This window comes from Streptomyces sp. NPDC101118, from assembly GCF_044759445.1.
Lineage (GTDB): Bacteria > Actinomycetota > Actinomycetes > Streptomycetales > Streptomycetaceae > Streptomyces.
Map to the genome: position 1 here is coordinate 562,844 of NZ_JBIVZG010000001.1, position 55,596 is coordinate 618,439.

Annotated in this window: 54 protein-coding genes and 1 riboswitch (1 of these 55 running past the window's edge); of the genes, 39 read left to right on the forward strand and 15 right to left on the reverse strand. The window is 72.4% G+C overall.

Annotation, left to right across the window (positions count from 1 at the left end):
- The first annotated feature begins 166 nt into the window (after nt 1-166).
- The 4 genes from ACIQUQ_RS02470 (at nt 167) to ftsH (ending at nt 6,846) form a co-directional block, all read left to right on the forward strand.
- A complete protein-coding gene (locus ACIQUQ_RS02470; protein ID WP_399952909.1) occupies nt 167-505 on the forward strand; it encodes a P-II family nitrogen regulator in 339 nt (112 codons plus the stop codon).
- Between the two features lie 16 nt (nt 506-521).
- A complete protein-coding gene (locus ACIQUQ_RS02475) occupies nt 522-2,948 on the forward strand; it encodes a [protein-PII] uridylyltransferase (RefSeq protein WP_403970288.1) in 2,427 nt (808 codons plus the stop codon).
- 279 nt (nt 2,949-3,227) lie between these two features.
- Nucleotides 3,228-4,784, forward strand: coding sequence for a signal recognition particle protein (gene ffh / locus ACIQUQ_RS02480; RefSeq protein ID WP_403970291.1), 1,557 nt, complete (start codon nt 3,228-3,230; stop codon nt 4,782-4,784).
- Between the two features lie 133 nt (nt 4,785-4,917).
- Complete coding sequence (gene ftsH / locus ACIQUQ_RS02485; RefSeq protein WP_403970294.1) at nt 4,918-6,846, forward strand: ATP-dependent zinc metalloprotease FtsH; 1,929 nt, start codon at nt 4,918-4,920, stop codon at nt 6,844-6,846.
- A gap of 7 nt (nt 6,847-6,853) precedes the next feature.
- Here ftsH and ACIQUQ_RS02490 read toward each other — a convergent pair whose 3' ends face one another.
- Nucleotides 6,854-7,537, reverse strand: a complete 684-nt coding sequence (locus ACIQUQ_RS02490; RefSeq protein ID WP_403970298.1) for a methyltransferase type 11 — start codon at nt 7,535-7,537, stop codon at nt 6,854-6,856.
- 133 nt (nt 7,538-7,670) lie between these two features.
- Here ACIQUQ_RS02490 and proS point away from each other — a divergent pair, with 133 nt between their 5' ends.
- The 18 genes from proS (at nt 7,671) to ACIQUQ_RS02580 (ending at nt 22,213) form a co-directional block, all read left to right on the forward strand.
- Nucleotides 7,671-9,083 carry a proline--tRNA ligase gene (gene proS, locus ACIQUQ_RS02495; protein WP_403970300.1) on the forward strand — a complete coding sequence of 471 codons (1,413 nt, stop codon included), beginning with the start codon at nt 7,671-7,673 and terminating at the stop codon, nt 9,081-9,083.
- 182 nt (nt 9,084-9,265) lie between these two features.
- A complete protein-coding gene (locus tag ACIQUQ_RS02500; protein ID WP_399952890.1) occupies nt 9,266-9,862 on the forward strand; it encodes a hypothetical protein in 597 nt (198 codons plus the stop codon).
- Between the two features lie 226 nt (nt 9,863-10,088).
- On the forward strand, nt 10,089-10,529 hold the full coding sequence (gene rpsP / locus ACIQUQ_RS02505; protein ID WP_403970303.1) for a 30S ribosomal protein S16: 441 nt from the start codon (nt 10,089-10,091) through the stop codon (nt 10,527-10,529).
- 2 nt (nt 10,530-10,531) lie between these two features.
- Nucleotides 10,532-10,771 (forward strand): RNA-binding protein, encoded by a 240-nt coding sequence (locus ACIQUQ_RS02510; RefSeq protein ID WP_007266827.1) that lies wholly within the window; start codon nt 10,532-10,534, stop codon nt 10,769-10,771.
- Between the two features lie 81 nt (nt 10,772-10,852).
- Entirely contained in the window at nt 10,853-11,398 is a 546-nt protein-coding gene (gene rimM / locus ACIQUQ_RS02515) for a ribosome maturation factor RimM (protein ID WP_403970307.1), read from the forward strand.
- Nucleotides 11,398-12,219 carry a tRNA (guanosine(37)-N1)-methyltransferase TrmD gene (trmD, locus tag ACIQUQ_RS02520; protein WP_403970310.1) on the forward strand — a complete coding sequence of 274 codons (822 nt, stop codon included), beginning with the start codon at nt 11,398-11,400 and terminating at the stop codon, nt 12,217-12,219. Before rimM ends, trmD begins: the two co-directional genes overlap by 1 nt.
- A gap of 133 nt (nt 12,220-12,352) precedes the next feature.
- Nucleotides 12,353-12,703 carry a 50S ribosomal protein L19 gene (rplS, locus tag ACIQUQ_RS02525; RefSeq protein WP_403970313.1) on the forward strand — a complete coding sequence of 117 codons (351 nt, stop codon included), beginning with the start codon at nt 12,353-12,355 and terminating at the stop codon, nt 12,701-12,703.
- Nucleotides 12,704-12,747: 44 nt separating this feature from the next.
- Nucleotides 12,748-13,491: a signal peptidase I gene (lepB, locus tag ACIQUQ_RS02530; protein WP_403970316.1), complete on the forward strand. Its 744-nt coding sequence runs from the start codon at nt 12,748-12,750 to the stop codon at nt 13,489-13,491.
- A gap of 103 nt (nt 13,492-13,594) precedes the next feature.
- The gene (gene lepB / locus ACIQUQ_RS02535; protein WP_403970319.1) at nt 13,595-14,401 is read left to right on the forward strand and encodes a signal peptidase I; all 807 of its coding nucleotides are present in this window, start codon (nt 13,595-13,597) and stop codon (nt 14,399-14,401) included.
- Between the two features lie 183 nt (nt 14,402-14,584).
- On the forward strand, nt 14,585-15,457 hold the full coding sequence (gene lepB, locus ACIQUQ_RS02540; protein ID WP_403970588.1) for a signal peptidase I: 873 nt from the start codon (nt 14,585-14,587) through the stop codon (nt 15,455-15,457).
- A gap of 45 nt (nt 15,458-15,502) precedes the next feature.
- A complete protein-coding gene (gene lepB, locus ACIQUQ_RS02545; protein WP_403970322.1) occupies nt 15,503-16,267 on the forward strand; it encodes a signal peptidase I in 765 nt (254 codons plus the stop codon).
- 13 nt (nt 16,268-16,280) lie between these two features.
- Entirely contained in the window at nt 16,281-16,784 is a 504-nt protein-coding gene (locus ACIQUQ_RS02550) for an NUDIX hydrolase (protein ID WP_403970591.1), read from the forward strand.
- 55 nt (nt 16,785-16,839) lie between these two features.
- Nucleotides 16,840-17,148 (forward strand): DUF2469 domain-containing protein, encoded by a 309-nt coding sequence (locus tag ACIQUQ_RS02555; protein ID WP_006139554.1) that lies wholly within the window; start codon nt 16,840-16,842, stop codon nt 17,146-17,148.
- Between the two features lie 179 nt (nt 17,149-17,327).
- Nucleotides 17,328-17,726: a YraN family protein gene (locus tag ACIQUQ_RS02560; protein WP_403970325.1), complete on the forward strand. Its 399-nt coding sequence runs from the start codon at nt 17,328-17,330 to the stop codon at nt 17,724-17,726.
- Nucleotides 17,726-19,336 (forward strand): YifB family Mg chelatase-like AAA ATPase, encoded by a 1,611-nt coding sequence (locus ACIQUQ_RS02565; protein WP_403970327.1) that lies wholly within the window; start codon nt 17,726-17,728, stop codon nt 19,334-19,336. Before ACIQUQ_RS02560 ends, ACIQUQ_RS02565 begins: the two co-directional genes overlap by 1 nt.
- Nucleotides 19,337-19,391: 55 nt before the next feature.
- Nucleotides 19,392-20,552, forward strand: a complete 1,161-nt coding sequence (gene dprA / locus ACIQUQ_RS02570) for a DNA-processing protein DprA (protein WP_403970330.1) — start codon at nt 19,392-19,394, stop codon at nt 20,550-20,552.
- Nucleotides 20,553-20,767: 215 nt separating this feature from the next.
- A complete protein-coding gene (gene whiG, locus ACIQUQ_RS02575) occupies nt 20,768-21,604 on the forward strand; it encodes an RNA polymerase sigma factor WhiG (RefSeq protein WP_399952857.1) in 837 nt (278 codons plus the stop codon).
- 51 nt (nt 21,605-21,655) lie between these two features.
- Nucleotides 21,656-22,213: a TetR/AcrR family transcriptional regulator gene (locus ACIQUQ_RS02580; protein ID WP_403970594.1), complete on the forward strand. Its 558-nt coding sequence runs from the start codon at nt 21,656-21,658 to the stop codon at nt 22,211-22,213.
- On the opposite strand, the gene ACIQUQ_RS02585 is transcribed toward ACIQUQ_RS02580, so the two are convergent.
- A complete protein-coding gene (locus ACIQUQ_RS02585; RefSeq protein ID WP_403970333.1) occupies nt 22,167-22,781 on the reverse strand; it encodes a murein hydrolase activator EnvC family protein in 615 nt (204 codons plus the stop codon). The two genes, ACIQUQ_RS02580 and ACIQUQ_RS02585, sit on opposite strands and share 47 nt — an antisense overlap.
- Nucleotides 22,782-23,050: 269 nt before the next feature.
- On the opposite strand from ACIQUQ_RS02585, the gene rpsB reads away from it, so the two are divergent.
- The 9 genes from rpsB (at nt 23,051) to ACIQUQ_RS02630 (ending at nt 32,823) form a co-directional block, all read left to right on the forward strand.
- The gene (rpsB, locus tag ACIQUQ_RS02590; protein ID WP_403970335.1) at nt 23,051-23,935 is read left to right on the forward strand and encodes a 30S ribosomal protein S2; all 885 of its coding nucleotides are present in this window, start codon (nt 23,051-23,053) and stop codon (nt 23,933-23,935) included.
- A gap of 135 nt (nt 23,936-24,070) precedes the next feature.
- A complete protein-coding gene (gene tsf, locus ACIQUQ_RS02595; RefSeq protein WP_403970337.1) occupies nt 24,071-24,907 on the forward strand; it encodes a translation elongation factor Ts in 837 nt (278 codons plus the stop codon).
- A gap of 156 nt (nt 24,908-25,063) precedes the next feature.
- Nucleotides 25,064-25,843, forward strand: a complete 780-nt coding sequence (gene pyrH / locus ACIQUQ_RS02600) for a UMP kinase (RefSeq protein ID WP_399952846.1) — start codon at nt 25,064-25,066, stop codon at nt 25,841-25,843.
- A gap of 49 nt (nt 25,844-25,892) precedes the next feature.
- Nucleotides 25,893-26,450, forward strand: a complete 558-nt coding sequence (gene frr, locus ACIQUQ_RS02605; RefSeq protein ID WP_399953061.1) for a ribosome recycling factor — start codon at nt 25,893-25,895, stop codon at nt 26,448-26,450.
- Nucleotides 26,450-27,517 carry a phosphatidate cytidylyltransferase gene (locus ACIQUQ_RS02610; RefSeq protein ID WP_403970340.1) on the forward strand — a complete coding sequence of 356 codons (1,068 nt, stop codon included), beginning with the start codon at nt 26,450-26,452 and terminating at the stop codon, nt 27,515-27,517. Before frr ends, ACIQUQ_RS02610 begins: the two co-directional genes overlap by 1 nt.
- 174 nt (nt 27,518-27,691) lie before the next feature.
- On the forward strand, nt 27,692-28,804 hold the full coding sequence (gene rlmN / locus ACIQUQ_RS02615; protein ID WP_403970342.1) for a 23S rRNA (adenine(2503)-C(2))-methyltransferase RlmN: 1,113 nt from the start codon (nt 27,692-27,694) through the stop codon (nt 28,802-28,804).
- Nucleotides 28,805-28,823: 19 nt separating this feature from the next.
- A riboswitch (TPP riboswitch) is annotated at nt 28,824-28,934 on the forward strand.
- Nucleotides 28,935-29,018: 84 nt separating this feature from the next.
- Entirely contained in the window at nt 29,019-30,119 is a 1,101-nt protein-coding gene (locus tag ACIQUQ_RS02620; RefSeq protein ID WP_403970345.1) for a thiamine ABC transporter substrate binding subunit, read from the forward strand.
- A gap of 68 nt (nt 30,120-30,187) precedes the next feature.
- Complete coding sequence (locus ACIQUQ_RS02625) at nt 30,188-31,795, forward strand: ABC transporter permease (RefSeq protein WP_403970596.1); 1,608 nt, start codon at nt 30,188-30,190, stop codon at nt 31,793-31,795.
- A complete protein-coding gene (locus ACIQUQ_RS02630; protein ID WP_403970347.1) occupies nt 31,795-32,823 on the forward strand; it encodes an ABC transporter ATP-binding protein in 1,029 nt (342 codons plus the stop codon). The genes ACIQUQ_RS02625 and ACIQUQ_RS02630 overlap by 1 nt, the downstream gene beginning before the upstream one ends.
- A 47-nt stretch (nt 32,824-32,870) precedes the next feature.
- Here the strand turns inward: ACIQUQ_RS02630 and ACIQUQ_RS02635 are convergent, their stop codons facing one another.
- The 6 genes from ACIQUQ_RS02635 to ACIQUQ_RS02660 all read right to left on the reverse strand — a co-directional run bounded on the left by ACIQUQ_RS02635 (nt 32,871) and on the right by ACIQUQ_RS02660 (nt 38,945).
- A complete protein-coding gene (locus tag ACIQUQ_RS02635; protein ID WP_403970348.1) occupies nt 32,871-33,782 on the reverse strand; it encodes a hypothetical protein in 912 nt (303 codons plus the stop codon).
- 92 nt (nt 33,783-33,874) lie between these two features.
- Nucleotides 33,875-34,966: an LOG family protein gene (locus ACIQUQ_RS02640; protein WP_403970351.1), complete on the reverse strand. Its 1,092-nt coding sequence runs from the start codon at nt 34,964-34,966 to the stop codon at nt 33,875-33,877.
- 25 nt (nt 34,967-34,991) lie between these two features.
- Nucleotides 34,992-36,059 carry a hypothetical protein gene (locus ACIQUQ_RS02645; RefSeq protein ID WP_403970353.1) on the reverse strand — a complete coding sequence of 356 codons (1,068 nt, stop codon included), beginning with the start codon at nt 36,057-36,059 and terminating at the stop codon, nt 34,992-34,994.
- Complete coding sequence (locus ACIQUQ_RS02650; protein WP_403970356.1) at nt 36,041-36,826, reverse strand: ABC transporter ATP-binding protein; 786 nt, start codon at nt 36,824-36,826, stop codon at nt 36,041-36,043. The genes ACIQUQ_RS02645 and ACIQUQ_RS02650 overlap by 19 nt, the downstream gene beginning before the upstream one ends.
- A 251-nt stretch (nt 36,827-37,077) precedes the next feature.
- A complete protein-coding gene (locus ACIQUQ_RS02655; RefSeq protein ID WP_399952820.1) occupies nt 37,078-38,457 on the reverse strand; it encodes an aspartate aminotransferase family protein in 1,380 nt (459 codons plus the stop codon).
- Complete coding sequence (locus tag ACIQUQ_RS02660; RefSeq protein WP_403661518.1) at nt 38,442-38,945, reverse strand: Lrp/AsnC family transcriptional regulator; 504 nt, start codon at nt 38,943-38,945, stop codon at nt 38,442-38,444. Before ACIQUQ_RS02660 ends, ACIQUQ_RS02655 begins: the two co-directional genes overlap by 16 nt.
- Before the next feature lie 169 nt (nt 38,946-39,114).
- Between ACIQUQ_RS02660 and ACIQUQ_RS02665 the strand changes: the two genes are divergently transcribed.
- The 3 genes from ACIQUQ_RS02665 to ACIQUQ_RS02675 all read left to right on the forward strand — a co-directional run bounded on the left by ACIQUQ_RS02665 (nt 39,115) and on the right by ACIQUQ_RS02675 (nt 42,393).
- Nucleotides 39,115-40,554, forward strand: a complete 1,440-nt coding sequence (locus ACIQUQ_RS02665) for a gamma-aminobutyraldehyde dehydrogenase (RefSeq protein WP_399952814.1) — start codon at nt 39,115-39,117, stop codon at nt 40,552-40,554.
- 105 nt (nt 40,555-40,659) lie between these two features.
- The gene (locus tag ACIQUQ_RS02670) at nt 40,660-41,838 is read left to right on the forward strand and encodes a PotD/PotF family extracellular solute-binding protein (protein WP_403970360.1); all 1,179 of its coding nucleotides are present in this window, start codon (nt 40,660-40,662) and stop codon (nt 41,836-41,838) included.
- 84 nt (nt 41,839-41,922) lie between these two features.
- Nucleotides 41,923-42,393 (forward strand): hypothetical protein, encoded by a 471-nt coding sequence (locus ACIQUQ_RS02675; RefSeq protein ID WP_403970363.1) that lies wholly within the window; start codon nt 41,923-41,925, stop codon nt 42,391-42,393.
- Here the strand turns inward: ACIQUQ_RS02675 and ACIQUQ_RS02680 are convergent.
- The 5 genes from ACIQUQ_RS02680 to ACIQUQ_RS02700 all read right to left on the reverse strand — a co-directional run bounded on the left by ACIQUQ_RS02680 (nt 42,383) and on the right by ACIQUQ_RS02700 (nt 47,467).
- Nucleotides 42,383-43,567 carry a serine hydrolase domain-containing protein gene (locus tag ACIQUQ_RS02680; protein ID WP_403970365.1) on the reverse strand — a complete coding sequence of 395 codons (1,185 nt, stop codon included), beginning with the start codon at nt 43,565-43,567 and terminating at the stop codon, nt 42,383-42,385. The two genes, ACIQUQ_RS02675 and ACIQUQ_RS02680, sit on opposite strands and share 11 nt — an antisense overlap.
- 170 nt (nt 43,568-43,737) lie before the next feature.
- A complete protein-coding gene (locus ACIQUQ_RS02685) occupies nt 43,738-44,421 on the reverse strand; it encodes a response regulator (RefSeq protein WP_403970367.1) in 684 nt (227 codons plus the stop codon).
- Nucleotides 44,418-45,581 (reverse strand): sensor histidine kinase, encoded by a 1,164-nt coding sequence (locus tag ACIQUQ_RS02690; protein ID WP_403970370.1) that lies wholly within the window; start codon nt 45,579-45,581, stop codon nt 44,418-44,420. The genes ACIQUQ_RS02685 and ACIQUQ_RS02690 overlap by 4 nt, the downstream gene beginning before the upstream one ends.
- Before the next feature lie 98 nt (nt 45,582-45,679).
- Nucleotides 45,680-46,420 carry a glycerophosphodiester phosphodiesterase gene (locus ACIQUQ_RS02695; RefSeq protein ID WP_403970373.1) on the reverse strand — a complete coding sequence of 247 codons (741 nt, stop codon included), beginning with the start codon at nt 46,418-46,420 and terminating at the stop codon, nt 45,680-45,682.
- 21 nt (nt 46,421-46,441) lie between these two features.
- Entirely contained in the window at nt 46,442-47,467 is a 1,026-nt protein-coding gene (locus ACIQUQ_RS02700) for an adenosine deaminase (protein ID WP_403970376.1), read from the reverse strand.
- A gap of 111 nt (nt 47,468-47,578) precedes the next feature.
- Between ACIQUQ_RS02700 and ACIQUQ_RS02705 the strand changes: the two genes are divergently transcribed.
- Entirely contained in the window at nt 47,579-48,271 is a 693-nt protein-coding gene (locus ACIQUQ_RS02705; protein WP_403970377.1) for a DUF4190 domain-containing protein, read from the forward strand.
- 87 nt (nt 48,272-48,358) lie between these two features.
- Here ACIQUQ_RS02705 and ACIQUQ_RS02710 read toward each other — a convergent pair whose 3' ends face one another.
- Both ACIQUQ_RS02710 and ACIQUQ_RS02715 read right to left on the reverse strand, forming a co-directional pair.
- Nucleotides 48,359-49,921: a TROVE domain-containing protein gene (locus tag ACIQUQ_RS02710; RefSeq protein ID WP_403970599.1), complete on the reverse strand. Its 1,563-nt coding sequence runs from the start codon at nt 49,919-49,921 to the stop codon at nt 48,359-48,361.
- Nucleotides 49,922-50,341: 420 nt separating this feature from the next.
- A complete protein-coding gene (locus ACIQUQ_RS02715; RefSeq protein WP_403970379.1) occupies nt 50,342-50,893 on the reverse strand; it encodes an NADAR family protein in 552 nt (183 codons plus the stop codon).
- Between the two features lie 174 nt (nt 50,894-51,067).
- On the opposite strand from ACIQUQ_RS02715, the gene ACIQUQ_RS02720 reads away from it, so the two are divergent.
- The 4 genes in view from ACIQUQ_RS02720 to ACIQUQ_RS02735 are tightly spaced (at most 52 nt apart) and all read left to right on the forward strand, a layout consistent with a single transcriptional unit that may run on beyond the window.
- Complete coding sequence (locus ACIQUQ_RS02720) at nt 51,068-52,582, forward strand: gamma-aminobutyraldehyde dehydrogenase (protein WP_403970382.1); 1,515 nt, start codon at nt 51,068-51,070, stop codon at nt 52,580-52,582.
- A gap of 52 nt (nt 52,583-52,634) precedes the next feature.
- Nucleotides 52,635-53,882, forward strand: coding sequence for a spermidine/putrescine ABC transporter substrate-binding protein (locus ACIQUQ_RS02725; protein WP_399952788.1), 1,248 nt, complete (start codon nt 52,635-52,637; stop codon nt 53,880-53,882).
- Between the two features lie 43 nt (nt 53,883-53,925).
- Entirely contained in the window at nt 53,926-55,077 is a 1,152-nt protein-coding gene (locus ACIQUQ_RS02730) for an ABC transporter ATP-binding protein (RefSeq protein ID WP_403970385.1), read from the forward strand.
- Nucleotides 55,074-55,596, forward strand: the 5' portion of a protein-coding gene (locus tag ACIQUQ_RS02735; RefSeq protein ID WP_403970388.1) for an ABC transporter permease. 407 nt of this gene lie beyond the right edge of the window; 523 of the gene's 930 nt are visible here — the first part of the coding sequence; it begins with the start codon at nt 55,074-55,076; the stop codon falls past the right edge of the window. Before ACIQUQ_RS02730 ends, ACIQUQ_RS02735 begins: the two co-directional genes overlap by 4 nt.

Here is a 55,596-nt window from a genome sequence, read left to right on the forward strand (position 1 = left end):
AGTTTTCGTTGGTGTTGCGGGTCTCGGTGGACGTCGTTGTCTCGGGAAGCCACCGGGGGGCGGGGGGGGGGGGGGCGGGGGGGGGGGGGGGGGGGGGGGGGGGGCCGCCCCCCCCCCCCGCCACCGCCGTCGCCGCCCCCGCCCAGGACGCCAAGAAGGTGGACGCATGAAGCTCATCACCGCGATCGTGAAGCCCCACAAGCTGGACGAGATCAAGGAGGCCCTCCAGACCTTCGGGGTCCAGGGACTCACGGTCACCGAGGCCAGCGGGTACGGCCGCCAGCGCGGCCACACCGAGGTCTACCGCGGCGCCGAGTACACCGTCGACCTCGTTCCGAAGATCCGCATCGAGGTCGTCGTGTCCGACGACGACGCGGCCGACGTCATGGAGATCGTCGTCAAGGCCGCCCGGACCGGCAAGATCGGTGACGGCAAGGTCTGGAGCGTCCCGGTCGACTCCGTCGTCCGCGTACGCACCGGCGAGCGCGGCGCGGACGCGCTCTAGGAAACGGAGCCCTTGGGTGACGAGCGTCGAAGAGAAAACCGAACAGGCCGACTCGGGACCCAGCGGTTACGCGGCGGCCCGGCTGCGACTCCTCCAGGAGGAGTCGCGGTCCGGGCCGCCGCGCCGTTCCGCCCTGGCGTCCCTCACCGACGACTGGCTGGCCGCCCTCTTCACGGCGGCCGCACGCGAAACCGGCGTACGGTCCGCCGCCCTGGTCGCCGTCGGCGGCTACGGCCGCGCCGAACTCTCCCCCCGCAGCGACCTCGACCTGCTGCTCCTCCACGACGGCAAGGCCGACCCGGGCGCCATCGCCGCCCTGGCCGACCGCGTCTGGTACCCCGTCTGGGACCTCGGACTGGCCCTCGACCACTCCGTCCGCACCCCCGCACAGGCCCGCAAGACCGCCGCCGAGGACCTCAAGGTCCACCTCGGCCTCCTCGACGCCCGGCCCGTCGCGGGCGACCTCGGCCTGGTCGCCGGCCTGCGCACCGCCGTCCTCGCCGACTGGCGCAACCAGGCCCCCCGGCGGCTCCCCGAACTCGCCGAGCTGGGCCGCGAGCGCGCCGAACGCGCCGGAGAGCTCCGCTTCCTGCTGGAACCCGACCTCAAGGAGGCCCGCGGCGGCCTCCGCGACCTCACCGCCCTGCGGGCCGTCGCCGCCTCCTGGCTCGCCGACGCCCCCCGCGAGGGCCTCGCCGACGCCCGGCGCGCCCTCCTCGACGCCCGGGACGCCCTGCACCTGGCCACCGGCCGCGCCACCGACCGGCTCGCCCTCCAGGAACAGGACCAGGTGGCCGCCTCCCTCGGACTGCTGGACGCCGACGCGCTCCTGCGGCAGGTCTACGAGGCCGCCCGCGTCGTCTCGTACGCCGGCGACGTCACCTGGCGCGAGGTCGGCCGCGTCCTGCGGGCCCGCTCGGCCCGGCCCCGGCTGCGCGGACTGCTCGGCGGCCGGGGGAACGCCGTCGAGCGTGCCCCGCTCGCCGAGGGCGTCGTCGAACAGGACGGCGAGGTCGTGCTGGCCCTGGCCGCCCGCCCCGAACGCGACCCCGGACTGCCCCTGCGGTTCGCGGCCGCCGCCGCCCAGGCCGGGCTGCCCGTCTCCCCGCACGCCGTACGCCGCCTCGCCGCCCAGACCAAGCCGCTCCCCGTGCCCTGGCCCGCCGAGGCGCGCGAACAGCTGGTCACCCTGCTCGGCGCCGGCGAACCCACCGTGGCCGTCTGGGAGGCCCTGGAGGCCGAGGGCCTGATCACCCGGCTGCTGCCCGACTGGGAACGCGTCCGCTGCCGCCCCCAGCGCAACCCCGTCCACACCTGGACCGTCGACCGCCACCTGGTCGAGACCGCGGTGCGCGCCGCCGCCCTCAGCCGCCGCGTCGGCCGCCCGGACCTGCTGTTGGTCGCCGCGCTGCTGCACGACATCGGCAAGGGCTGGCCCGGCGACCACTCCGCCGCAGGCGAGACCATCGCCCGCGACGTCGCCGCACGCATCGGCTTCGACAAGGAGGACGCGCAGGTCCTGGCCACCCTCGTCCGGCACCACCTGCTCCTCATCGACACCGCCACCCGGCGCGACCTCGACGACCCCGTCACCGTGCGCACCGTCGCCGAGGCCGTGGGCGCCACCGGCACCCTGGAGCTGCTGCACGCCCTCACCGAGGCCGACGCGCTCGCCACCGGCCCGGCCGCCTGGAGCGCCTGGCGCGGATCCCTCGTGGCCGACCTGGTGAAACGGGTGGGCGCGGTGCTCGCTGGCGAGCCCGTGGCGGTGCCGGACACCGGGGCGCCGAGCGCCGAGCAGGAGCGGCTGGCGGTCGAGGCCGTCCGCACCGGGGAGCCGGTGCTGGCCCTGCGGGCGCGCACCGAGGCGCCGGACGAGGTGGGCGTCGAGCTGCTCATCGCCGTGCCGGACCAGCCGGGAGTGCTGCCCGCGGTCGCGGGGGTGCTGGCCCTGCACCGGCTGACGGTGCGGGCGGCGGACCTGCGCTCGGTGGAACTGCCGGGGGAGCTGGGCGGGGAGGTGCTCGCCCTGCGGTGGCGGGTGGCCGCGGAGTACGGCTCGCTGCCGCAGGCCGCCCGGCTCAGGGCCGATCTGGTGCGGGCGCTGGACGGGTCGCTGGACGTGCCCGGGAAGCTGGCCGAGCGGGAGGCCGCCTATCCGCGGCGCCGCGGGGTGACCCCGCCGCCGCCCCGGGTGGTGGCGGTGCCGGGCGTCTCGGCCGTAGCCACCGTGCTGGAGGTGCGGGCCCCGGACGCGGTGGGGCTGCTGCACCGGATCGGGCGGGCGCTGGAGTCCGCCGGGGTGCGCGTGCGGAGCGCGCACGTGTCGACGCTGGGTGCGAACGCCGTGGACACCCTGTACCTCACAGGTGCGGAAGGCCTCCCGCTCCCGCCCCCCGAAGCCACCGCCCTCGCCGCCCGCGTGCAGGCCGCCCTGTCCTGACCCTGCGGGGCAAGTCCCCTACCCGCCTTCCCCAGACTTCGTCCGGGGGGACCCCCACTCCCGCTCACCGGGGCTCCGCCCCGGACCCGGTCCTCAAACGCCGGACGGGCTGAAAGGTCCAGCCTCGCCGGCGTTTGAGGCGCGGGGACTGGGGCGGAGCCCCAGGGAACGGCGGAAGGGCGGGGTGGGGAACCGGCACCGCAGGGCTCGGGGAAGCGGCGGCGGCAGATACCCTGGGGGGCGACCACCCATCCGCCGACCCGAGGAATCGCGACCACCGTGTTCGATACGCTTTCCGACCGCCTCTCCGCGACCTTCAAGTCCCTCCGGGGCAAGGGCCGCCTCTCCGAGCAGGACATCGACAGCGCGGCCCGGGAAATCCGTATCGCCCTCCTCGAGGCCGATGTGGCGCTGCCCGTCGTCCGGGCGTTCATCTCGAACGTCAAGGAGCGGGCCCGCGGGGCCGAGGTCTCCAAGGCGCTGAACCCCAGCCAGCAGGTCATCAAGATCGTCAACGAGGAGCTCATCGGCATCCTCGGCGGCGAGACCCGCCGCCTGCGGTTCGCCAAGACCGCTCCGACCGTCATCATGCTGGCCGGTCTCCAGGGTGCCGGTAAGACCACCCTCGCCGGAAAGCTGGGTCTCTGGCTCAAGGGGCAGGGCCACTCGCCGCTGCTCGTCGCCTGTGACCTCCAGCGCCCCAACGCCGTCAACCAGCTCTCGGTCGTCGCCGAGCGCGCCGGCGTCGCGGTGTACGCCCCCCAGCCGGGCAACGGCGTCGGCGACCCGGTCCAGGTCGCCAAGGACTCGATCGAGTACGCCCGCACCAAGCAGTACGACATCGTCATCGTCGACACCGCCGGCCGCCTCGGCATCGACCAGGAGCTGATGCAGCAGGCCGCGGACATCCGCGACGCCGTCAGCCCCGACGAGGTCCTCTTCGTCGTCGACGCCATGATCGGTCAGGACGCGGTCAACACCGCCGAGGCCTTCCGCGACGGCGTCGGCTTCGACGGCGTGGTCCTCTCCAAGCTCGACGGCGACGCCCGCGGTGGTGCGGCGCTCTCCATCGCGCACGTCACCGGCCGCCAGATCATGTTCGCCTCCAACGGCGAGAAGCTGGACGACTTCGACGCGTTCCACCCGGACCGCATGGCCTCCCGCATCCTCGGCATGGGCGACGTGCTCAGCCTCATCGAGAAGGCCGAGCAGACCTTCTCGCAGGCCGAGGCCGAGAAGATGGCGGCCAAGCTCGCCAAGGGCCCCAAGGAGTTCACGCTCGACGACTTCCTGGCCCAGATGGAGCAGGTCCGCAAGATGGGCTCCATCTCCAAGCTGCTCGGCATGCTCCCGGGCATGGGGCAGATCAAGGACCAGATCAACAACATCGACGAGCGCGACGTGGACCGCACCGCCGCGATCATCAAGTCGATGACCCCGGCCGAGCGCCAGGACCCGACGATCATCAACGGCTCCCGCCGCGCCCGCATCGCCAAGGGCTCCGGCGTCGAGGTCAGCGCCGTCAAGAACCTCGTCGAGCGGTTCTTCGAGGCCCGCAAGATGATGTCCCGCATGGCCCAGGGCGGCGGGATGCCCGGCATGCCCGGCATCCCGGGCATGGGCGGCGGCCCCGGCCGGCAGAAGAAGCAGGTCAAGCAGGCCAAGGGCAAGCGCAAGAGCGGCAACCCGATGAAGCGCAAGGCGGACGAGGCCGCGGCCCAGGCCCGCCGCGAGCAGGGCGCCCAGGGCGCGCCCGGCGGCGCCTTCGGGCTGCCCGCCGGCCAGCCCGGCCAGGACTTCGAACTCCCGGACGAGTTCAAGAAGTTCATGGGCTGACGTCCCGCCGTACGAGAAGGCCCCCGCGCCCCGCGCGGGGGCCTTTCCCGTACCCCCGTACGGGCCAGCGCCCCCCGGCGGTGTCCTGGTACCTCCCGTAATGTCGGACCTCCCGCCACAGGAGGAGGCCCGATTGCCCAGCCCGACCCCCGTGCCGCCGCGTGACAGGGCCGACACCCCCTGGCGCTCCGAGGGCGCGCCGCCGACCCCGCCGCCCAAGCGGCGGATGCCCGGCGGCTGGCGCGGGCTGGTCCTCACCGCCCTGGTGGTCTACCTGCTCACCAACCTGGTCCTGTCGTTCTTCGACGGGGGCGACGAGCCGACCGTCTCGTACACCGAGTTCAGCAAGCAGGTGAACGCCGGCAACGTCTCGAAGATCTACTCCAAGGGCGACGCCATCGAGGGCCAGCTGAAGAGCAAGCAGCCCGTCCCGGGCGGCGACGGCGACTACACCAAGTTCGTCACCCAGCGCCCCGCCTTCGCCGACGACGACCTCTGGTCCGCCCTGACCTCCAAGGGCGTCACCGTCACCGCCTCACCCGTCGTCGAGCACCGCAGCTTCCTCGCCAACCTGCTCATCTCCCTCGCCCCGATGCTCCTGCTGATCGGCCTGTGGGTGCTGGTCGCCCGCCGGATGGGCGCGGCCATGGGAGGCGGCCTGGGCGGTCTCGGCGGCAAGGCGCCGCCCAAGCCGGTGGAGGTCGAGGAGGGCAAGCGCACCACCTTCGACGACGTGGCCGGCATCGACGAGGTCGAGGGCGAGCTCAGCGAGGTCGTGGACTTCCTCAAGAACCCCGACGCCTACCGGCGGATGGGCGCCCGGATGCCCGGCGGCGTGCTGCTCGCGGGCGCGCCCGGCACCGGCAAGACCCTGCTGGCACGCGCGGTGGCGGGCGAGGCGGGGGTGCCCTTCTTCTCCGCCTCCGCCTCCGAGTTCATCGAGATGATCGTCGGCGTCGGCGCCAGGAGGGTCCGCGAGCTCTTCACCGAGGCCCGCAAGGCGGCCCCCGCGATCATCTTCATCGACGAGATCGACACCATCGGCCGGGCCCGCGGCGGCGGCGCGGGCGTGGGCGGCCACGACGAGCGGGAGCAGACCCTCAACCAGATCCTGACCGAAATGGACGGGTTCAGCGGCTCCGAGGGCGTGGTCGTGATCGCCGCGACCAACCGCGCCGACGTGCTCGACCCCGCCCTCACCCGGCCGGGCCGCTTCGACCGCACGGTCATGGTCTCGCCGCCCGACCGCGGCGGCCGCGAGTCCATCCTGAAGATCCACACCCGCGAGATCCCCCTCGACCGCGAGGTCGACCTCGCCCAGGTGGCGCGCACGACGCCCGGGATGACGGGTGCGGAACTGGCCAACCTCGCCAACGAGGCGGCCCTGCTGGCCGTCAAGCGCAAACAGCCCGCCGTCACCCAGTCCGACCTCTCGGACGCACTGGAGAAGGTGCAGCTCGGCGCCGTGCGGCCGCTGGTCATGCCCGCCGAGGAGCGCCGCCGCACCGCCTACCACGAGAGCGGGCACGCGCTGCTGGGCATGCTCCAGCCCGGTGCGGATCCCGTACGGAAGATCACCATCGTGCCGCGCGGCCGCGCACTCGGCGTCACCCTCTCGACGCCCGAGGCGGACCGTTATGCGTACACCGAGGAGTACCTGCGCGGCAGGATCATCGGGGCGCTCGGCGGTATGGCGGCCGAGCACGTCGTCTACGGGGTCGTCACCACCGGGGCCGAGAACGACCTCGAACAGGTCACCAACATCGCCCGCGGGATGGTCGGCCGCTGGGGCATGAGCCAGCGGGTCGGCCGCCTGACCGCCATCCCGTCCGACGCCCAGGGGGCGTACGGCCTCTCCGCCGCGCCCGCCACGCTCGACGTGGTCGACAGCGAGATGCGGCGGATCGTCGACGAGTGCTACGAGAGCGCCTGCCGGCTGCTGCGCGAGCACCGGGACAAGCTCGACGCCCTGGCCGACGCCCTCATGGAGAAGGAGAGCCTGGACGAGGAGGCCGCCTACGCGGCCGCCGGCATCCCGCGCCTGGCCAAGCCCTCCGACTGAACCCGGCCTACGGCACCCGGGCGATCAGGTAGCGGAACAGGTTCGGCAGCCAGACCGTGCCGTCCGCGTGCACGTACGGGTGCAGCGCCTCGGTCAGCTCCTTCTCCGCCTGGTCCGCGTCCGCGGGGTCGGCGGGCCCGTACAGCCCCGCCGACAGCAGCCCCCGCACGGCGCTCTCGGTGTCGGCGTACCCGAACGGGCAGAACACCCGCCCCGACCCGTCCGGCACCAGCCCGAAGCGGTGCGCCGTGTTCTCCAGCGCGTCCCTCGGCGCCGGGCGCCAGGCCTCGCCCAGCACGGCCGCCGTGGCGCACCGCTCCGGCGGACCCCACCCGGCCAGCACCACCGCGCCGCCACGGCGGAGCAGCGGCAGCGCGCCCGTCAGGTCCGGGCTGCCGTCCGGCGCGAAGGCCGTCACCACGTCGTACGGGCGGTCCGCGGCCCGCGGCGACGCGTCGGCGGCCAGCGCCCGCTCCCGGGCCAGCGCGCGCCGCCCCGGATCCGGCTCGGCGCCGGTCACCCGTGCGCCCCGGCCCGCGGCCAGCAGCAGGGCCAGTCCGGCGCCGCAGTCGAGGCCGAGCAGCCGTGTGCCCGGGCCCACTTCGAGCCGGTCGTACACCGCCTCGTACAGCGGCACCAGCATCCGTTCCTGGATCTCCGCCCAGTCACGGGCGACCAGCGTCGGTGTCATAGGAAAGCGCTCCCGTCCTCCCGTGCCCCCGCTCTGCCCCCGTTGACAAGGGAACTGCTCCTCGGCCATCCCGTCCATAGGACGGATGGACCCGATTCACGCTCAGCCTCCCCGGCGCCGTACCATTCGCGCCATGGCAAAGGCACCCGTTCTCACCCCGCAGGCGGAGGACTTCCCCCGCTGGTACCAGGACCTGATCAACAAGGCCGAACTGGCCGACAACGGCCCGGTGCGCGGCACCATGGTCATCCGGCCGTACGGCTACGGCCTGTGGGAGCGGATGCAGCAGGAGATGGACGTGCGCATCAAGGAGGCGGGCGCGCAGAACGCCTACTTCCCGCTGTTCATCCCCCAGTCGTACCTGACGAAGGAAGCCGAGCACGTCGAGGGCTTCGCCCCCGAGCTCGCGGTCGTCACGCACGGCGGCGGCAAGGAGCTGGAGGAGCCGGTCGTCGTCCGGCCCACCTCCGAGACGATCATCAACGACTACTTCTCCAAGTGGGTGCAGAGCTACCGTGACCTGCCGCTGCTGATCAACCAGTGGGCCAACGTGGTCCGCTGGGAGATGCGCCCCCGCGTGTTCCTCCGTACGAGCGAGTTCCTCTGGCAGGAGGGCCACACCGCCCACGCCACCTACGAGGACGCGCGCGAGTACGCCGCGCACATCCACCGCGAGGTGTACGGCGACTTCATGACCAACGTGCTGGGCATCGACGTGGTGCTCGGCCGCAAGACCCCGAAGGAGCGCTTCGCGGGCGCCATCAACACCCTCACCCTCGAGGGCATGATGGGCGACGGCAAGGCCCTCCAGATGGGCACCAGCCACGAGCTGGGCCAGAACTTCGCCAAGGCCTTCAACACCTCCTACCTGTCCAAGGACAGCAAGCAGGAGCTGGTCTGGCAGACCTCGTGGGGCGTCTCGACCCGCATGGTCGGCGGTCTGATCATGTCGCACGGCGACGACAACGGCCTGCGCGTGCCGCCGCGGCTGGCGCACGTCCAGGTCGTCGTCATGGCGATCAAGGGCGACGAGGCCGTGGCCAAGGTCCGCGAGCTGGGCGACCGCCTCAAGGCCGCCGGCATCCGCGTCTTCGTCGACGACCGCGTCGACACCCCCTTCGGCCGCCGCGCCGTGGACTGGGAGCTCAAGGGCGTACCGGTGCGCATCGAGGTCGGCCCGCGCGACCTGGAGAACGGCACCGCGATGCTGGCCCGCCGCATCCCGGGCGGCAAGGAGCCGGTCTCCATCGACTCGCTGGTCGACCTGCTGCCCAAGGTGCTGGACGAGGACCAGGCGCAGCTGCTGCGTGAGTCCCGCGAGCGCCGTGAGTCCCGCACCACCGACGTGGCCACCATCGAGGAGGCCGCCGAGGCCGCCGTCGCCGGCGGCTGGGCGCGCATCCCGTGGGACGTGCTGGGCCCGGAGGGCGAGGCCAAGCTCGGCGAGCAGGCCGTGTCCGTGCGGTGCCTCATCGCGGAGGACGGCTCGGTCCCGCAGGCCGACGACGCCCCCGGTACGCTCGCGATCGTGGCGCGCTCCTACTGATCGTCAGGAGGGTCCCCCCGGCCGCTCTTCCGGCCGGGGGGACCCCCTTACGTACCGACTCCTCCGGAGTTCTGCGTACCCGTCCTCGTCGGGACGCATCAGAGTGAACTGACTGGTACGTGCAAAAAATTTGGAATGGCCCGGAATCGGAACACCGGGGCCCCCAGGCTCGTTGTCACGACGTGAGCACGACACCACCTGTTCTCGCCGCAGAGCTGGCGCAGGCGTGGGCCGACATTCAGCGGTACCACCCCGAGCTGCCTGACCTTGCCGCGCCCGAGTCCCTGATCGGAGAGTCCTCGTCCGCCTGCGGCGCCGAGCTCTCCTTCGAGCGACTGCTGCACGAGGCAGTCCACGGCATCGCCGCCGCCCGAGGCGTGCGCGACACTTCGCGAGCGGGGCGCTACCACAACCGCAGATTCCTCGCGATCGCCGAGGAGATGGGCCTCGACCACTCCGACGAGCCGCACGCGAGCAGCGGCTTCTCCCTGGTCACGCTCAACCCCGAGGCCAAGAAGCGCTACCGCCCGACCATCGAGCGGCTCCAGCGTGCACTCAAGGCGCACACCGCGGCCACCGCGGCCGACACCAAGCGCTCCTTCCGCGGGCCGGCCGCCCGGCACGGCTCCTCCGGAGGCGGCGTACGCGTGAAGGCGGTCTGCGAGTGCGGGCGGAACGTCCGGGTGGTCCCGTCCGTGCTGGCCCAGGCGCCGATCGTGTGCGGCGGGTGCATGAAGCCCTTCCGCATCCCCGAGGCCGCGGTCGCCGCGGCGTCCTGACGCCTCGCGCGGGCGCACCGGGCGGGCACGGCCACGCCGTCGGCCCTGGCCGCCCACCGCGCGTGGCCGCGTCCTGGACGTATGGCACAATGGCTAGCTGTACTCGACAGTCGCACAGGACCCCTCTCTCCTCCGGCTGACGCGTCCATCGGGCACCCCGAGTACCGCAACCCCACGTGGCATCCCGTTGTGCCCAACCACGTCAAGACCAGGAGACACCACTCCAGTGGCAGTCAAGATCAAGCTGAAGCGTCTGGGCAAGATCCGTTCGCCTCACTACCGCATCGTCGTCGCCGACTCCCGTACCCGCCGTGACGGCCGGGCCATCGAGGAGCTGGGCATCTACCAGCCGACGTACAACCCCTCGAAGATCGAGGTCGACTCCGAGCGTGCGCAGTACTGGCTGTCCGTCGGCGCCCAGCCGACCGAGCCGGTCCTCGCCATCCTGAAGCTCACCGGCGACTGGCAGAAGCACAAGGGCCTGCCGGCCCCGGCGCCGCTGCTGCAGCCGGCGACGAAGGAAGACAAGCGTCGTTCCTTCGAGGAGTTCGCCAAGACCCTGGAGGGTGGCGACGCCAAGGGCGAGGCCATCACCCAGAAGGCCAAGAAGACCGAGAAGAAGGCGGACGAGGCCGAGGCCGCGTCCACCGAGTCGACCGAGGCCTGATCATGCTCGAGGAGGCTCTCGAGCACCTCGTGAAGGGCATCGTCGACAACCCCGACGACGTGCAGGTCGCCTCGCGCAACCTGCGCCGCGGGCAGGTCCTCGAGGTCCGGGTCCACCCGGACGACCTCGGCAAGGTGATCGGCCGCAACGGCCGCACCGCGCGCGCCCTGCGCACCGTCGTGGGCGCCATCGGCGGCCGGGGCATCCGCGTCGACCTCGTCGACGTGGACCAGGTCCGCTGAGAAGTTGAATCACCGGCACGGGCCGGGGAGGGCACACGTGCCCGCCCCGGCCCGTCGTCGTCCCGACAGGAGAGAAACAGCGTGCAGCTCGTAGTCGCGCGGATCGGTCGCGCCCACGGCATCAAGGGTGAGGTCAGCGTCGAGGTACGCACCGACGAGCCCGAGCTCCGGCTCAGCCCCGGTGCCGTGCTCCACACCGAGCCCGCGTCGGCAGGACCGCTCACCATCGAGACCGGCCGCGTGCACAGCGGCCGCCTGCTGCTGCGCTTCGAGGGCGTGAGGGACCGCACCGCCGCGGAGGCCCTGCGCAACACCCTGCTGATCGCCGAGGTCGACCCGTCCGAGCTCCCGGAGGAGGAGGACGAGTTCTACGACCACCAGCTCATGGACCTCGACGTGGTCCTCGCCGACGGCACCGAGGTCGGCCGGATCACGGAGATCTCCCACCTGCCCTCGCAGGACCTCTTCATCGTCGAGCGCCCGGACGGCACCGAGGTGATGATCCCCTTCGTCGAGGAGATCGTCACCGAGATCGACCTGGAGAACCAGCGCGCCGTGATCACCCCGCCGCCGGGGCTGATCGACGACCGCGCGGAGATCGCCTCCGCCCGGGACGGGGAGTCCTGATGCGGCTCGACGTCGTCACGATCTTCCCGGAGTACCTGGAGCCGCTGAACGTCTCGCTGGTCGGCAAGGCCCGTGCCCGCGGGCAGCTGGGCGTCCACGTCCACGACCTGCGGGACTGGACGTACGACCGGCACAACACGGTCGACGACACCCCCTACGGCGGCGGTCCCGGCATGGTCATGAAGACCGAGCCCTGGGGCGACTGCCTGGACCAGGTGCTGGCCGACGGCTACGAGTCCGGCGCCCACGGCCCGGCCGTCGTCGTCCCCACCCCCAGCGGGCGCCCGTTCACGCAGGAGCTCGCCGTCGAGCTCTCCCGGCGCCCCTGGCTGATCTTCACCCCGGCCCGGTACGAGGGCATCGACCGCCGGGTGACGGACGAGTACGCCACCCGGATGCCGGTCTACGAGGTCTCCATCGGCGACTACGTGCTGGCCGGCGGCGAGGCCGCGGTCCTGGTCGTCACGGAGGCGGTGGCCCGTCTGCTGCCCGGCGTGCTCGGCAACGCCGAGTCGCACCGGGACGACTCCTTCGCGCCCGGCGAGATGGCGAACCTGCTGGAGGGGCCCGTCTACACCAAGCCCCCGGAGTGGCGCGGCCGCGGCATCCCCGACGTGCTGCTCAGCGGCCACCACGGCAGGATCGCCCGGTGGCGCCGCGACGAGGCCTTCGCCCGTACCGCGCAGAACCGTCCGGACCTGATCGAGCGCACCCCCGCTTCGGCCTTCGACAAGAAGGACCGCGAGACGCTCAGCATCCTGGGCTGGGCCCCTACGCCCGACGGCCGATTTTGGCGCAGGGCCGCGGCCGTGGAAGAATAGGCGGCTGCTGTACGCCCGGCTTCGCGCCCCTGCCACAGGGGGACCGTCGCGCACCGGGTGGAACGGCTTCGAACTCTCTACGAACTCCCGCCCGGCGACCTGTGGCGTCGTGCGAAGAAAGCAGACGAAGAACATGTCTCACCTGCTCGATGGCGTCAACGCCGGCTCCCTGCGCTCGGACGTCCCGGCCTTCCGCCCGGGTGACACCGTCAACGTGCACGTCCGCGTGATCGAGGGCAACCGCTCCCGTATCCAGCAGTTCAAGGGCGTTGTCATCCGTCGCCAGGGCTCTGGCGTCTCCGAGACCTTCACCGTTCGCAAGGTCTCCTTCAGCGTCGGCGTGGAGCGTACCTTCCCGGTGCACTCCCCGATCTTCGAGAAGATCGAGCTCGTCACCCGCGGTGACGTGCGCCGCGCGAAGCTGTACTACCTCCGTGAGCTCCGTGGCAAGGCCGCGAAGATCAAGGAGAAGCGCGACAACTGATCTCGGCTCCGGCGTCCGGGGGTGGCCGGATAGGCTCGCCCCCGATGGACACCGAAGCACGAATCACGCAGCGCGGCAGCTCCTCCTCCGAACCCGGCGACGGGGCGGAGGGGGAGCGGCCGCGCTCTGCGTTTTCCCGGAGCGCCTTCCGGGGGCTGACCGTTCGCCGTGCCGCGCTGATCGGGGTGGCCTGCACGGCCTTCCTGCTGCTGCTCTCCCAGTACGTCGTCCAGCCCTTCCTGATCCCGAGCCACTCGATGGAGCCGACGCTGAAGGTCGGGGACCGGGTGCTCGTGAACAAGCTGGCGTACCGTTTCGGCGACCGGCCGGAGCGGGGTGACGTGGTGGTGTTCGACGGCACCGGGTCGTTCGTGCGGGAGCGTCCCGAGGGCAACGCCCTGGGGGAGGCGCTGCGGGGAGCGGGCGCCGCGCTCGGACTGGCGGAGCCGGCCGACACGGACTTCGTGAAGCGGGTCGTGGGCGTGGGCGGCGACGACGTCGTCTGCTGCGACGCGGGCGGCCGGATCCAGGTGAACGGCCTGCCCGTCGCGGAGGGCTACCTCTTCCCCGGTGACACGCCGTCCCGGGTGCCCTTCCGGGTCGTCGTCCCCTTGGGGACCCTGTTCGTCATGGGCGACCACCGGTCGCAGTCGCGAGATTCCCGGGACCACCTGGGAGAGCCGGGCGGGGGGATGGTGCCGGTGGAGAAGGTGATCGGGCGGGCCGACTGGATCGGCTGGCCGGCGACCCGCTGGGGCGCGCCGGGAACCGGGGCGGGGCATGGGTAGCCGGGGGCGCCCGCGGGGCGCGGCGCGCGAGCCGGGACCGGGCACGGGGGCGCGTACGGCCGCACGGGCCCGTACGGACGCCGACGTGCGTACAAACGCCGACGTGCGTACGGACGACTCCCCGCGGGCCGGGAGGCCGGCGGCGCCGGCCGCGCCCGGACGGGCGGAGCGGCGGCGGCTGGCCCGGCGGGTCAGGCGGCGGCGCCGTACCCGCACGGCCGGCGAGGTGCCGCTGCTGATCGTGGTGGCGCTGCTGATAGCCCTGGTGCTCAAGACGTTCCTGGTGCAGGCCTTCGTGATCCCGTCGGGCTCGATGGAGCAGACGATCCGCATCGGCGACCGGGTGCTGGTCGACAAACTGTCCCCGTGGTTCGGTGCGAAGCCGGAGCGGGGCGAGGTCGTGGTGTTCAAGGACCCGGGCGGCTGGCTCCAGGGGGAGACCCGCCGGGTGGAACCCGACCCGGTGGGCATCAAGCAGGTCAAGCAGGTGCTGACCTTCATCGGCCTGCTCCCCTCGGCGGACGAGCAGGACCTGATCAAGCGGGTGATCGCGGTCGGCGGCGACACGGTGAAGTGCTGCGACGCACGGGGCCGGGTCAGCGTGAACGGCGAGGGGCTCGACGAGCCGTACGTGAACCCGGGCAACGCGCCCTCCGAGGTGACCTTCGAGGTGAAGGTGCCCGAGGGGCGGCTGTTCGTGATGGGCGACCACCGCTCGAACTCCGCGGACTCGCGGTTCCACCTGGACGAGCCCTTCGACGGCACCATCTCCGAGGAGGGGGTGGTGGGGCGGGCCGTCGTGATCGCCTGGCCCTTCGACCACTGGCGCAAGCTGGAGGTCCCGGCGACTTTCCGATCCGTGCCGGAACCCGCGCGGCGCGGGCGCCGCCGTACCCGGCCCGTCGCATAGTGTTGCTCCCCGGGATCCGTACGGCATGATCCGCACGGGATCCTTACGTGCCCGTACGGCATGATCCCTTAGGAAACACTTCACCTCCCGACCCCTGCGGAACTCCCGCTCGTTAGGGGAGTGGAGGCTCCCGGCTTCCCGGCCCGGAGCGGCAGCACTGAGTGAGGAGTGGACGTGGGGGATGTGGCGGTCGGCGCACAGACCGGACGCGAAGAACCCGACGAGCGGCGGGAGGGTGCCGTGGACGTGGACGGCGGGACCGACCGGGCGGACGAGGGTGACGAGAGCGATGGCGCCGCACGCAAGCAGCGCTCCTTCTGGAAGGAGCTGCCCCTCCTCATCGGCATCGCCCTGCTGCTCGCGCTGCTGATCAAGACCTTCCTGGTACAGGCCTTCTCGATCCCCTCGGACTCGATGCAGAACACCCTGCAGCGGGGCGACCGGGTGCTCGTGGACAAGCTGACGCCGTGGTTCGGCTCGGAGCCCGAGCGGGGCGAGGTCGTGGTCTTCCACGACCCGAACAAGTGGCTCGCGGGCGAGCCGGTGGCCAAGCCCAACGCGATCCAGAACTTCCTGAGCTTCATCGGCCTGATGCCCTCTGCGGAGGACAAGGACCTGATCAAGCGCGTGATCGGGGTCGGCGGCGACACGGTGTCCTGTGAGAAGGGCGGACCGGTCAAGGTCAACGGCAAGGCGCTGGACGAGCCGTACATCTACAACGGCAACACCCCGTGCGACGACATGCCGTTCAACGTGAAGGTGCCCAAGGGCAAGATCTGGGTGATGGGCGACCACCGCCAGAACTCGTACGACTCGCGCTACCACATGGACGACGAGACCAAGGGCTTCGTGCCGAACAGCAAGGTCGTCGGCCGGGCCGTGGTCATCGCCTGGCCGGTCACCCGCTGGTCGACCCTGCCGATCCCGGACACCTTCGACCAGCCGGGTCTGGCGGCCGCCCTGGGCGCCGCCCCGGTGGGTCTGGGCGTCGCGGGCGCGGTGCCGCTGGTGCTGTGGCGCCGGAGGCGGCTTACGCGGGTGGGTACCGGCGGGTAGATTGCCGTCCCAGATCGACGGACTCCGAAGGTGGGGGGCGCTGGGATGGGCGGAACAGCACGCAAGGACGGCCGCGGCCGCCTGGGCAACACATTGTCCGGGCTGGCCGTGGCCGTCGGCTTTGTGCTCTTCCTCGGCGGTTTCGTGTGGGGGGCGATGCTCTACCAGCCCTACACGGTGCCCACGGACTCGATGATGCCCACGGTCAAGCCGGGCGACCGGGTGCTGGCCGAGCGGATCGACGGTGACGAGGTGCGGCGCGGGGACGTCGTGATCTTCACCGACGCCATGTGGAGCAACGCGCCCATGGTCAAGCGGGTCGTCGGGGTCGGCGGGGACACGGTGAAGTGCTGCGGCCAGGGCGGTCGGCTCACGGTGAACGGGGTGCAGGTCGACGAGCCGTACCTGGACACCGCGCGGGGCATGGCGTCGGAGATCCCCTTCGAGGTGAAGGTGCCCGAGGGCAAGCTCTTCCTGCTGGGCGACCGGCGCGGAGCCTCGGTGGACTCCCGGGCGCACCTCCAGGAGGCCGGGCAGGGGACCGTGTCCCGGTCCGCCGTGACGGCCCGGGTCGACGCGGTGGCGTGGCCGTCGCCGCAGATGCTGGAGCGGCCCGGGGCCTTCGGGGCGCTGCCGGGCGGGATCTCGGCCGCCGGGCCGGTGAAGCCGGTGCTGGGCGCGATCGTGGCGGGTGCGCTGCTGGTGCTCGGCGGTGCGGCGTACGGGCCGCTGGCAAAGCGGTCCGCCGGGCGCGGGGGGTCGCGTACGGGCCAGGGTGCCGGGCGGCGGGAGCGGGCCGGTGTCCGCTGAGGGCGGTGGGCCGGTGTCGGCCGAGCCGGGTGCCCGGGTGCCGCGCCTGGTGTCGCGGGTGATCCTGCTGGACCCCGAGGACCGGATCCTGCTGCTGCACGGCTTCGAGCCGGCGGACCCGTCGGACGACTGGTGGTTCACCCCCGGCGGCGGGCTGGAGGAGGGCGAGTCCCGCGAGGAGGCCGCCCTGCGGGAGCTGGCCGAGGAGACCGGGATCACCCGGGTCGAACTGGGGCCCGTGCTGTGGCGGCGCTACTGCGAGTTCCCCTTCGACGGGCGCCGCTGGGAGCAGGACGAGTGGTACTTCCTGGCACGTACCGACCAGACCGCGACGGTGATGGGCGGGCTGACGGAGCTGGAGCGGCGCAGCGTGGCCGGGGCGAGGTGGTGGACCTCCGAGGAACTGTCGGCGGCCCGTGAGACGGTGTACCCGACCAGGCTCGCCGAGCTGCTGCGCACGCTGCTCGTCGAGGGTCCTCCGGATGTGCCGGTGGTGCTGGCCCCGGAAATCGTTTAGGGGCCCACTCTGCTGGCGCACAATAGGGGGACGCACGGCTGAAGGGGAACATGCCATGAGCGCCGAGGACCTCGAGAAGTACGAGACCGAGATGGAGCTGAAGCTCTACCGGGAGTACCGCGACGTCGTCGGGCTGTTCAAATACGTCATCGAGACGGAGCGGCGCTTCTACCTGACGAACGACTACGAGATGCAGGTGCACTCGGTCCAGGGCGAGGTGTTCTTCGAGGTCACGATGGCCGACGCCTGGGTGTGGGACATGTACCGGCCGGCGCGGTTCGTGAAGCAGGTGCGGGTGCTGACCTTCAAGGACGTGAACATCGAGGAGCTCAACAAGAGCGACCTCGAACTTCCGGGGAGCTGATCGCGGGGCCGCCGGGCCATGGGTCCGGCGGCCGCTCGGGCCGTGGGGGCGTCCGGGCCCCGGCTGCGGGGGTCTTTCACCCGAGTGGGTGACGGGGTTGTCCACATCGGGCGGACTGTCCACCAAGATCCACTTTGTGGGGGCGGGTGCGGGAGATTCGGTGCCGGAGGTGGTGCCGGATGTACGCACACGAGGCCGGAGGGCCCGAGGCGCAGGGGGACCGGGCGCGGCGGGCGCTGGGACGGTACGGCGAGGAGCTGGCCGCGCGGCGGCTGGCCGAGGCCGGGATGACGGTGATCGCGCGGAACTGGCGGTGCCGGGGCGGGGAGATCGACATCGTGGCCCGGGAGGGCGACGCCCTGGTGGTCTGCGAGGTGAAGACCCGACGGGAGGGCGCCTTCGAGCACCCCATGGCGGCCGTCCGCCCCGCGAAGGCCGCCCGGCTGCGCAGGCTCGCCGGCCGCTGGCTGGCCGACCACGGGGGACCACCGGGCGGCGGGGTCAGGATCGACCTGGTCGGGGTGGTGCTGCCGCGGCGCGGGGCCCCCGTCGTGGAGCACGTCAGGGGGGTGGCCTGATGGGGTTCGCGCGGACCTGTTCGGTGGCGCTCGTCGGCGTCGACGGTGTGGTGGTGGAGGTCCAGGCCGACCTGGAGCCGGGGGTGGCCGCGTTCACGCTGGTGGGGCTGCCCGACAAGACGCTGGTCGAGAGCCGGGACCGGGTCAGGGCCGCCGTCGTGAACTCCGGTGCCGACTGGCCGCAGAAGAAGCTCACCGTGGGGCTCAGTCCGGCCGCCGTGCCCAAGTCGGGCTCCGGCTTCGACCTGGCCGTGGCCGCGGCGGTGCTCGCGGCGGCGGAGCGGGTGGACCCGCGGGCGATCGAGGACCTGGTGCTGATCGGCGAACTGGGGCTGGACGGCCGGGTGCGGCCGGTGCGCGGGGTGCTTCCCGCCGTGCTCGCCGCGGCCGAGGCCGGGTACCGCCAGGTGGTGGTCGCAGACCAGTCCGCCGCCGAGGCCTCCCTGGTGCCCGAGGTGTCGGTGCTCGGGGTGCGCAGCCTGCGGCAGCTGATCGCCGTGCTGACCGACGGCGAGGTGCCCGAGGAGGCGCCGGAGGAGCCCGGGCGGCCGGACCCGATGCTGGCGGGCCTGCTCGTGCCCGGAGCGGGTGCGGGCACCGGGGCGGCGGGAGCGGACGGGGTGCCGCCCGACCTCGCGGACGTCGCGGGCCAGCCGGTGGCCAGGAGGGCCCTGGAGGTGGCCGCGGCCGGCGGCCACCACCTCTTCCTGAGCGGGCCGCCCGGTGCGGGGAAGACGATGCTCGCGGAGCGGATCCCGGCGATCCTGCCGCCGCTCACCCGCAGGCAGTCCCTGGAGGTGACCGCCGTCCACTCCGTCGCCGGGATCCTGCCGCCCGGGGAGCCCATGGTGGCCCGCGCGCCCTACTGCGCGCCCCACCACTCGGCCACCATGCAGTCCCTGGTCGGCGGGGGGAACGGCATGCCGAGGCCGGGGGCCGTCTCCCTGGCCCACCGCGGGGTGCTCTTCCTCGACGAGGCCCCCGAGTTCAGCCCCAAGGTGCTGGACGCGCTGCGGCAGCCCCTGGAGTCCGGCCAGGTGGTCATCGCGCGGGCCGCGGGGGTGGTCCGGCTGCCCGCCCGGTTCCTGATGGTGCTGGCCGCCAACCCGTGCCCGTGCGGGCGGTTCTCGCGGCACGGCACCGGATGCGAGTGCCCCTCGTCCGCGATCCGCCGGTACCAGGCACGGCTCTCGGGGCCGCTGCTGGACCGCGTCGACCTCCGCGTCGAGGCCGAGCCCGTCAGCCGCGCCGACCTGCTCGGCCGGGGTGGCGGCGAGCCCACCGAGGCCGTCGCCGCCCGGGTGCGCGAGGCCAGGGCACGGGCCGCCGCCCGGCTGGCCGGCACCCCCTGGGCGGTCAACGCCGAGGTGCCGGGGCACGAGTTGCGCACCCGCTGGCAGGTGGCGCCCGGCGCGCTCGGTCCGGCCGAACGCGACCTCGACCGGGGACTCCTGACGGCCCGCGGGCTGGACCGGGTGCTGCGGGTCGCCTGGACCGTGGCCGACCTGCGCGGGCGGGACCGCCCGGAGGCGCTGGACGTGGCCGTCGCCCTGGAGCTGCGCACCGGCGTGGCCCGCGGGACGCCCGCGGCCGTGGGGGAGCCGGTGTGAGCGCGCGGAAGGCGTGCCGCGTGCGCCGGCGGCGGGGGTGGAGTGGGGTGGCGCGGTGGACGAGCTGACGGCGCGGGCTGCGCTGACCCGTGTACTGGAGCCCGGCGAGGAGCACGGGGGGCGCTGGCTGCGGCGGTTCGGCGCGGCGGAGCTGGTGCGCCTCCTGCGGGACCCGGGCGCGGCCGAGGGGGCCCTGACGGGCGTGGGGCCCGACCGGCTCGCCGGGTACCGCAGAAGGGCCGCGGCGGCCGAGCCCGGGCGGGACCTGGACGCGGTCGCGGCGGTGGGCGGCCGGTTCGTCACCCCGGGCGGTCCGGAGTGGCCCACCCAGCTGGACGACCTCGGCGACGCCCGGCCGGTGGGGCTCTGGGTGCGGGGCCGGCACGACCTCCGCACCTGGGCACTGCGGTCGGTCGCACTCGTCGGTGCGCGGGCGTGTACTCCGTACGGGGCACACATGGCGACCACCCTCGCCGCCGGCCTGGCCGAGCGCGGCTGGGTCGTCGTCTCGGGTGCCGCGTACGGGATCGACGCAGCCGTGCACCGGGGCGTGCTCGCGGCCGAGGGGGCCACGGCGGCGGTGCTGGCCTGCGGGGTCGACACCAGCTATCCCCGCGGCCACGACGGGCTCCTGCGGCGGATCGCGGCCCAGGGCCTGGTCGTCGGGGAGCTGCCGCCCGGCAGTCATCCCACGCCCAGCAGGTTCGTCCTGCGCAACCGCGTCATCGCGGCCCTGACCCGCGGCACGGTGGTCGTCGAGGCCGCCTACCGCAGCGGCTCGCTGGTCACCGCCCGCGCCGCGCAGCGGCTGGGGCGGCACACCATGGGCGTGCCGGGGCCCGCCACGAGCGCGCTGTCGGCCGGGGTGCACGAGCTGGTCAGGGGCGGCGCGGTCCTGGTCACGGACGCGGCGGAAGTGGTCGAACAGGTCGGAGCCATGGGCGAGCTGGCCCCCGGCCGCCGCGGCCCCGTCGTCGCCCGGGACCTGCTGCACCCCGCCGCGGCGCGGGTCCTCGAAGCCCTGCCGGCCGGGCGGCCGGCAGGCGTGCGGGAACTCGCTCTCGGCGCGGGCACCAGCACCGATGAAGTCATCGGCAGACTGTACGAACTTCACTCTCTGGGGTTCGTCGAACGGCAGGGCGATGACTGGCGGTTGACCACTCCGGCGGATGACGCCGCCGGGCAATCCGCCGGCCCCCGGCGAGGCGGTCCTTGACCTGGGGCGATCCGGTGAAAGGGTGAAGGCGATGAGATACGCCGTCTTCCCGGTGGCACCCTCGGGGCCCGTGCGCGAGGCGCGGGCCCGGGGCCGTCGGCGTCACCGCGGACGCCCCTGTACCCGCGCGCGATCCCGTACTCTTCGCGCACCGCGACACTCCAGTCACGCTACGCTCCCAAGGATCCCGACTGCAGAACGGCTCAAGGCGACGCATGCCCCAGCACACCTCCGGGTCTGACCGCGCCGCGGCACCCCCCGCCGCCCGAGAGGGCGTCCGGGCCCCCGCACCCTCCTCCCTGGACGAGCTGTGGCGGTCGTACAAGGAGACCGCCGACGAGCGCCTGCGCGAGCAGCTGATCCTGCACTACTCGCCCCTGGTGAAGTACGTGGCCGGCCGGGTGAGCGTCGGCCTCCCGCCCAACGTCGAACAGGCCGACTTCGTCTCCTCCGGGGTCTTCGGACTGATCGACGCCATCGAGAAGTTCGACATCGACCGCTCGATCAAGTTCGAGACCTACGCGATCACCCGGATCCGCGGCGCGATGATCGACGAACTGCGGGCCCTGGACTGGATCCCGCGCTCGGTGCGGCAGAAGGCCCGGGCCGTCGAGCGGGCCTACGCCACGCTGGAGGCCCAGCTGCGGCGCACCCCCACCGAGACCGAGGTCGCCTCGGAAATGGGCATCGGCGTGGAGGAACTCCACGCGGTTTTCAGCCAGTTGTCCCTGGCGAACGTGGTGGCCCTGGAAGAGCTGCTGCACGTGGGCGGCGAGGGCGGCGACCGCCTGTCGCTCATGGACACCCTGGAGGACACCGCCGCGGACAACCCGGTCGAGGTCGCCGAGGACCGCGAGCTGCGCAGGCTGCTGGCACGGGCCATCAACACCCTGCCGGAGCGCGAGAAGACCGTGGTCACCCTGTACTACTACGAGGGCCTCACGCTGGCCGAGATCGGCAACGTCCTCGGGGTGACCGAGAGCCGGGTGAGCCAGATCCACACCAAGTCCGTGCTCCAGCTGCGCGCCAAACTGGCGGACGTCGGCCGCTGACCTTGCGCCCCTCCGTAAAGTGGAGGCGTGCCAAGGATTCGAGCGGCCTCCGTGGCCGAGCACCGGACGATGCAGCGCGCCGCCCTGCTGGATGCCGCGCGTTCCCTGCTGTCCGAAGGCGGTACGGAAGCGCTGACCTTCCCCGCCCTCGCCGAGCGGACGGGCCTGGCCCGCTCCTCCGTCTACGAGTACTTCCGCTCCCGCGCCGCGGTCGTCGAAGAGCTGTGCGCCGTCGACTTCCCGGTCTGGGCCGCCGAGATCGAGGCCGCCATGCAGGCGGCGGAGACCCCCGAGGCCAAGATCGAGGCCTACGTGCGGAGCCAGCTGGCCCTCGTCGGCGACCGGCGGCACCGCGCGGTCGTGGCGATCTCCGCCAGCGAACTGGACGCCGGGGCCCGCGAGAAGATCCGCGCCGCGCACGGCGGACTGGTCGCGATGATCGTCGAGGCGCTCGCGGCGCTGGGCCACGACCAGCCCAGGCTGGCCGCGACCCTGCTCCAGGGCATCGTCGACGCCGCCGTCCGCCGCATCGAACTCGGTGCCGCCGAGGACCCCACCGCGATCACGGACGTGGCCGTGGCGATGGCCATGCGGGGCGTGCGGGGCTGACCCGCCCGGTCCCGGGGCCCGGGTCGCCGGACAGGGGCAGCAGCCGCGGCGCCGTCCGCGGCAGCAGGGACAGCGGGTCCAGATAGGCCTCGCCCGAAAGCAGCCCCCAGTGCAGGCAGGGCTCGCCGCAGTGCCCGCCGGCGGTCGTGACCGCCACCACCTGTCCCCGGGCCACCGCCTCGCCCTCGGCGACCAGCGGGCGCACCGGCTCGTACGTCGTGCGCAGCGGCGTGCCCGCGACCGTCAGCGAGAGCACCCCGCGCCCCGCCACCGGCCCGGCGTGGTGCACCCGCCCGGCGGCCACCGCGCGCACCTCCGTGCCCGGCGCCGCGGCCAGGTCCACTCCGCGGTGCCCCGCCGCGTACGGGGTCGGCGGTGGCAGCCAGCCGCGCAGCAGCCGCAGCGGCGCCGGCAGCGGCCGCACCGCCAGGGGCCCCGGGCGGCCGGGGGCGGGCGTCACGGGGGCGGCGCGCGGGAGCCCGTACCCGGCGGACGGGGCGGCGGGTGCGCCGTATCCGGAGAACGGCGCGAGCAGGGTCAGGACCAGGCCGAGCAGCAGGGGAGTCATGTCCCGCAGCATCCCGCCGGGGGCCGGCGGGGCGGGCGGGCCTGTGGACGGGCGGCCCGCTGTGGACAGGCGCGTCACCCGGCACGGTCCCGGGTCCCGTACACTTCTTGTGGCGATCCGGGTCACCGGGTCGACTTCGCACGCCCCGCCACCTGGTCGATCACGACCGGTGGCCGCGCTCCTCGGTCCCTCGTGGCACGGCGCGTCGGGGCGTCAGGCGCGACCGCCGTCCGGTGGTCGCGGTAACCGAGCAATCAAGGAGTACGGCCATGGCCGTCGTCACGATGCGGGAGCTGCTGGAGAGCGGCGTCCACTTCGGTCACCAGACCCGTCGCTGGAACCCGAAGATGAAGCGCTTCATCTTCACCGAGCGCAACGGCATCTACATCATCGACCTGCTCCAGTCGCTGTCGTACATCGACCGCGCCTACGAGTTCGTCAAGGAGACCGTCGCGCACGGCGGCTCCATCATGTTCGTCGGCACGAAGAAGCAGGCCCAGGAGGCCATCGCCGAGCAGGCGACCCGCGTCGGCATGCCGTACGTCAACCAGCGCTGGCTGGGTGGCATGCTCACCAACTTCTCCACCGTCTACAAGCGTCTGCAGCGCCTCAAGGAGCTCGAGCAGATCGACTTCGAGGACGTGGCCGCCTCCGGCCTCACCAAGAAGGAGCTCCTGGTCCTCTCCCGCGAGAAGGCCAAGCTGGAGAAGACCCTCGGTGGTATCCGCGAGATGCAGAAGGTGCCGAGCGCCGTCTGGATCGTCGACACCAAGAAGGAGCACATCGCCGTCGGTGAGGCGCGCAAGCTCCACATCCCGGTCGTCGCGATCCTCGACACCAACTGCGACCCCGACGAGGTCGACTACAAGATCCCGGGCAACGACGACGCGATCCGCTCCGTCACCCTGCTCACCCGCGTGATCGCCGACGCCGTCGCCGAGGGCCTCATCGCCCGCTCCGGCGTTGCCGCCGGTGACTCGAAGCCGGGCGACAAGACCGTCGGCGAGCCGCTGGCCGAGTGGGAGCGCGACCTGCTCGAGGGCGAGAAGAAGGCCGACGAGGCCCCCGCCGCCGCCGAGGCCCCCGCTGCCGAGGCCCCCGCTGCCGAGGCCCCCGCCGCCGAGGCTCCGGCCGCGGACGCCGAGCAGGCCTGACCCACTGAGAGAGCCCGGCGTTCACCTGCCGGGCACTCCCAGCACGGACGATGACGACGGGGGACGGTGCTCACAAGGCACCGGCCCCCGCCGTTCACCCGTAGATCTACGACTTCGAGAGAGAATCACAGACTCATGGCGAACTACACCGCCGCTGACGTCAAGAAGCTCCGCGAGCTCACCGGCGCCGGCATGATGGACTGCAAGAAGGCCCTGGACGAGTCCGACGGCAACGTCGACAAGGCCGTCGAGGCCCTGCGCATCAAGGGCCAGAAGGGCGTCGCCAAGCGCGAGGGCCGCTCCGCCGAGAACGGTGCCGTCGTCTCCCTGCTCGCCGACGACAACACCTCCGGTGTGCTCGTCGAGCTGAAGTGCGAGACCGACTTCGTCGCCAAGGGTGACAAGTTCCAGGCCGTCGCCGCCGACATCGCCAAGCACGTGGCCGCCACCTCCCCGGCGGACATCGCGGCGCTGCTCGCCTCCGAGATCGAGGCCGGCAAGACCGTCCAGGCGTTCGTGGACGAGGCCAACGCCAACCTCGGCGAGAAGATCGTCCTGGACCGCTTCGCGCAGTACGGCGACGGTTTCGTCTACTCCTACATGCACCGCACCATGCCCGACCTGCCCCCGCAGATCGGTGTCCTGGTCGAGCTGGACAAGGCCGACGCCAACCTCGCCAAGGGCGTCGCGCAGCACATCGCCGCGTTCGCCCCGAAGTACCTGGCCAAGGAAGACGTCCCGGCCGAGGTCGTCGAGTCCGAGCGCCGCGTCGCCGAGGAGACCACCCGCGCCGAGGGCAAGCCCGAGGCCGCCCTGCCGAAGATCGTCGAGGGTCGCCTCAACGGCTTCTTCAAGGACGCCACGCTCCTGGGCCAGCCCTACGCGCTGGACAACAAGAAGTCCGTCCAGCAGATCCTGGACGAGGCCGGTGTCACCCTGAAGCGCTTCACCCGCATCAAGGTCGGCATCTGAGTCCGTACGCGACGGACACCGGACCCCGGTAGGGTCTGAGGCAGTCGTCCGCGTTCGCGCCGGACGACCGCAGATCTGACGAGGAGGCCATTGCCGTACAGGGAACCGCAAGGACCCCGGCAATGGCCTTCTTCGTATGTGCACGAGGAGATCTCCATGAATCAGGGCGTGGACCCCCACACCGCTTCCGACGACAAGAGCGACCACGACAAGAAGGGCCGCCGCTTCATGCTGAAGCTGTCCGGCGAGGCCTTCTCCGGCGGCGGGGGACTGGGCGTCGACCCCGACGTCGTGCACGCGATCGCGCGCGAGATCGCGGCGGTCGTCCGCGACGGCGCCGAGATCGCCGTCGTCATCGGCGGCGGCAACTTCTTCCGCGGCGCCGAGCTCCAGCAGCGCGGCATGGACCGGGCCCGCTCCGACTACATGGGCATGCTCGGCACCGTGATGAACTGCCTCGCGCTCCAGGACTTCCTGGAGAAGGAGGGCATCGACTCCCGCGTGCAGACCGCCATCACCATGGGCCAGGTCGCGGAGCCGTACATCCCGCTGCGCGCCGTGCGCCACCTGGAGAAGGGCCGCGTCGTCATCTTCGGCGCCGGCATGGGCATGCCCTACTTCTCCACCGACACCACGGCCGCCCAGCGCGCCCTGGAGATCGACGCCGAGGCCCTGCTCATGGGCAAGAACGGTGTCGACGGCGTCTACGACTCCGACCCCAAGGCCAACCCCGACGCGGTCAAGTTCGACGCCCTCGAGTACGGCGAGGTGCTGGCCCGCGACCTCAAGGTCGCCGACGCCACTGCCATCACGCTGTGCCGCGACAACAAGCTGCCGATCCTCGTCTTCGAGCTGCTCGCGGAGGGGAATATCGCGCGCGCCGTCAAGGGTGAGAAGATCGGCACGCTCGTGAGCGACCAGGGCACCCGGGCCTGAGCGACCCACCCCGCCCGAACCATCCACTCAAGACATGCAGGAGCACGTGGTGATCGAAGAAATCCTCCTCGAGGCCGAGGAGAAGATGGAGAAGGCCGTCGTGGTCGCCAAGGAGGACTTCGCCGCGATCCGCACCGGCCGTGCGCACCCGGCGATGTTCAACAAGATCGTGGCCGACTACTACGGCGCGCTGACCCCCATCAACCAGCTCGCGTCCTTCTCGGTGCCGGAGCCGCGCATGGCCGTGGTGACCCCGTTCGACGCGAGCGCGCTGCGCAACATCGAGCAGGCCATCCGCGACTCGGACCTCGGCGTCAACCCGAGCAACGACGGCCGCATCATCCGGGTCAACTTCCCGGAGCTCACCGAGGAGCGCCGCCGCGACTACATCAAGGTCGCCCGCGGCAAGGCCGAGGACTCGAAGGTCTCCATCCGCTCCGTGCGCCGCAAGGCCAAGGACGCCCTCGACAAGCTCGTGAAGGACAAGGAGTCCGGCGAGGACGAGGTGCGCCGCGCCGAGAAGGAGCTCGACGACACCACCGCGAAGTACGTCGCGCAGGTGGACGAGCTCCTGAAGCACAAGGAAGCCGAGCTCCTCGAGGTCTGATGAACGACTCTTCCTGGGCGGCGGAGCCGGTACCGGCGGGTCCCGCATACGATGTGCTCGGAGGGCCGCAGACTCGGCCCATGCCCATCGTGCCCGACGCCGCCGGTCGAGACTTCGAAGACCGGGAACCACGCGACCGGGGGGCGGCTCAGCCGAGCGGCCCCCTGTTCCGCGACGAGACGCCGCCGCAGGAGCCCATGCCCACGCCCCCGCCCCAGGCCCCGCAGGAGGCCTCCTCCCCGCCGCCGAAGAAGCGTGCGGGGCGGGACCTGCGCGCCGCCATAGGGGTCGGCGTCGGCCTCGGTGCCGTGATCTTCGCCTCGCTGTTCATCGTGAAGGCGGTTTTCGTCGGCGTCATCGCGGTCGCGGTGGTCGTCGGGCTGTGGGAGCTCACCTCCCGGCTCCAGGAGCGCAAGGGCATCAACGCGCCCCTGGTCCCGCTCGCCGTCGGCGGCGCCGCGATGGTCGTCGCCGGGTACGTGCGCGGGGCCGAGGGCGCCTGGGTCGCGATGGCCCTGACCGCGCTCGCCGTGCTCGTGTGGCGGATGACGGAGCCTCCCGAGGGCTACCTGAAGGACGTCACGGCCGGCGTCTTCGCCGCGTTCTACGTGCCGTTCCTCGCGACCTTCGTGGCGATGCTGCTGACCGCCGACGACGGCCCGCAGCGGGTGCTCACCTTCCTGGTCCTGACAGTGGTCAGCGACACCGGGGCGTACGCGGTGGGCTGGCGCTTCGGCAAGCACAAGCTCGCCCCGCGGATCAGCCCCGGGAAGACCCGGGAGGGACTCCTCGGTGCCGTGGCCTTCGCGATGGCGGCCGGTGCGCTGTGCATGGAGTTCCTGATCGACGGGGGCAGCTGGTGGCAGGGTCTGCTGCTGGGCCTCGCGGTCGCGGTCAGCGCCACCCTGGGCGACCTCGGTGAGTCGATGATCAAGCGGGACCTCGGCATCAAGGACATGGGCACGCTGCTGCCCGGTCACGGCGGGATCATGGACCGGCTGGACTCGCTGCTGCCCACCGCACCGGTGGTGTGGCTGCTGCTGGCGCTCTTCGTGGGCACCGGCTGAGCCGTCCCGGGTATCCTGGAAGGCGCGTCACTCCCGAGTGGCGCGCCTTTCTCGTCCCCCGCGAGCCGCGGGGGGACGCCCTGTGAGGTCTCCTGGCGCCGGTCGCGCCAATGCCATCGGCTCCGTTTTCCACGGAGGCCGGCCAGGCCTCGTCGCACTGAGGAGAAACCGATCATGGCCCGCCCCCTTCCGGGAGAACTGACCTTCGTCGCGCCCAAGGGGGCCAAGAAGCCGCCCCGGCACCTCGCCGACCTCTCGCCCGCCGAGCGGCGCGAGGCCGTGGCCGCGATCGGTGAGAAGCCGTTCCGCGCGAAGCAGCTCTCGCAGCACTACTTCGCCCGCTACGCGCACGACCCGGCCGAGTGGACCGACATCCCGGCCGCCGCGCGCGAGAAGCTCCAGCAGGAACTGCTCCCCGACCTGATGAGCGTGGTCCGGCACATCAGCTGTGACGACGACACCACCCGCAAGACCCTGTGGCGCCTGCACGACGGCACGCTCGTCGAGTCCGTCCTGATGCGCTACCCGGACCGGGTCACCATGTGCATCTCCTCGCAGGCCGGCTGCGGCATGAACTGCCCGTTCTGCGCCACCGGCCAGGCGGGCCTCGACCGCAACCTGTCCACCGCCGAGATCGTCCACCAGATCGTCGACGGCATGCGCGCCCTGCGTGACGGCGAGGTCCCGGGCGGCCCGGCCCGCCTGTCGAACATCGTCTTCATGGGCATGGGCGAGCCGCTGGCCAACTACAAGCGGGTCGTCGGCGCCATCCGCCGCCTGACCGACCCCGAGCCCGACGGCCTCGGCCTGTCGCAGCGCGGCATCACCGTCTCCACCGTCGGCCTGGTCCCGGCCATGCTGCGGTTCGCCGACGAGGGCTTCAAGTGCCGCCTCGCCGTCTCCCTGCACGCCCCCGACGACGAGCTGCGCGACACCCTCGTCCCCGTGAACACCCGCTGGAAGGTCCGCGAGGTCCTCGACGCGGCCTGGGAGTACGCCGAGAAGTCCGGCCGCCGCATCTCCATCGAGTACGCGCTGATCCGCGACATCAACGACCAGGCCTGGCGCGGTGACCTGCTGGGACGCCTCCTCAAGGGCAAGCGGGTGCACGTCAACCTGATCCCGCTCAACCCGACCCCCGGCTCCAAGTGGACCGCCTCCCGTCCGGAGGACGAGCGGGCCTTCGTCCAGGCCATCGCCAACCACGGCGTGCCGGTCACCGTCCGCGACACCCGTGGCCAGGAGATCGACGGAGCGTGCGGACAGCTCGCCGCCAGCGAGCGGTAACCTGGCCCCGTACATCTGCATATTCCGACAGGGGAGCGCCACAGCGCTGAGAGTGCGGGCACCGTCACGCCGCAGACCCTCTGAACCTCGCCCGGGTCATTCCGGGTAGGAAGTTCGGTCACCACTCAAGCTGTTGCGCCCTGCCCCGGCGTCCGCTCCCAGAGCGCCGGGGCGGGGCCGCGTCTTCTCCTGGTCACTCCAGGAGGAATGTTCCGTGAGCACCACCAAGAAGATGGCGGGCGCCGTGCTGGCCACCGCCCTGGGCGCGGCCGCGCTCGCAGGCTGCGGCAACGGCGACGAGAAGGACGGCGCGGCCCCGAGCGGTGAGCCCAAGTCCAAGACGGTCACGCTCGTCAGCCACGACTCCTTCAACGCCACCCCGGCCGTGCTGAAGGAGTTCGAGAAGCAGACCGGCTACACGGTCAAGGTCCTCAAGAGCGGTGACGCGGGCGCGGCCCTCAACCAGGAGATCCTCACCAAGGGCTCCCCGCGCGGCGACGTCTTCTTCGGCGTCGACAACACGCTGCTCTCCCGCGCCCTCGACAACGGCATCTTCGTCCCGTACGAGGCCAAGGGCCTGGCGGAGGTCCCCGAGCAGTACCAGCTCGACAAGGACCAGCACCGCGTCACCCCGGTCGACTCCGGCGACATCTGCGTCAACTACGACAAGAAGTACTTCGCCGACAAGAAGCTGGCCCCGCCGGTCACCCTCGACGACCTGGTCAAGCCCGAGTACAAGAACCTCCTGGTCACCGAGAACGCCTCGACCTCGTCGCCCGGCCTCGGCTTCCTCCTCGCGACCGTCGGCAAGTACGGCGAGGACGGCTGGAAGGACTACTGGACCAAGCTCAAGGCCAACGGCGTCGAGGTCGTCGACGGCTGGGAGCAGGCCTACAACGAGCGCTTCTCCGGCTCCGCGGGCGGCAAGAAGGCCAAGGGCGACCGCCCGCTGGTCGTCTCCTACGCCTCCAGCCCGCCGGTCGAGGTGCTGTACGGCGAGCCGCAGCCGGCCGTGGCGCCCACCGGCGTCTCCACCGGCACGTGCTTCCGCCAGACCGAGTTCGCCGGCCTGCTCCAGGGCGCGAAGAACGAGGCGGGCGGCAAGGCCCTGCTGGACTTCCTGATCGGCAAGAAATTCCAGGAGGACATGCCGCTCCAGATGTTCGTGAACCCGGTGGTCAAGGACGCGAAGCTGCCGGAGATCTTCACCAAGCACGGCGTGGTGATCGAGAAGCCGGAGACCGTCGCTCCGGACGCGATCGCCAAGAACCGTGAGCAGTGGGTCGGGGCATGGACCTCGCTCGTGCTGAAGTAGCGGAGGACGCGGTCCGGGAGGGGCCCGCGGGCTCCTCCCGGCGCGCCACGGCGGTGCGGCTGGGCCTGATGGCCCTGCCGCTCGCCTTCTTCGCGATCTTCTTCGCCTGGCCCGTGGCCGCGATCGTGGGCCGCGGGATCAAGACCGGCACCGGCTGGCAGTTCGGCCGGATCGGCGAGGTGCTCGCCCGGCCCGACATCGCCGGGGTGCTGTGGTTCACCACCTGGCAGGCGCTCGCCTCCACGGCGCTCACGCTGCTGATCGCGCTCCCCGGCGCGTACGTCTTCGCGCGCTTCGAGTTCCCCGGCAAGCAGCTGCTGCGGGCCGTGGTCACCGTCCCCTTCGTGCTGCCGACCGTGGTGGTGGGCACCGCCTTCCTGGCCCTGCTGGGCCGGGGCGGGATGCTGGACGAGCTGTGGGGCGTACGGCTCGACACCACCGTGTGGGCGATCCTCCTCGCGCACGTCTTCTTCAACTACGCCGTGGTGGTACGCACCGTCGGCGGCCTGTGGTCCCAGCTGGACCCGCGCCAGGAGGAGGCCGCCCGGGTGCTGGGCGCCGGGCGGTTCGGCGCCTGGCGGCGCGTGACGCTGCCCGCCCTCGCGCCTGCCGTGGCCGCCGCGGCCCTCATGGTCTTCCTCTTCACCTTCACCTCCTTCGGCGTCGTGCAGATCCTCGGCGGACCGGGGTACGCCACGCTGGAGGTGGAGGTCTACCGGCAGACCGCCCAGCTGCTGGACCTGCCGACCGCCGCCGTGCTCACGCTGGTGCAGTTCGCCGCCGTGGGCGCGATCCTCGCCGTGCACGCCGTGACGGTGCGCCGGCGCGAGACCGCACTCCGGCTGGTCGATCCCGCCCGCACGGCCCACCGGCCGGCCGGCTTCGGGCAGTGGGCGCTGCTCGGCGGGGTGCTCCTGACGGTCCTGCTGCTGATCGTGCTGCCCCTGGGCGTCCTGGTGGAGCGCTCCTTCGACGCTCCCGGCGGCTACGGCACCGATTTCTACCGGGCACTCCAGTCCTCCGACGGCGGCACCTTCCTCGTCCCGCCGCTGGAGGCGGTCTGGAACTCTCTCCAGTACGCGCTGGCCGCCACCGGCATCGCGCTGCTGATCGGCGGCCTGGCCGCGGCGGCGCTCACGCGGCGCGCCGGCCGCCTGGTGCGGGGCTTCGACGCCCTGCTGATGCTGCCGCTGGGCGTGTCCGCGGTGACGGTGGGCTTCGGGTTCCTGATCACGCTGGACGAGCCGCCGCTCGACCTGCGCACCTCCTGGATCCTGGTGCCGCTGGCACAGGCACTGGTCGGGGTGCCCTTCGTGGTGCGGACGATGCTGCCCGTGCTGCGTGCCGTGGACGGGCGGCTGCGGGAGGCGGCGGCGATGCTCGGCGCGTCGCCGCTGCGGGCCTGGCGGGAGGTGGACCTGCCGATGGTGCGGCGGGCGCTGCTGATCGCCGCCGGGTTCGCCTTCGCGGTGTCCCTCGGCGAGTTCGGGGCCACCGTGTTCATCGCGCGGCCCGACCGTCCGACGCTGCCGGTGGCCGTGGCGCGGCTGCTGGGGCGCGCGGGTGAGCTGAACTACGGGCAGGCGATGGCGCTGAGCACGATTCTGATGGGGGTGTGCGCGGTGTCCCTGCTGGTGCTGGAGCGGCTGCGGCCCGAGCGGTCCGGGGAGTTCTGATGACGTTGCTGGAACTGGACGCGGTGTCGGTCCGCTTCGGGACGCGGACGGTGCTGGACGCCGTGGACCTGGCGGTGGCCGAGCACGAGACCGTCTGTGTGCTGGGCCCGAGCGGGAGCGGCAAGTCCACGCTGCTGCGGGTGGTCGCCGGGCTCCAGCCCGCCGCCGGGCGCGTGCTGCTGGGCGGGGCCGACCAGAGCGGGGTCCCCGTGCACCGGCGCGGGGTCGGCCTGATGTTCCAGGACCACCAGCTGTTCCCGCAGCGCGACGTGGGCGGCAACGTCGCCTTCGGGCTGCGGATGCGCGGGGTCGGGCGGGCCGAGCGGGAGGCGCGGGTCGCCGAGCTGCTGGAGCTGGTGGGGCTGCCGGGTGCGGGGCGCCGGGCCGTCGCCTCGCTGTCCGGGGGCGAGCAGCAGCGGGTGGCCCTGGCCCGGGCGCTGGCACCGAGGCCGCGGCTGCTGATGCTGGACGAGCCGCTGGGCCAGCTGGACCGCGGGCTGCGCGAGCGGCTGGTGGTCGAGCTGCGGGGGCTGTTCTCCCGGCTCGGCACGACCGTACTGGCCGTGACGCACGACCAGGGCGAGGCCTTCGCGCTCGCCGACCGGGTGGTCGTGATGCGGGACGGGCGGATCGCCCAGGCGGGGACGCCGCTGGAGGTCTGGCAGCGGCCCGCCTCGGAGTTCGTGGCCCGCTTCCTGGGCTTCGACAACGTGGTGCCGGCCACCGTGACCGGTCCTGCTGCCGACACCCCCTGGGGCAAGGTCCCGGTGCCGGAGGGCTCCCCGGAAGGGGCCGGCCGGCTGCTGGTGCGGCCCGCGGGGGTGCGGCTGGTACGCCCTGACGAGGGCCTGCCCTGCTCCGTGGTCTCCCGTACGTTCCGGGGCACGCACGTCGCGCTCACCCTGCGGCCGGAGTGCGGGGGACCGGAGCTGGAGGCCGAGTGCGACCTGGCGTCCGCGGCGGACCCCGGCGCCCGGGTGGGCGTCGCCTTCACCCCGTCCGAGGTGGCCGTCCTCCCGGACGCCTAGGCCGGGTCTTTCGGATCAGGCCGGGTCCTGCGGATCCCGGGCCGGGCCTACGGCGCCGGTACCGGGACCCTGAGGTCGGTCGGGGGCTCCGCCGGTGCCGGGGTGTCGTGGTTGCCGTACCAGGCGACGGCCACCGCGCCCGCCACGGCCAGGGCGAAGCCCACGGCCGCGAGCCAGGCGAAGCCGGGCCGGGAGGCGTCGCCGAGCCAGAGGACGCCGATCGCGCCCGGGAGCACGGTCTCGCCGACGACCAGTGCCGCCGTGGCGCCGTTCACCGAGCCGATCTGCAGGGCCACCGTGTGCAGGTACATGCCGCCGACGCCCGCGATCACGATGGCGTACAGGGCCGGGTCGGCCAGCAGCGCCGGAGGGTCGAACGGGTCGATGCCGTCCAGGATCCGCACCCCGACGCCCAGCGCGCCGAAGCCCAGGCCCGACAGCAGGCCGGCCAGGATCGCGGCCCGGCCGCCCAGGAGGCGTACGGCGACGGTGCCGCCCAGCATGAGCAGGACGGTGACGGCGAGCAGCCACCAGTGCGTCGACCGCTCCGCGTGGTGGCCGCCCTCGTGACCCGCGGCGGTCGCCAGCAGCACCAGCGCCCCGCACACGACGCCGATGGACGCCCACTCCTTGCGGCTCAGCCGGATGCCCAGCAGCTTCACGCTCAGCACTGCGGTGATCACCAGGTTCGCGCTGATCACCGTCTGGGAGAGGAAGAGCGGGAGGAGCCTGGCGGCCAGCGCGCCCAGCCCGAAGCCCACGAAGTCCAGGATCGTGCCGACGATGAACTCCCAGGTCAGCGCGGCCTTCGCGGTGGAGGACAGGTTGGGGCCGCCGTGCTGGGTCAGGCCGGCGCCCGGCTCGGCACGGGCGGCCCGCCGGGAGCCCACGGCTTGCAGCACGGATCCCGTGCCGTAGCAGATCGACGCCGCCACAGCGGTCAGCAGGCCTATGAGCACGGGAGGCTCCGTTCGCGTCTGGCAGGTTTTGCGGTACGACTGCCAGACGTGTCTTCCGGGCCCGGGGTTGCCTCCGCCGGCCTGAGTGCAGGTCAGGACAGGCGGGCCAGGGCCTCCGGGACCTCGTCGACCGACTCGACCAGCGCGATCCGCGACTCCATCGCGCGGCCGCGGGCCAGCGACTGCAGCAGCGGCCAGGCGGGCAGGTGCTCGGTCCAGTGGCGGCGGTCGACCAGCACCATCGGGGTGGGCTCGCCGCGCGACCCGTAGTAGTTCGGCGTCGCGTTGTCGAAGATCTCCTGGAGCGTGCCCGCAGCGCCCGGGAGGAACACCACACCGGCGGTGCACCGGGCCAGCAGCCCGTCCTCGCGGGTGGCGTTGGCGAAGTACTTCGCGATGTGCCCGGCGAAGGCGTTCGGCGGCTCGTGGCCGTAGAACCAGGTCGGGATGCCGATCGAGTCGCCGCCCGCGGGCCACCGCTCCCGCACCTCGAAGGCGGCCCGTGCCCAGTCGGTGACCGACGGTTCGAAGGAGGGGGCCTTGGCCAGCAGGTCGAGTGCGAGGTCGAGGGCGCCGTCCTCGAAGGGGGCGAGGTACGCGCCGAGGTTGGCCGCCTCCATCGCGCCGGGACCGCCGCCGGTGGCCACGGTCAGCCCGGTGCGGGCCAGCGTGCGGCCGAGCCGGGCGGCGCCCGCGTAGGCCTCCCCGCCGCGGGCCATCGCGTGCCCGCCCATCACCCCGGCCACGCGGGCGCCGGCCAGGTGCTCGTCGAGGGCGTCGGAGACGGCGTCGTCGTGGACGGACCGGAGCATGGAGGAGAAGACGTCGCCGTCGGCCTTGGTCTGCTGGAACCAGGCGTACGCGAGGGCGTCGGGCGTCGCCTCGTACCCCTCGGGCAGGCCCTCGTACAGTTCGCCGGCCGTGTAGAGCAGCCCGCGGTACGGGTTGAAGGGCAGGTCGGGGACGGGCGGGAAGACCAGGGCGCCGTCGGCCCGAACCTTGGCCGCGGCGTCGGGCTCCATCGGGCAGCCGAGGAACACCGCCGAGGAGGTGTCCGCCGACAGCAGCGCGAAGGTGCGCTCCAGCAGGTTGACCGACTGGACGCGGTAGCCGCTCAGCGAGCCCCGGGCGACGACCTGGTCGAATTCGGCGAGGGTCTCGATCTCGATGTCTGCACTGGCCATCCGGCCACCCTACGGGCGGTTCCCCCTAGCGGGTGAGCGCCAGCCGCGTCAGCTCCGCCACACCCCAGACCACCGGCACGCAGAGCGCGAGGAGGGCGCCGGTCCGCAGCAGCGCAGCGGACCGCAGTACCCGGGCCGGGGTGCCGAGCTCCAGCAGCGCGGACCGGGTGGCCTCCCGCTCCTGGTACGACTCGACGGCCGCGGTCAGCAGGGTCGCGGCGGCGCACGCTCCGACCAGCGCCGCGGCGACCCGCGTGAGCGGACCCAGCGGCAGCAGGGTCAGGGGGCCGCCGGTCAGCGAGACCAGGGCACCGGCGGCGACGGCGCACAGCACCCCGAGCGGACGCCCGATCCGGCCGGCCTCCTCCTGGAGCGCCCGCCCGGCGAGCAGCCGTACGGCACCGGGCCGCACCAGCTGTACCAGCGCCCCGCAGCCGTGGGCCAGCGCGGGACCGGCCAGGGCCAGGCCGGCCGTGACCAGGACCCAGCCGGGCAGCCCGCCGGCGGTCCCGCCGCCGGCGGACGCGAGGACGGCGAGGCCGCCGGCGAAGGCGGCCACCCCCCAGGGCAGGCCTTCCTGCGGCGGGCGCGTCGTCCGGGTGTGCGGGATGAGCGCGGCCCCGGCGGCCCCGGCGAGCGGCACGACGGCGAGCAGCGTCAGTCCGGCGGCGACGGGGAACGGCTGGTCGGCCCGGAGCACCGCGGCGGCTGCTCCGTCGAACGGCAGGCCCGACAGGTCCCCCCGCAGGTGGAGGAAGAGGAGCAGCGCCAGGGTGCTGCCGAGGGTGCAGGCGATGGCGGTCGAGACGGCGGCGACGACGGTCAGCCGCACGGGGCCGAGTCCGACGGCGGAGAGCCCCTCGCGGGGCCGGGTGGCCGGGTCGGTACGGGCCACGGCCACGGCGAACTGCACGGTGAGCGCCAGCGGGACCAGGCACCACAGCAGCCGGGGCAGCTGTCCCTCGGGCCGGGCGACGGCGCAGGCCAGGATGAAGAGCAGCAGGAAGCCGGTGCCGGCGGAGGCGGCGGCCACCAGCAGCCGGCGCACCTGGACGAGGGGGCGGGAGCCCCGGGCTAGGCGGAGAGTGAGCATGCGGCGCGGCCCTCCGCATCGCCGGGGCCGGCGGCGGAGCCGGCCGTGGTGTGCGGGACGGCTCCGGCGAGGCGGCCGTCGGAGAGGGCGACGGTGCGGTCGGCCTGGGCGGCGGTCTCGGTGTCGTGGGTGGCCAGCACGACGGTGATGTCGTGGGAGCGGGCGGCCGTGGTCAGCGTGCGCAGGAGCAGGGCGCGGTCGGCGAGGTGCAGTGGGGCGGTGGGCTCGTCGGCGAAGACCACGGCGGGCTGGTTGACCAGGGCGCGGGCGAGGGCGACGCGCTGGGCCTCGGCGTGGCTGAGCGCGGCGGGCCGGCGGCGGGCGTGGCCGTCCAGGTCGAGCCGGTCGAGCCATTCGGAGGCGGCGCGCTTGGCGGCGCGGTGGGGGGTGCCGGCGATCAGCAGGGGGAGGGCGGCGTTCTCCCAGACGTTGAGTTCGGGGACGAGCCGGGGTTCGGGGCCGATCCAGCCGAAGCGGTCGCGGCGCAGGCGCTCGCGGACGAGGGCGGTCATCGTGTGGACCGGGACGCTGTTGAACCAGACCTCGCCCTCGTCGGGCCTGAGCTGTCCGGAGAGGCAGCGCAGCAGGGTGGTCTTGCCGCTGCCGCGGGGGCCGGTCACGGCGAGGATCTCGCCCTCGCGCACCCCGACCGAGACGCCGGCGAGGGCGGGGGCGCCCGCTCCTGCGGGTTCCGTCCGGGAGGACCCCCGGTGGGTGTGGTGCAGGGACCGTGCCCAGAGCACGTCGTTGTCCGGCGGGGCCACCATCACGTACACCTCGGTTCACTTCGACTGCGGATCGGACGGCCGCTCTTGCGCGTTTCCCCCGTCCGGGGGAACGAAGCAGCGGGCCGATCGGTCACTGGGCACCGTGAGGACCGTAAGCAGGGGGGACGGCCGAGTCCGGACAGCACACGGCCCGGACCCTCGCGTTCTCACTCGAACGGAGGATCCGGGCCGTGTGTCCGCATGGGTTCGTCAGGCGGGACGGGTGCCTGGACGAACCTCGGCAGGTTTCCTTACAGCTTGGTCCAGGCCTCGGTGAACACCGAACGCAGGATCTGCTCGATCTCGTCGAACTGCTGCTGCGTGGCGATCAGCGGCGGGGCCAGCTGGACGACCGGGTCACCGCGGTCGTCGGCGCGGCAGTAGAGGCCGGCGTCGTACAGCGCCTTCGAGAGGAAGCCGTAGAGCACGCGCTCGATCTCGTCGTCGTTGAAGGACTCCTTGGTGTGCTTGTCCTTCACGAGCTCGATGCCGTAGAAGTAGCCGTTGCCGCGGACGTCGCCGACGATCGGCAGGTCGTGCAGCTTCTGCAGCGTCTTCAGGAAGGCGGACTCGTTGTCCAGCACGTGCTGGTTGAGGCCTTCCTTGTCGAAGATGTCGAGGTTGGCCAGGGCCACCGCCGACGACACCGGGTGGCCGCCGAAGGTGTAGCCGTGCAGGAAGGTGTTGTCACCCTTGTAGAACGGCTCCGCGACGCGGTCCGAGACGATGCAGGCACCGATCGGGGAGTAGCCCGAGGTCATGCCCTTGGCGCAGGTGATCATGTCCGGCACGTAGCCGAACTTCTCGCAGCCGAACATCGTGCCGAGGCGGCCGAAGGCGCAGATGACCTCGTCGGAGACGAGCAGCACGTCGTACGTGTCGCAGATCTCGCGCACGCGCTGGAAGTAGCTGGGCGGCGGCGGGAAGCAGCCACCGGCGTTCTGCACCGGCTCCAGGAAGACCGCGGCGACGGTGTCGGGGCCCTCGAAGAGGATCTGCTGCTCGATCTGGTCGGCGGCCCAGCGGCCGAAGGCCTCCGGGTCGTCGCCGTGGATCGGGGCGCGGTAGATGTTGGTGTTCGGGACCTTGTGGGCGCCCGGGACCAGCGGCTCGAAGGGGGCCTTCAGGGCCGGCAGGCCGGTGATGGACAGGGCGCCCTGCGGGGTGCCGTGGTAGGCGACCGCGCGGGAGATGACCTTGTACTTGGTCGGCTTGCCCTTGAGCTTGAAGTACTGCTTGGCGAGCTTCCAGGCGGTCTCGACCGCCTCGCCGCCGCCGGTGGTGAAGAAGACCTTGTTCAGGTCGCCCGGGGCGTAGTTCGCCAGGCGCTCGGCCAGCTCGACGGCCTTGGGGTGCGCGTACGACCACACGGGGAAGAACGCGAGCTCCTGGGCCTGCTTGTAGGCGACCTCGGCCAGCTCCTTGCGGCCGTGTCCGGCGTTGACCACGAACAGTCCGGCGAGACCGTCCAGGTAGCGCTTGCCCTTGTCGTCGTAGATGTAGGCGCCCTCACCACGCACGATGGTGGGGACGGGGTTCTTCTCGTACGAGGACATGCGGGTGAAGTGCATCCACAGGTGGTCGTACGCGGTCTTGGACAGGTCCTGGGTCACGGTTATCGAGTTCCCCACATGTAGGTCTGCTTCTTCAGCTTCAGGTAGACGAAGCTTTCGGTGGACCGCACGCCGGGGAGCGTGCGGATCCGCTTGTTGATGGTTTCCAGCAGGTGGTCGTCGTCCTCGCAGACGATTTCCACCATCAGGTCGAACGAGCCGGCGGTCATCACCACGTACTCGCACTCGGCCATCGCGGTCAGCGCGTCGGCCACGGGGTCGAGGTCGCCCTCGACGTTGATGCCGACCATCGCCTGGCGCCGCAGGCCCACGGTGAGCGGGTCCGTGACGGCGACGATCTGCATCACGCCCTGGTCCAGGAGCTTCTGCACTCGCTGGCGCACGGCGGCCTCGGACAGGCCGACGGCCTTGCCGATGGCTGCGTAGGGACGGCGTCCGTCCTCCTGCAGTTGCTCGATGATCGCCAGGGATACAGCATCGACCGACGGGGACGGGTGCCGGTTCCTGGAATCTGCGCTTCGACTGACCACGACCTCACTGTGCACGAGGAGTCGACAGTTCCGCAACCCGGAATCGATGAAATTCGTTGTTCGGGCTACTGGATCTCACTGATTTCGTAGTTGGTGGCCTTCGGCTCTGTCGAAAGCGTCGCCACAGGAGCTAGGCTAGGGAACCGTCTCAACCATTGGACATGTGATCAGGAGTGTGGCTGTAGTGACCACCGAACTGCGTCGTCTGCGCAACTACATCGGCGGGGAGTTCAAGGACGCCGCCGACGGGCGGACCACCGAGGTGGTCAACCCCGCCACCGGCGAGGTCTTCGCGACGGCGCCGCTCTCGGGCCAGGCCGACGTCGACGCCGCCATGGCCGCTGCCGCTGCCGCCTTCCCGGGCTGGCGCGACACCACTCCGGCCGAGCGCCAGAAGGCCCTGCTGAAGATCGCGGACGCGATCGAGGCCCGCGCCGACGAGCTCGTCGCCGCCGAGTCCGAGAACACCGGCAAGCCGCTGGGCCTGACGGCCAGCGAGGAGCTGCCGCCGATGGTCGACCAGATCCGGTTCTTCGCGGGTGCCGCGCGCATGCTCGAGGGCCGCTCGGCCGGCGAGTACATGGACGGCATGACCTCCATCATCCGCCGCGAGCCGGTCGGCGTCTGCGCCCAGGTCGCGCCCTGGAACTACCCGATGATGATGGCCGTGTGGAAGTTCGCCCCGGCCATCGCCGCCGGCAACACCGTGGTCCTCAAGCCCTCGGACACCACCCCGGCCTCCACCATCCTGATGGCGGAGATCTTCGGCGACCTGCTGCCCAAGGGCGTCTTCAACGTCATCTGCGGTGACCGCGAGACCGGCAAGGCCATGGTCGAGCACTCCGTACCGGCGATGGCCTCCATCACCGGCTCCGTGCGCGCCGGCATGCAGGTCGCCGAGAGCGCCTCCAAGGACGTCAAGCGCGTCCACCTGGAGCTCGGCGGCAAGGCCCCGGTCGTCGTCTTCGAGGACGCCGACATCGCCAAGGCCGTCGAGGACATCGCGGTGGCGGGCTACTTCAACGCCGGCCAGGACTGCACGGCCGCGACCCGCGTGCTCGTCCACCAGTCCATCCACGACGAGTTCGTGACCGCGCTCGCCAAGCAGGCCGCCGACACCAAGACCGGCCAGCCGGACGACGAGGACGTGCTGTACGGCCCGCTGAACAACCCGAACCAGCTCAAGCAGGTCGCGGGCTTCATCGAGCGCCTCCCCGCCCACGCCAAGGTCGAGGCGGGCGGCCACCAGGTCGGCGACAAGGGCTACTTCTACGCCCCGACCGTCGTCTCGGGCCTCAAGCAGGACGACGAGATCATCCAGAACGAGGTCTTCGGCCCCGTCATCACCGTCCAGTCCTTCTCGGACGAGGCCCAGGCCCTGGAGTACGCGAACGACGTCGAGTACGCCCTCGCGTCCTCCGTGTGGACCAAGGACCACGCCCGCGCCATGCGCATGTCCAAGAACCTCGACTTCGGCTGTGTGTGGATCAACACCCACATCCCGCTCGTCGCCGAGATGCCCCACGGCGGCTACAAGAAGTCCGGCTACGGCAAGGACCTCTCCGCGTACGGCTTCGAGGACTACACGCGCATCAAGCACGTGATGACCTCGCTCGACGGCTGATCCGGACGGCCCCGCGCCGTACTGATCATCTCTGAGCCCTGAAGGGGCGGGCGGTAGACACCTTGTCTATTGCCCGCCCCTTCCGAGTGCGGCGAGTCTTGGCCCATGCCTGAACTCGGTTTCTCTCGGCGCACCGCACTGCGCGGGCTCGGCGCGACGGGCCTGCTGGCCGCCCTCACCGGCTGCGGGGTGCCCGCCGCCTACGTCGCGGAGGACCAGCGCTCCGCCGCCGACCGCTCAGCCCGCGACAAGAGCGTCAGCTTCTCCAACTGGCCGCTCTACATCGACGTCGACGAGGAGGACGAGACCCGCCGGCCCACGCTGGAGTCCTTCTCCCGGAGCACCGGGATCTCCGTGCGGTACACCGAGGAGATCAACGACAACGACGAGTTCTTCGGCAAGGTCAGCCCGGCCCTGACGAACCGCCAGGAGACCGGCCACGACCTGGTCGTCGTCAGTGACTGGATGGCCGCCCGGTTCGTACGCCTGGGCTGGGCCCAGAAGATGGACCGCACCGCCCAGCCGAACGTGGCCCGCCACCTCGACCCACAGCTGCGCTCGCCCGCCTTCGACGACGGCCGCGCCCACACCGTGCCCTGGCAGAGCGGCATCACCGGCATCGCCTACAACCGGCGTGCCCTGGGCCGGGAGCTGAAGTCCGTGTCGGACCTCTGGCACCCCGACCTCGCCGGCAAGGTGACGCTCTTCTCCGGCCTCGACGAGTCGTTCGCGCTGCTGATGCAGGGCGACGGCGTCGACACCGCCCGCTGGACCACGGGCGACTTCCACCGCGCCTGCGACCGGGTCGAGCGCATGGTCCGCAAGGGCCACATCCGCCGCTTCACCGGCAACGACTACACCTCCGACCTGAGCAAGGGCGACGTGCTGGCCTGCCAGGCCTACTCCGGCGACGCCATCCAGCTGCAGGCCGACAACCCGGACATCGAGTTCGTGGTCCCCGAGGAGGGCGGAGAGCTCTGGTCGGAGAGCCTCATCGTGCCCAACCTCGCGCCCCACAAGGCCAACGCCGAGTCCCTCGTCGACCACTACTACCGGCCGGAGGTCGCCGCCGAGCTGGCCGCGTACGTCAACTACGTCTGCCCGGTCCCGGCCGCACAGGCCGTCCTGGCGGACTCCGACGACGCGGAGACGGCGGCCCTCGCCGAGGACCCGCTGATCTTCCCGGACCCCGCGATGCGCAAGCGCCTCACCGTCGCCCGCGACATCGCCCCGGACGAGCGCCCCGAACTGGCCCGCCGCTGGAACTCCATCGTGGGCCTCTGACCGGGGCCGGCTTGCCCAGCACACTCTTGAACGTGTTCAGGAACACTCTTGAACGCGTTCAAGAGTTCGTCGTACGCTGCTGCCATGAGCGAGCGAAGCGCCCTCCTGCGGCGAATACGCGTCTGGTTGGCCATTTTCATCGTCTGCCTGGTCCTCAGCGGCGCCACCGCCTTCCCCCTCGTCACCGAACTGCGCCTGCTGGACGGGCTGGTGGAATCCGACTGGATCCACCGGGTCCGCGCCGGCCTCGAACAGGCCGACGCCGATTACCCCTTCCTCCTCTACGGCACCGACTGGCTGGCGTTCGCGCACCTGGTCATCGCCGTCGCCTTCTACGGGCCCTACCGCGACCCGGTCCGCAACGTCTGGGTCGTCGAGTTCGGGATGATCGCCTGCGTCGGCATCATCCCGCTGGCCCTCGCCTGCGGACCCGTCCGCGGGATCCCCTTCTGGTGGACCGTCATCGACATGTCCTTCGGGGTCTTCGGGATCCTTCCGCTGCTGATCGTGCACCGCATGATCAAGCGCCTGGAGGCCCTGCCGGTCACTTCCTGAAGGCAGCCAGGACTATGCCCAGGGTCACCGGGTCCGTCCGTTCGCCCTTGGCGTCCGTGGAGTTGACCGAGTAGACCAGCGTGCGGGAGAGGTCACGGGTGGCGCCCATAGCCGTGCTGTAGCCGAAGCGGCCGCCCGTCTTGCCCCAGGCCACCGTGCCGTCCGGCAGGACCAGCCGCGACATCCCCGCCGTCAGCTGGGCCGGCTTGCCCGACACGAAGTCCTTCACCTGCGGCACGGTGAACATCTCGGTCAGCTGCGGCTCCGGCACCACCTGCCCGCGGAACAGCGCCGCCGTGAACCGCTCCAGGTCCGCCGTGGTCGAGATGATGTCGCCCGCCGCCCAGCGGCTGGTGGACTCCCAGACCGTCACGTCCCGCAGCTCCGTGGAGCCGTCGGCACGCTCCACCGCCTGGTATCCGTGGTGGTGCGGCCCGTGCATCCGCGGATCGGAGCCGGGGTACGAGGTCTGGCGCAGGCCCAGGGGCTTCAGGATCCGAGCGGCCACGGCCTCCTCGTACGGACGTCCCGTCACCTCCTCGATGAGCACGCCCAGTACGGTGTAGTTGATGTTGAGGTAGTGCTGGGCAGTGCCCGGCCGGAACTCCGGCCCCTTCGCGACGGCGTTCGCGATCTGCTCCCGCGGGTCCGTGCGGTCGAACCGGGCCGCCCACTGGGCCTCGAACGCATCGCCGGGACCGTCCGCCGCCCCGATGCCGCTCGTGTGGTTCAGCAGCTGCCGGACCGTCACCGGCTCGAAGGTGCCGGGCAGCAGCCCCGGCAGGTACTCCTGCACCGGACGGTCCAGGTCCAGCCTCCGCTCCGCCGCGAGCCGGAGCACCACCGCCGCGGTGAACACCTTGGTCACCGAGCCCGCGCGGAACCGGGCGTGCGCCATGGCCCCGCGGCCCGTACGGAGGTCCGCCACCCCGGCCGCACCGGCCCAGCTCCCGCTGCTGCCCCCGACCCGGACCAGCGCGGCCGTCGCAGAACCGCTCGGCAGCCCGGCCAGCGCCGCCCGCAGCGCCGCCGCGTCCGGCGGGGTCGAGAAGACCGGAGCCTCCCGCACCGCCGTCCGGGCGGGCACCGCGGCGACCGCGGCCGGTGCGACCGGACCCGCCGCGACCCCCAGGACCAGGGCGGCGGCGAGCAGCGTGCGCGTGCGTGCGTTCATGGTGGACTCCCCGTGTGACCGGGCCCGGACCAGCCGGACCGCGTGACCGTCAGCCGTTCTCGGCGACACGGACCATCCTGCTGACCTGCGTCTTCCGGCGAATCACCTGGCAGAGCGGTCTTCAGCGGTACGACAAATCCCTCGCGCGAGCGAGGCCGCCCGCCCTCGCCTCACTCCCCGGAGGGAGTACCTGCGGCGATCAGCCCCGTCTCGTACGCGCAGATGACCGCCTGGATCCGGTCCCGCAGGCCCAGCTTGGCCAGGACGTTGCCCACGTGGGTCTTCACGGTGTGCTCGCTCACCACCAGGGCCCCGGCGATCTCGGCGTTCGACAGCCCCCGCCCCAGGTGCAGCAGCGTCTCCCGCTCGCGCGCCGTCAGCACGTCCAGCCGGGCCGCAGCACCCGCGGGCACCGACGCCGCCGGCCGGGCCGTCGCCGCCGTGTACTCCTCGATCAGCCGGCGCGCCACCGACGGCGCCAGCAGCGACTCCCCGGCCGCCACCACCCGCACCGCGTGCACCAGGTCGTCCCGCCGCACGTCCTTGAGCAGGAACCCGCTGGCCCCCGCGTGCAGCGCCTCGTACACGTACTCGTCCGAGTCGAAGGTCGTCAGCATCACCGTCCGGCACGCCGACTCGGCCGAGATCACCCGGCAGGCCTCGATCCCGTCCGTCCCCGGCATCCGCACGTCCAGCAGCGCCACGTCGGGGGAGTGCCGCCGCACCGCCGCCACGGCCGCCGCGCCGTCGCCCGCCTCGGCCACCACCTCGATGTCCTCCTGGACGTCGAGGATCATCGCGAACCCGCTGCGCACCAGCTCCTGGTCGTCCGCCACCACCACACGGATCGTCAACTACCCACCTCCCGCGGCGAGGTTACAAGCCGCACCGCCACCCTGAACCCTCCGGAGGGACCCCGTCCCACCACAGCGGTACCCCCGTGCGCCGCCGCACGCTCCCGGATCCCGATCAGACCGTGGCCGCCTCCCCCCGGTCCCTCCGCAGCGGGACCCCGCCCGTCATCCGTGACGGTGAGGGACACGCCGTCCGCCTCCCACTCCAGAGCCACCACCACCCGGGTGGCGCCCGCGTGCTTCACCACGTTCGTCAGCGCCTCCTGCACGATCCGGTACACCGTCGTGTCCACCGCCGCCGGCAGCGGCCTTGCCGTACCGCGCTCCTCGTACACCACGTCCAGGCCCCCGAGCCGCACCCGCTCCAGCAGCCCGGGCAGCACCCCCACCCCCGGCTGCGGCGCCCGCGGCGCGGGCACCGTGGCCCCGGCGCCCTCATCGCGCAGCACGCCCAGCATCCGCCGCAGCTGCGCCATCGCGTCCCGGCCGGTCTCCGCGATCGCGTCGAACGCCGCCTCCGCCCGCTCCGGGGCCCGCCGCACCGCCACCGGACCGGCCTCCGCCTGCACGATCATGATGCTGACGGCGTGCGACAGGATGTCGTGCATCTCCCGCGCGATCCGGGCGCGTTCCCGGGCGGCGGCCTGCTCCGCCTCGATCCGGTTCGCCCGCTCCAGCTGGGCGGCCCGCTCCTCGACCGCCGCCGTGTAGGCGTGCCGGGTGAACTGCAGGCGCCCCAGGACGTACGCGGCCGCCGCGCAGAACCCGGTGAAGAACAGCTCGCGCGCCGTCCCGGTGTTCCAGTACACCGACAGCGCCAGCACCACCACGGTGATGCCGCCCACCGCCGCCCGCACCCGCGCCGCGCACTGCAGCGCCACCGTGTAGAAGGCGATCAGGCCCGCGTACGGCAGCGGCTGGCCGGGACCGTCGAGCGCGAGCCGGTAGACCCCGCCCACCGCGAGCACCGCGACCAGCACCGCCACCGGCCACCGCCGCCGCCACACCAGCGGCACCACCCCGAGCGACGTCAGGGCGTACGCACCCCAGGTCACCGGCGGCAGCCCGGCCTCCCGAGGCAGCACGAACGGCATCGTCACCGCCAGCTGCACCAGCACCGTCAGCCCCAGGTCCAGCCCCCAGGGCCGCTCCCGCCCCACCCGCCGGAACCCCGCCAGCCGGAACCCCGCCAGCCGGAACCCCGCCCGGAGGACCCCGACCCGCCGGACCCCCTCCCGGCAGCGCGCGCCGCCGGGTATCACCGCGGCAGCCCGACGGCCCCGGCCGCCGCCCGCACCTCGACCAGCGCGGCCACCCGGTTCGTGGTCACCGAGTCCACGCCCATGTCGATCAGCTTCCGCATCGTCCGCTTCGTGTCGGCCGTCCAGGCGGACACCAGGAACCCGTCCGCGTGCAGCGCCTCCACCAGATCCCGGCTGAGCACCCCGAAGCGGTAGTTCAGCCAGCGCGGCGCCACCGCCTCCACCAGCGACCGGCTCGGTGGGCACACCGAGGTCCAGGTCATCGCGATCTCCGCGCCCGGATCGGCGGCCCGCACGGCCAGCATCGTGGTGGCCCCGGCGCAGTAGTACACGCGCTCGCGCGCCCCGCACTCCCGCACCACGCCCACCACCTCGCGCACCGTCCCGGCCATCGCGCCCGGCAGGTCGATCATCACCCGCGCCGGCCCGGTCGCCTCCAGCGCCTCCCGCAGGGTCGGCACCCCGCCGTCCGACAGCTCGTGCACCTCGGCCGCGGTCAGCGACACCACCGGACGGGCGTCGCTCCACAGCCGCCGGAACGACTCGTCGTGCAGCAGCACCGGCACCCCGTCGCTGGTCAGCCGGACGTCGATCTCCACCGCGTCCGCGCCCCGCGCCACGGCGGAGCGCAGCGAGGCCAGCGTGTTCTCGCGGACGAGGTACGGGTCGCCGCGGTGGCCGACGGCGTGGACGGTGCGGGAGGCGGGATACGCGACGGGGGCGTGGTCGGTGCGCATGCGCCCCATTCTCGGCCCAGGTCAGCGGGCCAGCCAGGCGTTCGTGTACGTGTCGATCTCCTCGGCCAGCCGCGCCTTGCCCGCCGGGTCCAGGAAGGAGGCCTCGACGGCGTTCTTCGCGAGGGCGGCGAGCCCCTTCTCGTCCAGCTCCAGCAGGCGCGCGGCCACCGCGTACTCGTTGTTGAGGTCGGTGCCGAACATCGGCGGGTCGTCGCTGTTGATGGTGACCAGCACGCCGGCCTTGACCATCTCCTTCACCGGGTGCCGGTCCAGGTCGGTGACCGCGCGGGTGGCGATGTTCGAGGTCGGGCAGACCTCCAGCGCGATCCGGTGCTCGGCCAGGTACGCGAGCAGCTCCGGGTCCATCGGGGCGCTCGTGCCGTGGCCGATCCGTTCGGCACCCAGGACGCGCAGGGCGTCCCAGATGGTCTCCGGGCCCGTGGTCTCGCCCGCGTGCGGCACGCTGTGCAGTCCGGCGGCGATGGCCCGGTCGAAGTACGGCTTGAACTGCGGGCGCGGGACGCCGATCTCGGGGCCGCCGAGGCCGAACGAGACCAGGCCCTCAGGGCGCAGGTCGACGGCGAGCCGCGCGGTCTCCTCGGCCGCCTCCAGCCCGGCCTCGCCGGGGATGTCGAAGCACCAGCGCAGGACGACGCCGAGCTCGGCCTCGGCAGCCTTCCGCGCGTCCTCGATGGCGTCCATGAAGGCGCGCTCGTCGATGCCGCGGCGGGTGGAGCTGTACGGCGTGATGGTCAGCTCGGCGTACCGGATGTTCTGGCGGGCCATGTCGCGGGCGACCTCGTAGGTCAGCAGCCGGACGTCCTCCGGGGTGCGGATGAGGTCGACGACCGAGAGGTAGACCTCGATGAAGTGCGCGAAGTCGGTGAAGGTGAAGTAGTCCGCCAGCGCCTCGGGGTCCGTCGGCACCTTCGAGTCGGGGTGCCGCGCGGCCAGTTCGGCCACGATGCGCGGGGAGGCGGACCCGACGTGGTGCACGTGGAGTTCCGCCTTCGGCAGCCCAGCGATGAAGGAGTGGAGATCGGGCACGGGGTCCTCCGGGGTGACGGCGGTGCGGGCAGGTCGCCCTCATCGTAGGCAGGCCGTCGGGGTGTCAGGGGCAGCGCTTAGCATGGCCGTACGAGAATGGGGGGCGCCGAAATGTCCGAAGAGAACCCGGGAGCGGGGGCGCGGGATCCGTGGGCGCCGCCGGAGAGCCCGAGCGTGCCGCTGGAGAAGAAGCCCGCGGCGGAGCCGCCGCGGCAGGGGGTCCACGACCAGCCGACCATGGCCGGGGGCCTGCCGGGTGCCGGGCAGACCCCGGCGTACGGCCAGCCGCCGGTGCCGGGTCCCGGCACGCCGGCCTACGCCCAGCCGGCCGTACCGGCGTACGGGGCACCGGGGCCGGAGCAGGGTTACGGCTACCCCGGCGGCCCGGCGCAGCAGTACCCCGGGTACGCGGGCCACCCTGGTTACCCCGGCTACCCCGGATACCCGGGCTACGGCCAGGGCTGGGGCGGCCCCCAGCTGAGGAACGGCTTCGGTGTGACGGCGCTGGTGCTGGGCATCCTCGCGGTCGTGCTCTTCTGCGCCAGCATCTTCGCGGTGCTCATCGGCGTCGCGGCGGTGGTCTTCGGGGTGCTCGGCCGGTCCCGCGCCAAGCGGGGCGAGGCCGACAACGCGGGCCAGGCGCTGGCCGGCATCATCCTCGGGGCCGTGGGCATCGTGCTCGGCGCGGTGATGTTCGGGCTGATCATCGCGGGCGCAATATTCGACCGCGAGGGCGGCAGCAGCGAGTACGACTACGACGAGGACCCGCCGGCGTTCTCGACCAGCCTGGTCGTCGAGCGCTAGCCGGACCGGGTCCCGTCCGGGACGGGACCCGGCTCCCCGGCCGGTACGCCGCCCGGGGAGCCGGCACTCCGGCAGGGGCCGTCCGGCTCAGTCGTGCGCGAGCCAGGGCCAGGCGCCCCGGAGGCCGGCCTCCAGCAGGGGCACCATGCGGAAGGCCGCGTCGGTGAGCCCGCCGAAGGTGTGGCGGGTCGGCAGGTCCGCGGGCACGTGGCCGACCCGGTGGCCCCCCAGGTTCCACGTGTAGACGGGGACGCGCGAGGGGACCCGGGAGGCCGGGTGGCCCAGACGGCTGTGCGGGGCGGCCTGCTCGTCGGTGATGATCAGGACCCGGTCGTGCCGCTCGTAGTGCTTGACCACGGCCGCGATCGTCTCGGTGCCGCCGAGTTCCCGGAACCGCTCCAGGATCCGGAGCACACCCTCGCCCGGCTCGTACCGCACCCGGTGGCTGTACGACCCGAACTGCACCAGGTCCGCCGCCTCGGCCCGCAGCGCCAGCGCGGTGCCGAACACGGCGGCCGCGTCGGCCCGGTTCAGCTGCGAGCGCTCCGACAGCGGCTCCCACATCGACCCGGAGCGGTCCACCAGCACCAGCGTCCGGCCCGGCAGGGCCGGTACGTTCGCCAGCGAGTGGCCCAGCGCCCGCTCCAGCGGCTCCGCCCAGCGCGCCGAGGGCGCGTGGCGGTGCGCGGCCAGGTAGCGGAAGGGGAACTGCCGCGAGGCGGCGACCACCTCCGGGTCCGCGATCTTCTCGGCCACCAGCGCGGCCACCTCGTCGGAGACGCCCGCCCCGTCGAAGTTGCGCAGGTTCCGCACCAGAGCCATCGGGCCCATGGACGGGATGACCGCCTCCCAGGCGGCGGCGTCCAGCGGACCCTGGAGCCAGCCGGCCAGCGCCTCCCAGGTCAGCCCGGCCCGCGCCAGCCGTTCGGCGCCGCCTGCACCCGTGACGGCCGGCCGCCGCTCCGCCACCGGGAGCGCCATCAGCTCGCGGTGTGCGCCGAGCACCGGCACCGAGGCGGGCGGGACGGCCCGCGCGGGATGGTGCCGGCGGTCCAGGGCGTGCCGGAACAGGTCGCCCTGCCAGGGCTTGGCCGGATCGGGCGTGGCGTGCGTGAGGTTGAGGACGTCGCCGAAGCGGAACTCCTGCGCGGCGGTGTCGTACTTGAGCAGGGACCGCCCGTGGTACAGCCGCCGCACGGCGTCGGCGACGCCGCGCTTCACGGGCTGGGGCAGGGCCCGCCCGTACGTGGCCGTCCAGTGGGCCAGCAGCGCGCCGGGCTCGTCGGCCCGCTGGAGCACGGAGTCGACGACGCCCCGGTTGGAGGGGCCCCCGGTGGCTCCGGCGTCGAGGCGGGCCTTCACGTAGGCGGCCGCGCCGACGAGGGACGCCCTGCGCATGTGGGCCGTGCCGCGCAGCCAGGCGAGCAGCCCGGCCGTCCACTCCGGGTCCTCGACGGCGAGCTGCCGGACGAGGAGGGTGTAGCGGTGCTCGCGGGCGGCGGCGGTCTCGGCGGTGGTCTCCTCACCCGCGAAGAGGGCGACGGCGAGGACGAACAGCTCGGACCGCGGGTCGCGGACGTACCCCTTGCCGCCCTGGTCGGTGTAGGCCCCCCGCCACATGCCGCCGCCCTCCCTCAGCAGGGCGGGCATCCGGGCGGCCGCCGCCACGGACGGCGACACGAGCATGGTGGACCAGGTCTTGGACTCGCGGCGGTGGAAGCGAGGCAGGCGAATCCCCCCGGATTCAGTCTCGGCGAAGGCGGAGCCGGGCCCGGCGGGCGGATGGAACCGGCCGCCGGGCCGTGGGCCGCGCACGGCGGCCTCCCGAGATCGGAAAGGGGCGGCGGCGTCACTTGTGTCAGAAAAGGAAGTAACCGCAGCCCGCGCACCGGGAGGCGCGTGGCAACGACGCGGAGCCTAGGCGGGCCCCCGCACCGCCGCCACCGAATTAGGGGCCCCGGCCTGCCCCGCCCGCCGGACGGCATCCGCCGTCCGGCTCCTGCGAGGCCGTGCCGGGCGCCGTTCCCGCGCGCCCCGCGCGTCCGCCGGCAGCCGTGCCCCCGCCCGCCGCTACTCGCCCGCCCGCAGCCGCTCCCGGGCGTCCATCAGGGCGAACCCCAGCAGGTTCAGCCCGCGCCACCGCTCCGGCACCAGCGCGTCCGGCGAGTCGGCGGCCAGCCCGATGCCCCAGATCCGGTCCAGCGGGCTCGCCTCCACCAGCACCCGCTCGCCCGTCCCCAGGAGGAAGGAGCGCAGGGCCGGGTCGGAGCCGAACTTGTGCACGCTGCCCTCGACCACGATGGCGTACCGCTCGCGCTCCCACACCGCGTCGTCGAACCCGCGCACCAGCCGCCCGGCCTTCTTGGCCTCGGCAGGTGTCGGCGCGGCCAGGGCGACGGCCAGTGCCTCCTCGTCCCCGAAGAGCCGCGCCTTGCCGGCCATCATCCAGTGCTCCGCCGTGGCGTACTCGACGTCACCCACGGTGAACGGCGAGGGCCACCACTGTGAGAGACAGCTCGGCCCGAGCGTCCCGTCGGCCCGCGGCCGGTGCCCCCAGAAGGGCAGGTACTTCACTCGCTCACCCCGGTTGACCTGCCCGATCAACTTGTCGATCTTCTCCATGCACGCGAGTCTGGCAGTCGCCACTGACACTTCGTACGGGATTTCTCCTCCCAAGCGACACATGGTCGACCGATTCCGTCGCGTAACCAAAAGGCAACAACGGAATCACTTGTTGGAGGAGAAGGCCTCTGTCAGGATCGGCACTCAATTCGAGCTGGAGCTACGGAGAGCGTGATGGGCAACCGCTTCCAGGTTAAGGACCGCTTCGCGGACGGCGCACAATTCATCGACGGAAAGCTGAGGACCGGGACCTCCGGACAATCACACACCGTGGTGAACCCGGCCACCGGCGAGGAGGTCCTCACCTACGCCCTCGCCTCCACCGTCGACGTGGACGAGGCCGTGGCCGCCGCCAAGGCCGCCTTCCCGGGCTGGGCCGCCGCCACCCCCGGCGAGCGCTCCGACGCCCTGCACCGCCTCGCCACGGTCCTCGCCGAGCAGGCCGGGGACTTCGCTTACGCCGAGTCCCTGCAGTGCGGCAAGCCGCTCAAGCTCACCACCGAGTTCGACGTGCCGGGCACGATCGACAACACCGCCTTCTTCGCAGGCGCCGCCCGTCACCTCCAGGGCCAGGCCGCCGGCGAGTACTCCGGTGACCACACCTCGTACGTACGCCGGGAGCCGATCGGCGTGGTCGGCTCCATCGCCCCCTGGAACTACCCGCTCCAGATGGCCGCCTGGAAGATCCTCCCGGCCGTCGCCGCGGGCAACACGATCGTCCTCAAGCCGGCCGAGCTGACGCCCCTGACCTCCCTGATGTTCGCCCAGGCGGCGAAGGAGGCGGGCATCCCCGACGGCGTGATCAACATCGTCACGGGCGCCGGCCGCGAGGCGGGCGAGCACCTCGTGGGCCACCCCGACGTGGCCATGACCTCCTTCACCGGCTCCACGGCGGTCGGCAAGCGGGTCGCCGAGATCGCCACCGCCACCGTCAAGCGGCTCCACCTGGAGCTCGGCGGCAAGGCCCCCTTCGTGGTCTTCGACGACGCCGACCTGGAGGCCGCCGCCAACGGCGCGGTCGCCGCCTCCCTCATCAACACCGGCCAGGACTGCACCGCCGCCACCCGCGCGTACGTCCAGCGCCCCGTCTACGACGCCTTCGTCGCCCGCGTCGCGGAGCTGATGGCGTCCGTACGCGTCGGCGACCCGTTCGCCCCCGGCACCGACCTCGGCCCGCTGGTCTCCCACGTCCAGCGCGACCGGGTCGCCGCCTTCGTCGAGCGCGCCCGCGGGTACGCCACCGTCGTCACCGGCGGCGAGGCGCCCGGAGGGGACCTCGCGGACGGCGCGTACTATCTGCCCACGCTGATCGCGGACGCGGCCCAGGACAGCGAGGTCGTCCAGTCCGAGATCTTCGGGCCGGTCCTCGCGGTGCTGCCCTTCGACACCGACGACGAGGGCATCGAGCTCGCCAACGACACCCCGTACGGGCTCGCCGCCTCCGCCTGGAGCCGCGACGTGTACCGGGCCAACCGCGCCACCCGCGAGATCAAGGCGGGCTGCGTCTGGGTCAACGACCACATCCCGATCATCAGCGAGATGCCGCACGGCGGCTACAAGGCCAGCGGCTACGGAAAGGACATGTCGGCGTACTCCTTCGAGGAGTACACGCAGGTCAAGCACGTGATGTACGACAACACCGGGGTGCCGCGCAAGGACTGGCACCGCACGATCTTCGGGGACCGATAAACAGCGCTCCGCCCGACCAGCGGAACACGACACATTGGAAAGGGCCCAGCGCATGGAGCACCACGAGCCCGAGCTCTCCTCGGCGGAAGTCGCGGCGATGCGACGCAGCCTCACCAGCGGGCGCGGCGCCCTGACGCGCCGCTCGCTGCTGCGCGCGTCGGGGATCGGCGCACTGACTCTGGGCGGCCTCGGCACCCTGAGCGCGTGCGGCATCCCGCCGGCCAAGCGGAACGACGGCTCCGCCCCCGCCGACGACGACCATTCGGCCCAGGAGAAGGTGATCAACTTCTCCAACTGGACCGAGTACATGGACACCAGCGAGGACGAGAAGCACCGGCCGACCCTGGAGGAGTTCACCAAACGCACCGGGATCAAGGTCAAGTACACCGAGGACATCAACGACAACGTCGAGTTCTTCGGGAAGATCAGGCCGCAGCTCGCCGCGGGCCAGGAGACCGGCCGCGACCTCATCGTCGTCACCGACTGGCTGGCCGCGCGCATGATCAAGCTCGGCTGGGTGCAGCAGCTCGACCCGGCCCACCTGCCGCACGCCTTCGCCAACCTGTCGCAGCAGTTCCGGATGCCCGACTGGGACCCGGGCCGCGCCTTCTCCTACCCGTGGACCGGCATCTCGACGGTCATCGCGTACAACACGAAGGCCACCGGCGGGAAGAAGGTCGACTCCGTCACGCAGATGCTCGACGACCCGACCCTGAAGGGCCGCGTCGGCTTCCTGACGGAGATGCGCGACACCGTCGGCATGACCCTGCTCGACATGGGCAAGGACCCCGCCACCTTCACCACCCCGGACTACGACGCCGCGATCGCCCGCCTGCAGAAGGGCGTCGACAAGAAGCAGATCCGCCGCTTCACCGGCAACGACTACACCTCGGACCTGGACAAGGGCGACCTCGCCGCCTGTCTGGCCTGGGCCGGCGACATCATCCAGCTCCAGGCCGACAACCCGGACATCCAGTACGCCATCCCGGCCGCCGGCTACATGACCTCCACGGACAACCTGCTGGTCCCGGCCAAGGCACGGCACAAGACCAACGCCGAGCGGCTCATCGACTACTACTACGAGCCCCCGGTCGCCGCCCAGCTCGCCGCGTACATCAACTACGTCTGCCCGGTCGAGGGCGTCAAGCCCGAGCTTGCCAAGATCGACCCCGCGCTGGCCGACAACCCCCTGATCATCCCGGACAAGGCCATGGCCGCGAAGTCCCACGCGTTCCGTTCCCTCACCGTCGCCGAGGAGCGGGACTACGAGGAGAAGTTCGCCAAGCTCATCGGTGCCTGAGCCCGCCCCCCTTTCCGAATTCCACACCACGGGACCGCGACCCATGACTGAAAAGACCGCGGGCGGCGACGTCCGCCTCACCGGGATCAGCAAGCACTACGGCTCCTTCACCGCCGTGCACCCGCTCGACCTGACCATCCCCCAGGGCTCCTTCTTCGCCCTGCTGGGCGCCTCCGGCTGCGGCAAGACCACCACGCTGCGCATGATCGCCGGCCTGGAGGACCCGTCCACCGGCACGGTCCACCTCGGCGACCGCGACGTCACCGGCCTGGCGCCGTACAAGCGGCCGGTGAACACGGTGTTCCAGAGCTACGCGCTCTTCCCGCACATGGACATCTTCGAGAACATCGCCTTCGGACTGCGCCGCCGCGGCATCAAGTCGGTGAAGAAGCAGGTGGACGACATGATCGAGCTCGTCCAGCTCGGCGAGCACGCCCGCAAGAAGCCGCACCAGCTCTCCGGCGGCCAGCAGCAGCGCGTCGCCGTCGCCCGCGCCCTGATCAACCACCCGCAGGTGCTCCTCCTCGACGAGCCCCTCGGCGCCCTCGACCTCAAGCTGCGCCGCCAGATGCAGCTGGAGCTCAAGCGCATCCAGACCGAGGTCGGCATCACCTTCGTGCACGTCACCCACGACCAGGAGGAGGCCATGACCATGGCCGACACGGTCGCGGTGATGAACGGCGGCCGGGTCGAGCAGCTCGGCGCCCCCGCGGAGCTGTACGAGAACCCGCGCACCACCTTCGTGGCCAACTTCCTCGGCACCTCGAACCTGATCGAGACCTCGGTGGAGGAGGCCGGCTCCGGCGACGTGGTCGTCTCCGCGGCCGGCGGCAAGCTTCGCCTGCCGGCGGAGCGGTGTTCCACGACCCCCCGTGCCGGCGGACAGCTGCTGGTCGGCGTCCGCCCCGAGAAGATCTCCCTGGTCCCGGCGGACGAGGAGCACACCGTCCCCGACGGCCGCAACAAGGTGACCGGCCGGATCGTGAACTCCTCCTTCATCGGCGTCTCGACCCAGTTCGTCATCGACAGCCCGGTCTGCCCGGAGCTGGAGGTGTACGTCCAGAACATCGAGCGGGACGCGCGCCTGACCCCCGGCACCGAGGTCGTCCTCCACTGGAACCCGGCGCACACCTTCGGCCTCGATGCCTCCCAGGACATCGACGCGGGCGTCGAGACGGTCGGGGAGAGCGCATGACGACCGCCACCGAAGCGCCCCCCGCCCCGCCGCAGGCGGAGCCGCCGGTCCACAGGCCCTCCGTACGGCGCAAGCTGGTCCCGTACTGGCTGCTGCTCCCCGGCATCCTGTGGCTGCTGGTCTTCTTCGTCCTGCCGATGGTCTACCAGGCCTCGACCTCCGTGCAGACCGGCTCCCTGGAGCAGGGCTTCGAGGTCACCTGGCACTTCCAGACCTACTGGGACGCCTTCACCGAGTACCTCCCGCAGTTCCTGCGCTCGCTGCTGTACGCCGGCACCGCGACCGTGCTGTGCCTGCTGCTCGGCTACCCGCTCGCGTACCTGATCGCCTTCCGGGCCGGCCGCTGGCGCAACCTGCTGCTGATCCTGGTGATCGCGCCGTTCTTCACCAGCTTCCTGATCCGCACGCTCGCCTGGAAGACGATCCTCGCGGACGACAGCGTCGTGGTGGACGTGCTCAACACCCTGCACGTCCTGGACGTCACCAGCTGGCTGGGCATGACCGAGGGCGACCGCGTAC

What these genes read in the sequence shown, in the direction of transcription:
- proS (WP_403970300.1), top strand. Translation starts at nt 7,671, where the DNA reads ATGGCAAAGGCACCCGTTCTCACCCCGCAGGCGGAGGACTTCCCCCGC.
- ACIQUQ_RS02585 (WP_403970333.1), bottom strand. Translation starts at nt 22,781, where the DNA reads ATGACTCCCCTGCTGCTCGGCCTGGTCCTGACCCTGCTCGCGCCGTTC.
- ACIQUQ_RS02720 (WP_403970382.1), top strand. Translation starts at nt 51,068, where the DNA reads ATGGGCAACCGCTTCCAGGTTAAGGACCGCTTCGCGGACGGCGCACAA.
- lepB (WP_403970316.1), top strand. Translation starts at nt 12,748, where the DNA reads ATGGACACCGAAGCACGAATCACGCAGCGCGGCAGCTCCTCCTCCGAA.
- rpsB (WP_403970335.1), top strand. Translation starts at nt 23,051, where the DNA reads ATGGCCGTCGTCACGATGCGGGAGCTGCTGGAGAGCGGCGTCCACTTC.
- ACIQUQ_RS02645 (WP_403970353.1), bottom strand. Translation starts at nt 36,059, where the DNA reads ATGCTCACTCTCCGCCTAGCCCGGGGCTCCCGCCCCCTCGTCCAGGTG.
- ACIQUQ_RS02560 (WP_403970325.1), top strand. Translation starts at nt 17,328, where the DNA reads ATGTACGCACACGAGGCCGGAGGGCCCGAGGCGCAGGGGGACCGGGCG.
- ACIQUQ_RS02650 (WP_403970356.1), bottom strand. Translation starts at nt 36,826, where the DNA reads ATGGTGGCCCCGCCGGACAACGACGTGCTCTGGGCACGGTCCCTGCAC.
- ACIQUQ_RS02630 (WP_403970347.1), top strand. Translation starts at nt 31,795, where the DNA reads ATGACGTTGCTGGAACTGGACGCGGTGTCGGTCCGCTTCGGGACGCGG.
- whiG (WP_399952857.1), top strand. Translation starts at nt 20,768, where the DNA reads ATGCCCCAGCACACCTCCGGGTCTGACCGCGCCGCGGCACCCCCCGCC.
- ACIQUQ_RS02625 (WP_403970596.1), top strand. Translation starts at nt 30,188, where the DNA reads ATGGCCCTGCCGCTCGCCTTCTTCGCGATCTTCTTCGCCTGGCCCGTG.
- ACIQUQ_RS02725 (WP_399952788.1), top strand. Translation starts at nt 52,635, where the DNA reads ATGGAGCACCACGAGCCCGAGCTCTCCTCGGCGGAAGTCGCGGCGATG.
- ACIQUQ_RS02710 (WP_403970599.1), bottom strand. Translation starts at nt 49,921, where the DNA reads ATGCCCGCCCTGCTGAGGGAGGGCGGCGGCATGTGGCGGGGGGCCTAC.
- ACIQUQ_RS02670 (WP_403970360.1), top strand. Translation starts at nt 40,660, where the DNA reads ATGCCTGAACTCGGTTTCTCTCGGCGCACCGCACTGCGCGGGCTCGGC.
- trmD (WP_403970310.1), top strand. Translation starts at nt 11,398, where the DNA reads ATGCGGCTCGACGTCGTCACGATCTTCCCGGAGTACCTGGAGCCGCTG.
- ACIQUQ_RS02715 (WP_403970379.1), bottom strand. Translation starts at nt 50,893, where the DNA reads ATGGAGAAGATCGACAAGTTGATCGGGCAGGTCAACCGGGGTGAGCGA.
- ACIQUQ_RS02565 (WP_403970327.1), top strand. Translation starts at nt 17,726, where the DNA reads ATGGGGTTCGCGCGGACCTGTTCGGTGGCGCTCGTCGGCGTCGACGGT.
- pyrH (WP_399952846.1), top strand. Translation starts at nt 25,064, where the DNA reads ATGAATCAGGGCGTGGACCCCCACACCGCTTCCGACGACAAGAGCGAC.
- rplS (WP_403970313.1), top strand. Translation starts at nt 12,353, where the DNA reads ATGTCTCACCTGCTCGATGGCGTCAACGCCGGCTCCCTGCGCTCGGAC.
- tsf (WP_403970337.1), top strand. Translation starts at nt 24,071, where the DNA reads ATGGCGAACTACACCGCCGCTGACGTCAAGAAGCTCCGCGAGCTCACC.
- ACIQUQ_RS02510 (WP_007266827.1), top strand. Translation starts at nt 10,532, where the DNA reads ATGCTCGAGGAGGCTCTCGAGCACCTCGTGAAGGGCATCGTCGACAAC.
- ACIQUQ_RS02640 (WP_403970351.1), bottom strand. Translation starts at nt 34,966, where the DNA reads ATGGCCAGTGCAGACATCGAGATCGAGACCCTCGCCGAATTCGACCAG.
- rlmN (WP_403970342.1), top strand. Translation starts at nt 27,692, where the DNA reads ATGGCCCGCCCCCTTCCGGGAGAACTGACCTTCGTCGCGCCCAAGGGG.
- ACIQUQ_RS02730 (WP_403970385.1), top strand. Translation starts at nt 53,926, where the DNA reads ATGACTGAAAAGACCGCGGGCGGCGACGTCCGCCTCACCGGGATCAGC.
- ACIQUQ_RS02695 (WP_403970373.1), bottom strand. Translation starts at nt 46,420, where the DNA reads ATGCGCACCGACCACGCCCCCGTCGCGTATCCCGCCTCCCGCACCGTC.
- ACIQUQ_RS02610 (WP_403970340.1), top strand. Translation starts at nt 26,450, where the DNA reads ATGAACGACTCTTCCTGGGCGGCGGAGCCGGTACCGGCGGGTCCCGCA.
- ACIQUQ_RS02705 (WP_403970377.1), top strand. Translation starts at nt 47,579, where the DNA reads ATGTCCGAAGAGAACCCGGGAGCGGGGGCGCGGGATCCGTGGGCGCCG.
- lepB (WP_403970322.1), top strand. Translation starts at nt 15,503, where the DNA reads ATGGGCGGAACAGCACGCAAGGACGGCCGCGGCCGCCTGGGCAACACA.
- ACIQUQ_RS02490 (WP_403970298.1), bottom strand. Translation starts at nt 7,537, where the DNA reads ATGACACCGACGCTGGTCGCCCGTGACTGGGCGGAGATCCAGGAACGG.
- ACIQUQ_RS02675 (WP_403970363.1), top strand. Translation starts at nt 41,923, where the DNA reads ATGAGCGAGCGAAGCGCCCTCCTGCGGCGAATACGCGTCTGGTTGGCC.
- ACIQUQ_RS02470 (WP_399952909.1), top strand. Translation starts at nt 167, where the DNA reads ATGAAGCTCATCACCGCGATCGTGAAGCCCCACAAGCTGGACGAGATC.
- ACIQUQ_RS02555 (WP_006139554.1), top strand. Translation starts at nt 16,840, where the DNA reads ATGAGCGCCGAGGACCTCGAGAAGTACGAGACCGAGATGGAGCTGAAG.
- ACIQUQ_RS02680 (WP_403970365.1), bottom strand. Translation starts at nt 43,567, where the DNA reads ATGAACGCACGCACGCGCACGCTGCTCGCCGCCGCCCTGGTCCTGGGG.